The organism is Phytobacter sp. V91 (genome assembly GCF_965644225.1).
GTDB lineage: Bacteria > Pseudomonadota > Gammaproteobacteria > Enterobacterales > Enterobacteriaceae > CBFFRJ01.
In genome coordinates this window covers 1-45,167 of the sequence record NZ_CBFFRJ010000029.1, presented here as the reverse complement: position 1 = coordinate 45,167, position 45,167 = coordinate 1, and the positions used below count along the sequence as shown (strand labels likewise).

Sequence of the window (45,167 nt, the reverse complement as noted above, 5' to 3'; positions counted from 1 at the left end):
AACTGGGAGTGATGTTCCACTACGGGAAGCTGAATATGGCGTTCTGAGTCTTCCCACCATAATCGGGGAAGACCCATATAAATACAGTTTTTGTTCGTGAAAAGGGAATGGAAAGGGTAGCATTTTCGCGGGTGCCTGAGGCTTTCTGAGCCAGGCATTTTGCAGGGTTCAGAAAGGTGAAAGCCCCAGGAGATAGTGTTATCAACCTGAGGCTTATCATCCAACCCTAGACAAGTTGGATGTTAGTCTCTTTTTTGCACGGAGGCAATGACATGCTAACGAAGTACGCCCTGGTGGCGATCGTGGTGCTGTGTATGACAGCACTGGGTTTCACGCTGTTGGTTCGCGACTCGCTTTGCGAGATGAGTTTCAAACAACGTGATACTGAGTTTAAAGCTGTTCTCGCTTACGAAGTGACGAAGTAGCTAGCTGACTTTTGCGGGGAGCAATCCCCGCAAATCATCTTGTCAGGCTGGAACTTCACGCACCCATTCTTTTAACCTGCCTGCGCATTCTGCGAGCGGGAAAGCTGCACCGCATTTTGCCAGTCGCGCCAGCGTTTTTGCAGCCTGTCGTGGCGCTGCGCATCCGGGGTGAAGGTGACATGCTCGGGCAGATACTGGCGCAACTGTTCGGTGTCCACCTGCAACAGCGCTTTGCGCGCCAGCAGGGCGGCGCCCATCGCCGAAAGCTCTGGCACATCGCTGCGCATGACCGGGCAACCGAGCAGGTCGGCCTGGTACTGCATCAGCCAGTCGTTTTTGGTGGGGCCGCCGTCGACCATCAGCGCTTTCAGGGAAAAATCACCGTGCTGGCGCATCGCCACCACTACGTCTGCAATCTGATAGGTGATGGATTCCAGCGCCGCACGCACCAGATGGGCACGCTTAACGCCACGGCTGAGCCCATGGATAAGTCCCCTGGCATCTTCATCCCACCAGGGCGCGCCAAGCCCGGTTAACGCCGGGACAAAATAGACCCCGAGAGTAGAGTCGACCGACGCCGGTAGCCTGTTCAGTGCCTCGGCCAGTTCAGCCTCCGGCAGTTCACTTAAGCCCGTGCTTTCGGCCATCCAGGCAACCGCGTCGCCGGTGTGCGGAATATTGCCTTCCAGCCCGTATACCAGCCGTTCGCCGTCATGCCAGGCAACGGTAGTGGCAAGGGATTTCACATCGCACCGGGCTGATGCGACCGGGCCTTTACCGACGACCCCGTGCCATAGGTTGCTTTTACGCAGCCCGCAGCCCCCAGGCCGTGGGCGAAAAGCGCAGCATGGGAGTCGCCGATCATCGCCATCACCGGAATGCCGTCCGGGATACCGGCAAGCTGTCTGGTGTGGCCAAAGAGTCCGCTGGAGGGACGAATTTCCGCTAATGCCTGGCGCGGGATGCCGAACAGCGTCAACATCTCATCATCCCAGTCGGCGGTGTTCAGGTTCAGTAACTGGGTGCGCGAGGCATTGGAATAGTCGCAGCAAAAAGAGTCGCCTGCCGTCAGGTGCCAGAGCAGCCAGCTGTCGACCGTTCCCAGGCAAATCTCACCCTGTTGCGCCAGTTGTGCGCCATTGGGAACCGAGGCCAGAAGCCAGCGCATTTTGGAGGCCGAAAACAGCGGAGCGACCGGTAAACCGGTCACCGCTTTGATTTGTGCTTCCTGGCCTTGCGCCCGCAGTGCATGGCAAAAATCAGCGGTGCGGGAGCATTGCCAGGTAATAGCCGGGCCTAATGGCTGGCCGCTTGCCCGGTACCAGCCAACGGCGGTTTCCCGCTGATTGCTGACCGCCAGCGCCGCCACCCGTTCAGCGCCCACCTGCGCGACCACCTGACGGATAACGTCCAGCGAGGCCTCCAGAAGGGTCTGCGCGGATTGTTCCACCCAGCCTTCGCGTGGCGTCTGAATGGTTAAGGGGCGCGACGCTTTCGCTACCACATTTCCCTGCTCATCCAGCGCAACGGCTTTCGCGTTGGTGGTCCCTTCATCAAGGGCGATAACAATATCTTTCGACATCTCCATTCTCCATCAGGCCCGGATGCGTTGCATTACTGGTGCAGGTAAGTGTCTACGTTGAGATAACGCGTAAAGGCCTCGTGCAGTACTTCCCCGCTGGCCGCATGGTTCATGGCCACATGATGTTCAAAGCCGTTGCGGCAAATATAAGACAGCAACTCTTCCAGGCGTGGAACCTGGATAACCGCGCGACAACCGACGGTATCCAGCGGATCGTCAACGGATTTTCCCTCACCGACATAGGCTTTAATTTCACCGGTGAGATCGTCGGTGCTCAGGCGGAAATAGGTAAGAGAGCCTGCTTTCAGGCGGCCATGCACTGCGCCGCAGGTATTCTCTTTACCCACGGTGGTGCCAATAATGTCTGCGGTACCCATATGCGGGGTTTCGAGACTGGCAGAGGCGAAGTTACCGCAGTGGAAGAGAACGCATTTGTCACGATCGTCGCCGAAGTTGTTATTCCAGTCGGCAATGGATGCCGGGCTCAGATTGGCGCTGGCGAGGGCATACATGGAGAGCGCCCCCATCACATCCACTTCGCAGGCGGAAGGCATTAACTGGCCGGACATGACACTCATAATGGAGCAAACGTTAATGCCGAGGTTTTCCTGTAATGAGGTCCAGCACTGAATGGCGGTGGTGTCGATATCGTTGGCGATAACCCACTCGCTGATGACCACAAACAGCTTCGCCATGGTGACCAGTTTTTCTGCCGGAATATGGCTGGCATCGGCGTTGTCCATCAGCAGACGGCGTTTTTCGTCAACGCGGATATCGTCATCACGCAGGGTTTTGATACGGGTGAAGATTTCCGAGAGATCCAGGGTTTCAACCGCGATCCCTAAACGTTCGAGCAATTTTTCGCTGTAGCGCACGGTATTAAAGCCCGCCGGACGCGCACCGATGGCGCCCACGCGCACCCCGCGCATGCTGCTCACCACGCGGCAAATTTGCTCAAAGCGTTTCAGATCCTGTTCGAAAACCTCGCCGCTGAGAGCGCAGACATGCTGGGTGGTCAGGGTAAACGGGATCCCGTACTGGCGCAGGTTATTGCACAGGGATATTTTGCCGCAGAAGCTGTCGCGGCGCGTCGCCAGCCCCATTTTGTCCAGATTGTCCTCCTCCGCCTGCATCAGCACCGGCACATTCAGCCCGGACAGGCGCAGGGTTTCTGCCACCGCTTTTTCATCGCCGAAGTTTGGCAGCAGCACCACCACGCCGTGGATGTCATCGCGGTGGGCGCGGAACAGTTCGGCGCAGATTTTTGCATCCTGACGCGTTTCCACCCCGCCCAGCTCAGTTTGTGTCTCATCGAGCATAATGGTGTTAATACCAAGGCGGTCAAACAGGGCGACAGCTTGCTCACGGGCCTCTGCCACCAGATAGCTTGGGAAGAAGCCACGGTTGCCAATGATCACTGCCATGGTCAGTTTTTGAGGGATTCGGGACATTGCAATTATCTCCAGTAAGTTGTTCTTTATTATTTTTATTGCCGGGTCAGTAAGAGTTGCCGGGCATTTTTTATGACAGCTGCTGCATCAATTTCATGACGTGCGCGGGTGGATGCGCGGTCGGCGGCGATGGCGTATTGTCCATCCTGAATACCGAGACGACGCAGCGGGATCCCGCAACCGGCTTCTGCCAGCACTTCGGCCACCAGGCTACCGACGCCGCCGTTCACGTTGTGCTCTTCAACGCTCACTATGGCTTTGCAGGTTTTCAGCGCCGCCAGCAGTTGTGATGTATTGCAGGGACGAATAGACGGTACACTGATAACACTGGCGTCAATACCCTGGGCTGCCAGTTGTGTGGCGGCTTCGACAATTTCATGAACGGTTGAGCCCATCGCCACCAGGGCGACATCTTTTCCTTCCCGCAGGACATCAATATTGCCAGGCGCGAAGCGATAATTTTCGTCGTGCAGCTCCGGCAGGGCTTTACCATCCAGGCGAATATAGACCGGGCCAACGTGCTCCAGCGCATAATCAATAATCTGACGGCACTCAATCGGGCAGGCCGGAGCATAGATTTCGATATTGCCAAAGCCGCGCAGGACTGAAATATCGTCAATGCTGTGGTGGGTACTGGCGAGGGGGCCATAGCTGGCGCCGGAGTTGAGGCCAAACAGCTTCACGTTGGTATTGTTGTAGCAAATATCGACTTTGATCTGCTCATTGGCGCGGGAGATCAAAAAGGGCGCCGCGTTACAGGTGACCGCCACTTTGCCGCCGATCGCCAGTCCCGCAGCCGCGCCCACCAGAGTTTGTTCGGCGATACCCACGTTGACCAGACGACCCGGAAACTGCTTCATAAAGGGGGCGATTTTGGCCGTCGAAGTCGAATCTGCCACCACGGGCACCAGGTCTATGCCACGCTCAACGGCGTCAATAAAGGCATTCACCATGACGGTGGCCAGATGTTCGCTATTACTCATCTTTCAGTTCCTCCAGCGCCAGTTCAACTTCTTCACCTTTCGGCACCCGGTGGTGCCATTCCGGACGTCCCTGAATAAAGGAAACGCCGGCGCCTTTGGTGGTATGAGCAATCACCACGTGCGGTTTTCCGCCAGCCTGTAACCCTTCCAGCGTCGCCACCACATCCGCCATATCGTTACCTTTACATTCAGTAACCTGCATACCGAAGGAGCGCCATTTTTCATCCAGCGGGTCGGTGTTCATGATCTCTTTGGTTGAACCCGCCAGCTGTAAATTGTTTTTGTCATTAATGATGACCAGGTTGTCGAGCTGATAATGGGCGGCGACCAGCGCGGCTTCCCAGTTACTGCCCTCTGCCAGTTCACCATCACCGGTGATGGCAAAGACGCGACGCTTGCTGTTGCTGCGTTTTGCCGCCAGCGCAATACCCACCGCAACCGGCAAACCGTGGCCCAGTGCGCCGGTGTTCAGCTCAATACCCGGGGTTTTATGTTTGACCGGATGGCCTGGCAGATGGGAGTCGGCATGCTGATAGGTAGAGAGCCAGTCGACGGGGATGAATCCGGCTTCTGCCAGCACGCAGTAATAGCCCCCGACAGCATGACCTTTTGACTGGATGTAGATATCACGCTCGTCGCTGTCTTTGGTGTCCGGCGAGCAGTTCAGAATACGGAAATACAGTGCGGTCAGAAGCTCCACCTGGGACAGGTCAGCCCCGGTGTGTCCACCCGCCGGGCTTTCGGCATTCAGCACGATGATGCGACGGCGGACAGCGCGTGCTTTTTTTTCAAGCTCCTCAACGGAGAGCGAAAACGGATTCATAGTACACCTCTTGAATGTATAATCTCATATGAATAAATATTCAGTCAGGGTGAAAAAGCACACCTGGGAACCCCCTTACGTGTCTTTATCGCAAGGTTTTACGGCAGGTTGTGTTATGCTTTGAATAAATATTCACTACTGATTTATTATTCATGGTTAAAGATATGCCCTGAAATGCACTTTGTCTACGCTTTGCAGCGGCATATTTCGAAGAAAGGAGAAAAGGATCACATTTGGATCCAGTAGCTGATGAAGAGGGTGGCTTGTTATCTATTCAGGGATGAATAAAAATGACAGAAGCTGAATTAAGGGGAACGTTATGTCGAAGCAGGATGAACAACGTCTGCTGGTGAAAATCGCCACGCTTTACTACAACGAGAACAAAAAACAGTCTGAGATAGCCTCTCTGATGAATTTGTCTCAATCATTTGTCTCACGCGCTCTGACCCGCTGTCAAAAAGAGGGGCTGGTGAAAATCACCGTCGTGCAGCCGACCAATATCTTTGTCGCGCTGGAAAAAGCCATTGAACAGCAGTACGGCATTCGCCAGGCCATTGTGGTGGATGTGGGCGAAAATGCGACCAACGCGCAGATGAAGCACGCGATTGGCAGCGCGGCAGCGCACTATGTGGAAACCCGCGTGCGCCCGGAAGACCTGGTGGGCATTTCTGCCTGGAGCAGCACCATCCGCTGTATGGTCGATGAGATGCATCCGCAGAATATTCGCGCCGCTGGGGTTATCCAGTTGCTCGGTGGGGTCGGGCCGAATGGTAACGTGCAGGCCACGATCCTCACTCAACAGCTGTCGGCGCATCTGGGTTGCCCGGCCTGGCTTTTGCCCTCTCAGAGCATCGAACACTCGGTGGAAGAGCGCGCGCGGCTGGTGAACAGCCCGGATGTTGCGGCGGTAGTGGCTAAATTCGCCCAGGTGGATGTGGCGATTGTCGGCATTGGCGAACTGGAGCCGTCACAGCTGCTAAAAAACTCCGGCAACTACTACAACGAAGATATGCTGCACCTGCTTTCCGAACGCGGCGCGGTTGGGGATATCTGTCTGCATTATTTCGATGCCGCAGGCAAACCGGTACTCAGCCAGCAAGAAGATCCGGTTATTGGTATGGAGCTGGAGCAAATTCGCGCCTGCAAGCAGGTGATTGCCTTAGCTGGCGGCCCGGAGAAGCAGAATGCGATTCGCGGTGCGCTTCAGGGGAACTATATTGATGTTCTGATTACCGATTACGCCACCGCGCGTTGCCTGGTGAGCGTATAAGCCGCATTCCCGGCTGGCTCTCTGCTGAACCGGAGAGCCAGTTATCTTACTTCAACAGCAAAAACAGTGATTAATATCAACTTTTCCAATAAAGGTTATTGCCTTACTCCTTTTTGTTATTAATTAACCCCCCGCTCATGCCGATGGTGTTTTAGGCGTTCACGCGTGTGAACGGTCTTTTTTCTTTTTTCAATTCACAGCATTTACCGGGGTTTTTATGCAATTTATCAGTAACCTAAAAATTAAAGCGGTGATGATTACCATACTGATCATTTTCACTTTACTCTGGGGTGGTGTTTCTTTCTTTTCCTTGCATGCATTAAGCGGTTTAACCGACGAAGTTGCGTTAACCAACGTTCAGCAGGTCAATGGCGATATCATTAACAACGCCAGCGATCGCTACTATCAGGTGAAATTACTGATGGACCGCGCGATGGCTTTCCAGGCCAGCGGTGATAGCCAAAACTACCAGCAAGCCGTTGTGCAGATAGGCAAAGATATCGATTTTCTGCAAGGCGGGCTGAATCAGTTTAAAGTTACCGATCACGCCAATATCAGCAGTAGTGCGATAGATAATATCTACAACAGCTCCCTGACTTTATTTAACGAAGGGATCAAACCGATGGCTGAGGCGGTAAAAGCCAATGACGTTAACGCACTGGCGCATCTGACCACGGAAAAATACAACCCACTGCGCACGGGCTTTACGCAGGCGATTGCCGCCTATAACCAGGACATCCGCGAACTCAAATCCGCAGCCAATGCACGTATCGCTGACTGGGTCTCCCTGACCCGTACCATCATCATTATTGCGATGGTGATAGGTGTCATTATGCTGGTACTTTCCGAGCGCTTCCTCGCGGTGTTCCTTGCGCGCCCGCTGGAATGGGTGAAACAGCATTTGCAGGTCCTCTCTGTCGGCAATCTGGATAAACCGACGCAGGCGATGGGCAATAGCGAGGTGGATCAACTGATCCCTTACCTGGAAACCATGCAGTCTAACTGGGTGAAAACGGTCAGCCAGATCCGTAACAGCGCAGGTGAGATTTATCAGGGCACCAGCGAAATCGCGTCCGGCAATACAGACCTGTCTTCGCGTACTGAAGAGCAGGCGGCGGCGCTGACCGAAACGGCCGCCAGCATGGAGCAACTGAGTGCGGTGGTGAAACAAAATGCCGACAATGCCAACCAGGCCAGTTTACTGGCGAACGCAGCCTCCGAAGCGGTGAACAAAGGTGAAGAACGCGTGCAGGCGGTGATGGCCAGCATGAAAAATATCACTGACAGTTCGCAGAAAATTACCGACATTATCAACGTCATTGACAGCATTGCCTTCCAGACCAATATCCTGGCGCTTAACGCGGCGGTGGAAGCGGCGCGTGCGGGCGAGCAGGGACGTGGTTTTGCGGTGGTTGCCAGCGAGGTGCGTAACCTGGCGCAGCGCAGCGCCGGGGCAGCGAAAGAGATCAAAGTGCTGATCGATGAGTCGGTAGCCAATGTGAACAACGGTTATGACTAGGTTAAACTGACCAATGAATCGATGGACAACATCCTCAAATCGGTCACCAGCGTGACAGACATTATGGGTGAAATCGCGTCTGCGTCAGATGAGCAGAGCAAAGGCATTAGCCAGGTGGGTACGGCGATCTCGCAGATGGACAGCGTGACTCAGCAAAACGCCGCGCTGGTGGAAGAGTCTTCAGCTACTTCTGGTTCGCTTGAACAGCAGGCATACAGCTTAACGGAAATTGTGTCGGTGTTTAAACTGCCGGGCGATGGGAAGGAGCATGCCAAAAGCGCGAAACCTGTCACTCCGGTAACGAAGGACAAAGGCAAACCCTCTGTACTGCGCCCGGCGCTTGCGGCTACCGGGAACAGCTCCGTGTCAAATACCGAGTGGGAATCGTTCTGATCCTGAGATGAAACAGCGGGTATCGCCAGCGATACCCGTTATTTTTACTTGTTTTCTATCACGGCTTTTTGCGCCACCACCGCCGCTTTCTGCTGCATCCGGTTTTGCATCTGATCGATGATGACCGCCACGATAATCACGATGCCTTTAATCACCATTTGCCAGAACTCGCTGACGCCCATCATCACCAGCCCATCGGCGAGGAAACCAATGACAAACGCGCCAATCAGCGTACCGAGCACGGTACCGCGCCCGCCCGCCAGCGACGTGCCACCAAGCACTACTGCGGCAATCGCATTCATTTCAAACGCGGTACCGTTGGCCGGATGGCTTGCCAGAAGCTGGGCTGAGACCACAATCCCGGCAAGCGCCGCACAGAATCCGGAAATGGTGTAGACCCAAATCTTGACCTGTTTGACCTTGACGCCGGAAAGCTCCGCCGCCCGTTCGTTATCGCCGATGGCGTAAACGTGGCGACCAAAGGGCAGGCGACGGGCGACATAGGCAATGACCAGCGCCAGCACAATCATCAGCCAGATAGCCCACGGAATGCCGAACAATGTACCAGCGCCAATCTCGTCAAAGCCGGTATTGCCGAGCTGCGGATTGCCTGACAGGCCGGGGAAGGTCTGCCCGTCAGAGGTCAGCATGGCCGCACCGCGCAGCACGTACATGGTGCCGAGGGTGCAAATAAAAGGCGCGACGTTATAGCGGGTGATTATCCAGCCGTTCACCGCCCCGATGGCCCCGCCAATCAACAGCACCAGCGGCACAATCACCCACACGCTTGGGAAAATGGCGATGCCAAACATCGGCAACACAATGCCTTTGGTGATCATCCATCCTGCCATCATGCCGCACAGACCCAGCGTTGCCCCGATGGACAAATCAATCCCGGCGGTGATGATGACAAAGGTAATGCCCAGTGCCAGAAACGCATTGATGGCGATATGTTTGATCATGATGACCAGACTACCGGTGGACAAAAAACCTGGAACGGTGGCGGTAAAGAAGCCAACAATCAGGAACAGTGCGATAAAGGTACGCAGCTTAAGCAGTAACAGCAGAATATTTTCGCGGGACAACGACGCGCCTGCACGCGGAGTCACGGCCACAGATTGTGTTGTTTTCATATCAGAACCCCTGAGCACTTGCCGTTACCAGTGCCGACTCCTCGGCATGACAGCGATCGATATCTGCGGTCAGCTTGCCACCGGACATCACCAGAATGCGGTCAGATACCGCCATAATTTCTTTCAGATCTGAGGTGGAAAAGACCACCGCAATCCCCTGTTCCGAGAGCTGGACCATCATGCGGAACACATCGGCTTTGGCACCAACGTCAATACCACGTGTCGGTTCATCCAGAAACAGCACTTTCGGGTTGGTCAAAAGCGAACGACCAATCACCACTTTTTGCTGATTACCCCCGCTCAGCGCCTGGATCTCAACCTCCGGAGTGGAAACTTTGATCGACAGGTTGCCAATGGTACTGGCGACCACCGCCTGTTCCTCTTTTTCTGCGATGGTGAAACCGCGCTGCAAACGCCGCCATAAACTGGCGATGGTCAGATTGGTCGCCACCGATGAAATCGGGAAGATGCCGGTACGCTTGCGGTCTTCCGGCACCAGACTCATCCCCATGCGGATACGGTCGGCGGTTGCCAGACGCTGCGGCACCGGTTTGCTGTCGAGCCACAGTTTGCCAAGATAGTTACGTTCCGTGCCGAGCATGCATTCGAACAGTTCGGTACGTCCCGCGCCCATCAGGCCATAAATCCCGACAATTTCGCCGCTATGCACTTTAAAGGTCACATCGTCGACGACGGCATTGCCTGCGCTGTTAACACAGGTGATATGTTCCGCTTCCAGCACCGGCGCGCCAAAGGTGCGGCCAGGGGTGAGGAAGTTGCTCACCGGATCGCTGCCCAGCATTTCCCGGACAATCCACGGCACATCGATATCGCGCACTTTCGCTTCGGCCTGGAATTTGCCGTCGCGCAAAATGGTTATCACATCGCCAATCGCCATCAGCTCTTCCAGACGGTGCGAAATATAGATAATCGACACGCCCTGGCGGGTCAGTTCGCGGATCACCCTAAAGAGGATTTCCACTTCCGTTTTACTCAGGGCCGAGGTGGGTTCGTCGAGGATCAGAATGTCCGCGTCTTCTGCCAGCGCCTTGGCAATTTCCACCAGTTGCTGCTGACCCACCTTCAGGCTGCCCACCAGCTCTTTCGGCGAGATGGGCTGGTCGAGACGGGTTAACAGTTCCGCTGTACGCTTTTCCTGCTCAGCCTCGTTGATAGGCGTAATGCCTTTTTGCAGTTCACGGCCAAGGAAAATATTCTCGGCGACATTGAGGTTTTCAAACAGATTCAACTCCTGGTGAACCATGCCGATACCCAGCGCCGCCGCCGCGCGGGTACTGGAAATATGTACCGGTTTGCCATTCAGCTCGATTTCACCCAGGCTCGGCTGCTGCACCCCGGCAAGGATTTTCATCAGGGTGGATTTCCCTGCGCCATTCTCGCCGATAATGACGTTCACTTTGCCGCGCCAGACGTTGTAATCCACATTATCCAGGGCCACGGTGCCCGGAAAAAGCATCGAGATGCCACGGGTGCGCAGAATAATGTCATCCACAGGTACATCGCTCATTACTGCTCCTCCTGTTTCAACTCCAGGGCTACGGCATCTTCGGTTTGACCCGCGTTAATGGTAACGGCCATCAATACCGTTGCGGGTTTTCCTGCCCAACTGGCATCCGTTTTCGCCAGCGTCTTCACCGCTTCGCGGTTGTAGGCTCTTGAGAGCTGAGCGAACTGAACCTGGTTGGTAAAGTCTTCAAATTTAAAGCCTGTTGCATCACGGATCGCGTTTCCGCGAACCACCGGGCCTAACTGGATCTCCAGCGGTTTACCGTTAAATGTCATCACCAGTTTTTGTTCACGTTCATTACTGGCATCAATACGTTCGACCAGGCTTGTCAGACGGACAAACACACTGTGCGGTTTGTCATGGGTTGCTTTCAGTTGTGTGGTCAGCGCGGTGGCGTCCAGCGCATGTTTATGGGCGGCGTCGATGACGCGTTCTTGCCAGGTTTGTTGCGCGATCTGCTGTGGGGTCAGGTTGTCGAAGCTGGCTTTCGCATTCGGATCGGCAGGCAGTATCGGCTTGCCGTTTTCATCCAGATCCACCACGGTGCAGGCCGTCAGCAACAGGGTGGTGCACCCTATAAATGCAGCACCCCATTGTTTTAACGACATAACGTCTCCGCGATTATTTGCCGAGGTTGAACAGTTTCAGTTTGCTGGCGTTGCTTTCATCAATCAGCATGCAATCCATCAACTGTTTTTCATCCTTCTGTGCTTTACCGTTTTTCAGGTAGTAGTCCGCCTGCTCAACGGCCATTTGCGCCTGTTGCCAGCCAGGCTGCAGCACCGTGGCTTTGATATTGCCTTTATTAATAATGGAGTCGCGAACGTAATCACTGCCGTCAAAACCGACCACGATAACACTGGTTTTGCCCGCAGCTTTCAGCGCGGCTTCGGCACCCAGCGCCATGGTGTCATTACCGGAGATCACACCGACAATATCGGGGTTGGTTTGCAAAATAGCTTCCATACGCGTGAAGGCTTCGGTCTGGCTCCAGTTGGCGGTTTGCTGCGCCACCATCTTCATGTCCGGGTAGTCATCAAGAATGTCGTGATAGCCCTGAGAGCGGACGCTGGCGTTGGTGTCCGACTGGCGGCCCAGCAGCTCAACGTATTTACCCTTGCCGTTGAGCAGTTTGGCGAATTTTTCTGCCCCGAGCTGTGCGCCCTGGTAGTTGTTGGAGACGATTTGCGCCACGGCAACGCCGGTTTTGTTAATTTCACGGTCGATCAGGAAGGCCGGAACGCCAGCCGCTTTGGCTTTTTCCAGTGGACCAACGGTCGCGTCAGCTCCGGCGTTATCGAGAATAATGGCTTTCGCTTTACGGGCAATGGCCGTTTCGATCAGCTGATTTTGTTTGTTTACGTCATCATCGTGGGACGCCACCAGCGTGGTATAGCCCAGCTCTTTGGCTTTAGCCGCCGCGCCGTCAGCTTCAGCTTTAAAGAATGGATTGTCGTGTGAGGGGGTGATAATGGCGATCAGTCCGTTATCGGCGGCAAACAGCGAACCGGAAGCGGCGATCAGGGAAGCCAGTACAGCAGATTTCAGTAGGGTCGTTTTCATCTTTTTCTCCACATTGAATATATATTCAATAATGATTTATTATTCAAATTAACGATAAATCGACAACAGCAAACTGTCTACGGTTTACGCAGCTAATTTCTTAAAAGGAGAAAAGGATCACGATCCTGAGCGAGGGACCGTTAACAAAGTAATGATCAGGTCGTTCTGCATTATCCACGCGAGATCAACGCAAATTCCCGCCAGTTTGTCGCTAAATTCGTTTGTCAGGCGCAGGGTAATGCCGGTCGAATTGAGGGCTGTCACCTGGGCGCTGTGAAAGCCCGGGAAGGGAAAAGCGGCATAAGAGTACGCTTTGTAGACACTCTCTTTGGCAGAAAATGCCAGCGTCAGCGCCAGAGAAAAAGGCAAGCCGGAGTGGGTCAGGAGACTCCGCTCGGCGGGAGTGATAATGCTATCGACCACTTCATTGCAAGTTTCCGGGCTAAACAGTGCTTCAATGTCCACGCCCACCGGCGTGGGAGCTATCACTGCCAGCGCCCGGTTCGAGCAGTGGCTGATGCTGCCATAAAGCCCTGCAGGCCACAGTGGCTCGGCTCTGTCACCGATCCCCGGTACGGTGTTGATATTGTGCTCATGCAGCGCATGGACGGCGGCAATGCGCCCGGCCAGATGCTCTGCTTTGCGCTTACGCCCGGCATGTTGCAACCGCAGATGATGCGGCAGCCACAGCAAATCGCTGTCAGCAAAAGTGGTTGCGTCAAAGGTAATGAGATGCAGAAGATGGGTGTTGAGCCTGAGTGTCGTGTGGTGGGTTTGCATAATTCGCCTCAGGATACCCCTCTCCCCGTAAGGAGAGGGGGCAGAACGTAACAACGCTTTTAGAAACGAGTATTTACACCCATATACCAGGTACGACCTGATTCGTTATAGGTGTTGGCGCCCGCGCCGTACATCCAGCTTGTGCCGCCGCCGGTGCTTTGCGCATTACCCATACGCCAGTGACGTTTATCAAACACGTTGCTGACGCCGCCGGTCAGGCTGAGGTTTTTGTTCACGTCCCAGGTGCCGCTAAGCCCGACGATGCTATAAGGGCTCACTTCATCGGTCGCAGAACCGGTTACGCGGTTGCCTTTGTAGTCAAATTTCTTCGGTTCCTGTTTACCGTACCAGGTAAAGGTGGATTGCAGAGAGACATCCTGAACAACCTGCCAGCTCAGGGTCGAGTTCCAGGTATATTCCGGAATAATCGACAGACGTTCGCCGGTGGTTTTGTTCTTACTTTGCAGCATGTAAGTGATGTTATTGGTCCAGGTGACGGTTTCACTTACCGGCACATTGAACGTACCTTCCAGACCTTCAACAACCGCTTTTGGCACATTATCCCATTGGTAAATATAGGTGTTTGTCGTGGTGCTGCCGCTGGTGATTGAGGTTTGTCCTACCGGAGAGTAGCCAGACTCAATCTTGTTGCGGTAGTCGTTACGGAACCAGGTCACGCCAGCCAGCCAGCCGTCACGCTTGAACTCCAGACCAATCTCTTTGTTGATACTGGTTTCCGCTTTCAGGTCGTCATTACCCTGCATATAACAGCCGATACTATTGCCGTTGGCATCAACACTAATGGCGTAGCAGCCCTGGCCTTTACTGTAGAGGATATAGTTCGGGTTGGTCTGGTACAGACTCGGTGCTTTATAGGCACGGGCAATACCCATTTTCAGGGTAAAGTCATCGCCAAGACCCTGGGACAGATTCAGCGACGGGCTCCAGTTATTGCCAACGATGGTGTGATGATCGAAACGCAACGCCGGGGTCAGCATGGTGCTGTCGGTCAACTCAATGTTGTCTTCCGCGAATACCGAGAGGATATCGGCATCGGAGTAAGGGCTACGGCCGGTGCTGCTGTAACCAGGAATATTGCCACCCGCAAAGTTCTGGGTATTGGAGGTGGAATCCTTCATGCTCTGATGATCCCACTCAGCACCGATAGTCAGGTTCTGCTTAAACACCAGGTCCAATGGGATACTGGCTTCACTGTGCATCAGCAGGTCGCTGTAATCGATATCGGCAAACTTGTCTGCGTTAAACAGACCTTCCAGACCGCCTGCCAGACCTTCCGGAATACGGGAGTTACGCGTGTGTTCATAGCGCACCCAGTTGCTGGTGGTCACGCCATTATCCCAGCCGCCGGTCCAGGTCGCGGAGTAGTTCTGACGATAAAGACGGTTGGTCTCTTTACCGTAGTTTTTGTTAACGTAGTTGTTGCTGGAGCTGTCGTTGTTGGTGTTCTGGGTATCACCGGCATACAGGTTACCCTGACGGCTGTACCCGGCCTGGAATTCCAGTGCCTGCATTGGCGCAAAGTCCCAACGCACCACGCCAGTAACATCTTTGTTGATTGAACCTTCACGTCCCGCCGCAACAGTATTGGCATAGGTGCCGGTACGTTCGGACTGGTGACCGACGTTAATATCCTGAGCATCGGCCTGGGTTTTGGACAGGTTGCCGTACAGACGGAAGGTGAAATCGCCGCCCAGCGGGCCGCTCAGGCTAAAGTTGGTGCGTTTGGTTGCTCCTTCTTCTTTGTGCTCAGGCGCATTGAAGTAGGTATTCCATGAACCATGCCACTCGCCGCTGGTGTCTTTTTTGGTGATAATATTCACCACGCCGCCCGCAGCGCCGTTACCGTAACGGGCCGCCGCCGGGCCACGGATAACGTCAATACGTTCAATTAATTCTGGCGGAACCCAGTTGGTATCGCCGCGGCTATCGCGCTCGCCGCGCCAGCCCAGACGCACTGAGTTACGGCTGGTTACCGGTTTGCCATCGACCAGAATCAGGGTGTTTTCCGGGCCCATACCGCGAATATCAATCTGACGGTTGTTGCCGCGCTGGCCGCTGGTGGCATTACCGGTCAGGTTAACGCCCGGCATAGTGCGGATAATTTCAGAAACGTCACGCGCGGGGGGATTCTTACGGATTTCATCTGCGGTGATAGTTGAAACCCCCGGAGCCTGGAGATTCTGCTGTGCTGCGGTAACAACAATCGTCTCTTCAGGATTGGTGGTTTCTGCTGCGTGTAGCGGTAATGCAATGCCATAAATTCCCATATTGACCAGTACGGCCAGGGAACGAATTTTATATTTCATTGTAATTCCTGCATTTATTCCGTGTTACTCGGACGATCCTTTCCCAATGGGCGAGGGTCACGGCATGATGTCGCCAGCCTGCTGCGAAGGGCACTCATTCCTGAGAAAAATCGCGGCAAGTGACATTTTTATAATGAAAGACGCGCCGATGCAGGCGCGGGCAATACGCTATTGCAAATGCAAATAGTTATCAATAATATTATCAATATTTTTGTTAATGCAAGCAAAAATTTCCACATGTAATTCGGGGTTAATGCGGTGGTGCAAGAGACGGGAAGTGATGCTTGGTGGGCATCAAAACAGGGGCCGGAGTGGGAGCAAGACGCAACGGGCCAGTACCGTGTCACCTTCTGGTGGCGCGATCCCGCTGGCAGCGAGACCACTTCAGCCATCCGGCATGTCTGGCTTTATATAACGGGCGTCACCGATCACCATCAGCAGTCAGCTCCCCAGTCCCTGACGCGCATTGCAGGCACCGATGCCTGGTTCTGGCAGACCGTGCTTGAAGCGGGATGGCGGGGCAGCTACTGCCTTATCCCCTCAACGCAGCCGGACGATTTTTCCCCGCAGGTTTTTACCCAGCTTCCACCGGATCGCACCGCGCTGCGCGAAGGGTGGCGCAAACTCTTTCCTCAGGCGATTGCCGATCCGCTGAACCCGCATGGCTGGCGTGGCGGGCGTGGTCATCCGGTTTCACCGCTTTCCTTGCCTGGGGCGCCTGAGCAGCCGGGCTGGGATGCGCCTGATACGCCATACACACCTCCCATGTGTATTGACTGGCAGAGCGAGCACTTAGGCAATCGCCGCCGTGTATGGGTGTTTACCACCGGCGATGATAGTCATGCCGATCGCCCGCTGGCGGTGCTGCTTGACGGGCAATTTTGGGCCGAAAGCATGCCCGTCTGGCCTGCGCTGGCAAATCTCACCCACGAAGGCAAACTTCCTCCCGCGGTGTATCTGCTTATCGATGTGATTGACAGCGCCCACCGTAGCCAGGAGTTGCCCTGCAATGCCGATTTCTGGCAGGCAGTTCAGCAGGAGCTGCTGCCGCTGGTACGCGCCACCACGCCGTTTAGCGATCGCGCGGATCGCACCGTCGTTGCCGGACAAAGCTTTGGCGGTCTGGCCTCGTTGTATGCCGGATTACACTGGCCGGAGCGTTTTGGCTGCGTGCTCAGCCAGTCCGGCTCTTACTGGTGGCCACATCGTGGCGCTCACCAGGACGGCGTACTTATCGAGACGCTTAAGCGCGACGAACTTTCGGCGCAAGGGTTACGTATCGTGCTGGAAGCGGGCGTGCGTGAACCCCTTATCTTCCGGGCCAATCAGGCGATGCTTGCCCAGTTGCAGCGCAGCCAGACGTCGGTTATCTGGCGTCAGGTTGACGGCGGACATGATGCGCTTTGCTGGCGCGGCGGCCTGACCTCGGGGCTTATGACCCTCTGGCAGCCGCTGACGCCTGCGCAATGAGCCGCACTTTTCACGACAGGAGTCTGGTATGGAATTCAGCAACCCCTTCGATAACACCGAGGGGCAGTTTTATATTCTGCAAAATGGTCAGCAGCAGTTCAGCATGTGGCCTGAGCAATGCGCATTGCCTGAAGGCTGGCAGGTCGTTTGCGCGCCTGCTAGCTTGCAACAGTGCACCGACTGGCTTACGCAACACTGGCAGACATTAACTCCGGCACACCACGCTCAATAAGGAGAGCCGAATGACCACACGATTACCCCTGGTAGCCGCACAGTCGGGGATCTGGATGGCGGAAAAGCTCTCCACCCTGCCGAATGCCTGGAGCGTAGCGCATTATGTGGAACTGGACGGCGAGCTTGACGCTCCGCTGCTGGCGCAGGCGATTGTTGAGGGCATGAAGCAGGCCGATACGCTGCGGATGCGCTTTGCTGAGGATAACGGCGATGTCTGGCAGTGGGTGGACGATAGCCTGACGTTCCCGCTGCCGCCGATTATCGATCTGCGTGGCGAACCAGAACCACAGCGTGCGGCACTGGCCGTGATGAACGCCGACCTGGCGCAGAACCTGCGCGTGGATGGCGGTCAACCGCTGACCCTCCACGCCATCATTCAGGTCAGTGATACCTGCTGGTACTGGTATCAGCGTTATCACCATCTGCTGGTCGATGGCTTCAGTTTCCCGGCAATTACCCGCCAGATTACCGCCATTTATCGCGCGCTGCACCGCAATGAATCTCTCCCATCGTCGCCTTTTACCCCTTTCGCCGGGGTGGTGGAGGAGTACCAGCGTTATCGCGAAAGTGACGCCTGGCTGCGGGATAAAACCTTCTGGGCTGAGCAAAAACGCGCTCTGCCTGCGGCGGGATCCTTATCTGACGCCCCCTTGCCCGGACGCGCTGCGACCAGCGATATCCTGCGGCTGAAAATGGCCTTTGATACGTCGGCGTTTCGTCGTCTGAGCCAGGCCGCCCCCGCGAGCCAGCCTGCGGATCTGGCGCTGGCGCTGGTGGCCCTGTGGCTTGGCCGACTCAGCAGTCGGCTGGATTATGCCGCCGGGTTTATCTTTATGCGCCGTATGGGGTCCGCCGCGTTAACGGCAACCGGGCCGGTGCTCAACGTCCTGCCGCTGGGGGTGCATATTGATGCCCGCCAGACCCTGGCAGAACTGGCCGCAGCTCTTGCCGGGCAACTGAAAAAAATGCGCCGTCACCAGCGTTACGATGCCGAGCAAATCGTACGGGATGCCGGACGCGCAGCCGGGGATGAACCGCTTTTTGGCCCGGTGTTCAACGTCAAAATGTTCGACTATCTGCTGGATATGGACGGTATTGCCGGGCAGACCCATACGCTGGCGACCGGGCCGGTTAACGACCTGGAAATCGCTCTTTTCCCGGATGAGGATGGCGGGCTGGCGCTGGAAGTGCTGGCGAATCGTCGTCGCTATGACGAAGCCACGCTGAATACCCATATGGCGCGTCTGCACGACCTGTTAAGCCAGTTTGCCGCGAACCCGCAGCTTTGTTGCGGCGATGCACGGCTTGTGTCGGCGCAGGACGCTCAGCGCATCGAAAAAATCAACGACACCGGTGTGATGCTGCCCGCCGCCACCCTGAGTCAACTGGTGGCGCAACAGGCCGCAAAAACCCCGGATGCTCCGGCGCTGGCAGATTCAAGGCAGCAATTCAGTTACCGGGAGATGCGCGAACAGGTGGTGGCGCTGGCCAACCTGCTGCGCGAGAAGGGCGTGAAGCCGGGAGACAGCGTGGCGGTAGCTCTGCCGCGATCCGTCTTTCTTACTCTGGCGCTGCACGGCATCGTCGAGGCGGGTGCTGCCTGGTTGCCGCTCGACACCGGCTATCCGGATGAGCGCCTGCGCATGATGCTGGAAGACGCAAAGCCGCGTCTGCTTATTACCGCTGCCGACCAGCTTTCGCGCTTTAGCGATCTTCCGGGACTCACACATCTTTGTTACAGCGCGCCGCTGCCGGTGACGGACAGCGAACCTCTGGCGCTCTCCCGGCCGGATCATACCGCCTATATCATCTTTACCTCCGGCTCCACCGGGCGACCGAAAGGGGTCATGGTCGGGCAGACGGCGATCGTTAACCGTCTGCTGTGGATGCAAAACCACTACCCGCTTTGCGGGCAGGATGTGGTGGCGCAAAAGACGCCGTGCAGTTTTGACGTCTCGGTGTGGGAGTTCTGGTGGCCGTTTATTGCCGGGGCGCAACTGGTAATGGCGGAGCCTGAGGCACACCGCGACCCGTTAGCGCTGCAACAGTTTTTTGCCCGTTTTGGCGTTACCACCACCCACTTTGTGCCGTCGATGCTGGCCGCGTTTGTGGCGTCGCTTTCAGCGCAAAGCGCAGGTGAAACCTGCCATAGCCTGAACAAGGTTTTCTGTAGCGGCGAAGCCCTGCCGGCCGAATTATGCCGCGAGTGGGAACAACTGACCGGCGCACCCTTGCATAATCTTTACGGGCCAACGGAAGCGGCGGTGGACGTCAGCTGGTACCCGGCCCATGGCGAAACTCTGGCGGCAGTGAGCGGCAACAGCGTCCCCATTGGCTACCCGGTGTGGAATACCGGCTTGCGGATCCTTGATGGCATGATGCAGCCGGTGCCGCCGGGTGTGGCCGGGGATCTGTATCTTACCGGGATCCAACTGGCTCAGGGTTATCTGGGCAGGCCGGATCTTACCGCCAGTCGCTTTATCGCCGATCCTTTTGCGCCAGGCGAGCGCATGTACCGCACCGGCGATGTGGCGCGCTGGCTGGATAACGGGGCGGTGGAATACCTCGGGCGCAGCGACGATCAGCTTAAAATTCGTGGTCAGCGTATTGAGCTGGGAGAGATCGACCGGGCGCTGCTGTCGCTGCCGGACGTGGCCCAGGCCGTGACCCATGCCTGCGTATTTAATCAGGCGGTGGCCGGGCAGGGTGATGCCCGCCAGCTGGTGGGCTATGTGGTTTCCGCATCGGGCTTGCCGCTTGATGTCGCGGTGCTGCGTGAAACCTTAAGTCAGCGGCTTCCGCCGCATATGGTGCCAGTGGTGGTGCTGCAACTGAGTGAATTGCCGCTAAGCGCCAACGGCAAGCTGGATCGTAAAGCGCTGCCGCTGCCCACGCCGGTTCGTGAGAAAGATGCCCGTCCGCTGGCACCAGGTGTTGAGACTCAGGTGGCAGAGGCGTTTTCCGCGTTGCTGGGCTGCGAGGTTCTCGATGCCCAGGCCGACTTCTTTGCCCTCGGCGGACACTCGCTGCTGGCAATGCGGCTGGCAGCACTGCTGAGTAAAACTTTTGAACGCCATGTGACACCGGGGCAAATCATGGTGGCTTCCACCGTGGAGAAGCTGGCGCTACTGGTGGCGCAGGACAGCATTGACAGCCGCCTCGGGCTTGAAACCTTGCTGCCGCTGCGTGAAGGAAACGGCCCGACCCTGTTCTGTTTCCATCCGGCTTCAGGCTTTGCCTGGCAGTTCAGCGTGCTGGCGCGCTATCTCTCACCGCGCTGGTCGATAACCGGCATCCAGTCGCCGCGACCTGATGGGCCAATGCAGCAAGCCGCAACGCTGGATGAAGTGTGCGAGCACCATCTGGCGACGCTGCTGGCGCAACAACCGCACGGCCCTTATCACCTGTTTGGTTACTCCCTTGGCGGCACTCTGGCGCAGGGGATTGCGGCGCGGCTCAGCGCGCGTGGTGAAAGGGTGGCGTTTTTAGGGCTGCTGGATACCTGGCCGCCGGAAACGCAAAACTGGGCGGAGAAGGAGGCCAATGGCCTGGATCCACAAGTGCTGGCCGAGATTGAACGTGAACGTCAGGCATTTCTTGCCGCGCAGCAGGGGCAGGGCTCAAGCGAGATGTTTGCAACAATTGAAGGCAACTATGGCGATGCGGTTCGCCTGCTGACCACGGCGCACAGTACGCCGTTTTCCGGCAAAGCGACGCTGTTTGTTGCTGAACGCACGCTACCGGAAGGGACGGATCCGCACAAAGCCTGGTCGCCGTGGGTTGATGAGCTGGAGGTCTATCGCCAGGATTGCGCCCACGTGGACATTATCTCCCCGCAGGCGTTTGAAGCCATCGGCCCGGTACTGCGGGAGTTGCTGGGATAGCGGGAAACGCCCTCTTCCCGGGAAGAGGGCTTAAATCGCGTATTTACCCAGCGGCACCACCAGCGGCGTGTGCGCCACCGGATCGTCAATGATCATACAGCGCAAACCGTATACCGCTTCGATAAAGGCCGGGGTCACAATCTCTTTTGGCGCGCCCTGGGCCACAATCTTACCATCACGCAGTGCAATCAGATGGGTGGCATAACGACAGGCCTGGTTTAAATCGTGCAGCACCGCAGCCAGGGTATAGCCCTGCTCACGGTTCAAATCACTCAGCAGCTCCAGCACGTCAATCTGATAGCTGATATCCAGCCAGGTGGTGGGCTCGTCAAGCAGCATGATGGCCGTCTCCTGGGCCAGTACCATGGCTATCCAGGCGCGCTGACGTTGACCTCCCGAGAGGGTATCCACACTTTGTGTCGCCAGACTGTCGACGCCGGTGGCCCGCATCGCCCGCATAACCGCGGCTTCATCTTCCTTGCGCCAGCGGGTAAACAGTGGCTGGTGCGGATAACGCCCACGGGCGACCAGTTCCTGGACGGTGATATCGCCCGGCGTGGTGGCATTCTGCGCCAGCAGGCCAACGCGGCGTGCCACCTCTTTGCTGGCAAAGCGCTGGATCTGCTCGCCATCAAGATAGACATGGCCCTGTTCCGGGGTCATCAGGCGGCTGAGCGTGCGTAGCAGAGTCGATTTGCCACAGCCATTTGGCCCGATAATGGCAGTGAAGTGGCCGTTGGGGATGGCAACGCTCAGCTCGCTGGCAACCATCTTCTTACCGTAACTCAGGGTTAAGTTTTCACCACGCAAACGGGCTGCGGTATCGGTCATTTTTTGCGGGACTCCTGAATCAACAAGGCAATAAGGTAAATGCCGCCAAGGCTGACGGTGACGACGCCCACGGGTAACTGATAAGGGATAAATAGCTGCTGGGCGCAGAGGTCGGCAAGCAACAGCAACACGGCTCCGCAGAGTGCGGACTGGGTGAGTCCCCAGCGCGCGGTGCCGCTGACGCGACGGGCAATGTGCGGCGCCACCAGGGCGATAAACGAAATCGGCCCGGCAAGGGCGGTTGCCGAGGCGGTCAGTACCACGGCAACCAGCATCAGCAACAGGCGGGAGCGCTCGACGCTGACCCCCAACGCACAGGCGCTGTCATCGCCCATCTCCAGCAGTCGCAGGCGACGGGAGAGCAGGGTGGCAAAGACAAACATGGCGAAAATCATCGGCACCGAGGGCAACGTCTTCGCCCAGGTCAGGCCGTTTAACGATCCCGCGTTCCATAATCCAGCGGAGAGGGCGGTTTCCAGTGAGGCATGCATCAAAAGCCAGGTGTTAAAGGCCACCAGCATGGCGCGAACGGCGATGCCGACGATTATCAGGCGGAAGGTTTCAATCCCGTTTCGCCAGGCGAGTAGCCAGACGATAACGGAGGTCAGAATACCTCCTCCCATCGCGGCCAGCGCGATCGCGGTTAAGTGCTGACCATAGAGAACCATGGCCACCAGTACTCCACTCCAGGCGCCGGTATTAAAACCCATCACGTCCGGGCTACCCAGCGGGTTGCGCATCAGTGACTGGAAAATAGCGCCGCTGATACCCAGTGCGGCCCCTATCAGCAGAGCGAGAAATACCCTGGGCAGGCGCCATTCGGTGACCACCAGTTGCAGGGTGCGCGGCGCTTTACCGCTGAGGGCATCAAGGACTTGCTCAACGCTGAGCACCACCGCGCCGCTGCGCAGCCCCCACAGGGCCAGCGCAATACTGGCGAGAATCATCAGCAGGCAACTGAAGATAAGACGACGTGAAGGGGCGATCATCGGCCACCTCCACGCAGACGCCGGACCAGCACAATCAGCACCGGCGCGCCGATAAACGCGCTCACCACGGAGACGCGTAACTCGCCCGGAACGAGGAAACGGCCAATGATATCGGCGAACAGCAGCAGCGTTGGGGTGGCAATCAGCGTGACCGGTAAAGACCAGCGGTGGTCCGCGCCCACCATCCAACGCGCGAGATGTGGCATCATTAAACCGATAAAGGCAATCGGCCCAACCACCGCCGTCGCGCTGCCGCACAGTACCGTGATGGCGATAAGCCCCAGCAGTTGGGTTTGCGCCACTTTGCTGCCCAGTGCGGTGGCGGTGTCGCTGCCAAGACTCAGGCTGTTCAGCGCCCGGGCGGAAAGCAATGCCGCAGCCGTCGCCAGCAGTACGGGGAGCAGTACGATTTTCAGGGTTTGCAGGGTGCGAATATCCAGCGAGCCTGCCTGCCAGAAACGAAGCTGGTCATACACGTCCGCATTAAGCAGTGAAATACCGCTGGAGAGGCCTTCCAGCACCGCTGCAAGCGCTACGCCCGCAAGGGTCAGTCTTACCGGGCTTAACTGCCCGCCGCCTGCGCTGCCGGTAAAGGCCACCAGTAAAGAGGCGCTCAACGCACCGCAAAAAGCCAGCCCCAGTTGCTCTACCGGAGAGGCTGCGCCAAAGAGCGCGGCGCCGACCACAATAGCGAAACTGGCGCCGGAGTTGACGCCGAGCAAGCCCGGGTCGGCAAGGGGGTTGCGGGTGAGCGTTTGCATCAGGGCGCCTGCGATCCCCAGTGCGCCGCCTGCCAGTAAACCGGCCAGCGTGCGTGGCAGACGGGCATCGCGAATGATGGTGCAGTCAGCGCTCTGGCAGACGCCAGTAAAAGCATCCAGCACCACGCCGGGGGACATTGCTTTTGCGCCGAGGAAGAGGCTGAGCGCCATGGCTGTAACGAGCAATATCAACAACCCGACGACGGTGATAATCCGTGTCGGGTGAGTGGAAAACGACATAGAATTTCCCTGAGTTGATAATGATACTAATTATCGTTATCGATCTTGTTTGAATATGTTACCATGCACGCCCTGGAATGAATAAAAAAAGATTGTGTTAAGGCGTTGTAATGAACCGACAATCCCGGCTGCTCAATCTCAGCCTGTTACGAACGCATCCGGCCTTTCGCGCCGTATTTCTTGCCCGTTTTATCTCTATTTTGTCGTTGGGTTTACTGGGTGTTGCTGTACCGGTACAGATTCAGGCGATGACGCAGTCAAGCTGGCAGGTGGGCCTTGCGGTAACCCTGACCGGCAGCGCCATGTTTGTGGGGCTGATGGCCGGTGGCGTGCTGGCTGACCGTTATGAACGTAAAAAACTGATCCTGATTGCCCGCAGCACCTGCGGCGTGGGTTTTATTGGCCTGTGGCTGAACGCCTTGCTGCCGGAGCCTTCACTGCTGGCTATCTATTTACTCGGCGTGTGGGACGGCTTCTTTGCTTCGCTGGGGGTCACCGCATTGCTGGCGGCGACGCCTGCGCTGGTCGGGCGTGAAAACTTAATGCAGGCCGGGGCGATCACCATGCTGACGGTACGGCTTGGCTCGGTTATCTCCCCCATGTGCGGCGGCTTATTGCTGGCGACCGGCGGCGTGGCCTGGAACTACGGACTGGCGGCGGCGGGGTCGTTTATCACTCTGCTTCCGTTGCTCAGCCTGCCGATGCTGCCTCCTCCGCCGCAGCCGCGTGAGCATCCGCTGACCTCGCTGGTGGCAGGTTTTCGTTTTCTGCTCAATAGCCCGCTGATTGGCGGCATTGCGCTGTTGGGCGGCTTATTGACGATGGCAAGCGCGGTGCGGGTGCTTTACCCGGCGCTGGCAATGAGCTGGCAGATGTCGGCAGCGCAAATTGGTCTGCTGTATGCCGCGATACCGCTCGGCGCGGCGGCAGGCGCGTTAACCAGCGGAAGGCTGGCGCAGCACGCGCGCCCGGGTCTGTTGATGCTGGGGACGACCGTGGGTGCCTTTGTGGCGATTGGTCTTTTCAGCCTGATGCCCTGGTGGGCGGCAGGCGCATTGTTCCTGGTGCTGTTTGGCTGGTTGAGCGCCATCAGCTCCTTGCTGCAGTACACGCTGCTTCAGACACAGACGCCGGAGTCAATGCTTGGGCGCATTAATGGTTTATGGACCGCGCAAAACGTCACCGGCGATGCCATCGGCGCTGCTCTGTTAGGCGGGCTGAGTGTGGTGATGACTCCAATGGCCTCAGCCAGCAGCAGTGGTTTTGTGCTGGCGATGGCTGGGGTGATGTTAACCCTGGTACTGGTTGAGCTGCGTCGTTTCCGCCAGCAGCCCCCGGCGCCTGTTGAAGCGCCCCAGACCGGAAAAGCGTAAGCGCTATCCGGCAGGGGCAGCAGCCGTTGTTATCAGTCAAACAGGGCTGACAGGCGTTGTAACACCAGAGTGGCGCTGTAGTAATCGAGACGGAAGGTTTCTGCGCCCAGCGCGTAAACCCGTTTGTTTTGCACTGACGGCAAATGGGTCAGCAGCGGGTTGGAACTGAGTTCATCGGCATCTTTCTGATCGCTGGCGAACAGGAATAACGCTTCACCATTGAGGCCGCTTGCCAGGTTTTCACCGCCCAGTTGTACGATGTCATGGCGTTTACCCTGGCTCTTACTGGTGTTCAGCCCTTCCGGCAGCGTGGCGAGCTTGAAGCCCAGTTGCGCCAGCAATTTGCCCTGTGCGGAGTCCTGAGTCCACAGGTTGGCGTTATGCGCGCCAGGGTTATAGACCAGGGCCGTTACCGGTTGGGGGGGCAGCGTCATTTTTGTTTTTACGTCAGCCAGTTGCTGGTCGAATTCGGCAACACGTGCCGCGGCTTGTGTCTCCTGGCCGGTGATGGTGCCCAGTTGGGTCAGCAGATCCTGCCAGCTTTTATCGTCGTAGTTAATCACCAGGGTGGGGGCGATGGCGGAGAGCTGGTCATACAGTGCAAGGGCTGAGTCACCGCCGGTTGCGCTGATGAGGATCAGGTCCGGCATTTGTGCGGCCACCGCTTCGGCATTGGGTTCACCAATATAGATCCGTGCCAGCTGGCGTTTTTTGGCGACGTCGCTCCATTGGCGCAGGAACCCCTGGTCGTCAGCAAAACGGTTATTCGGCGTGGTTGCGCCGCTGGCGACAACCGGTGAATCAATAGCGAGTAGTGAGCCAGTCAGCGTTACGCTGGTTGACACAATACGCAGAGGTTTTTGTTCAAGGGTGTGGCTGCCCTTACTGTCGGTCACCTGGCGTGGCCAGTCAGCAGCCAGTGCTGAGGTTAGTCCTAAAACAATAATACCCAGCATTACGAGGGCTTTACGGCATATCGAAGGGAGAGTCACGAAATCGCATCCTGTTTTTGTTGAGGTTAATGCTTCTCATTTTCATCGTTGGTGGTGATGTATGCAAGCGTTAGCGCCAACAGCAGAATGCGCTGCGGTTGACACCCTGACGCATTAGTTTTAGCTTACCGTCCCGAAATTCAAATGATAATCATTCGTAATTTATCGAACGTTTCTGGAGAATGATATGGATACGTCACTGGCTGAAGAGGTTCAGCAGGCCGCAAATACGCTGGCGCCTGACCAGTTTTTCTTTATGTCGCCATTTCGCAGTTTCACCACGTCCGGGTGCTTTACCCGTATCAGTGAGCCAGCGGTGGCAGGGGATAATCCGGGCAGCACATTCCAGCAGAAACTTGCGCAGGCCTTTGCCGGGGCAAAAGCGCAGGGAATTGCCAGGCCGATCGTGGTAGGGGCGATTCCCTTTGATACCACTCAGCCTTCTGAGCTTTTTATTCCGGCATCCTGGCAGACCTTTTCTCGCCCCTCTAAGCAGCGCTCATCACGCTACTTCTCCAGCCATGAGACGCCGGAGGTGACTGCGCGAACGGCGATACCGGAGCAGGACATCTTTATGGATATGGTCGCCCGCGGCGCAGCCCTGACGGCGACCCCGGAAGTGGACAAAATTGTCCTGTCGCGGCTGATTGATATTGCCACCGATGGCCGTATTGACAGTGGGATCCTGCTTGAGCGCCTGATTGCCCAGAATCCCGCCAGCTTTAACTTCCATGTCCCACTGACCAGCGGTGCGGTGTTGCTCGGCGCCAGCCCTGAATTGCTGCTGCGTAAAGACGGAGCGCACTTTAGCTCACTGCCGCTGGCGGGATCCGCGCGCCGTCAGCCGGACGACATGCTGGATCGCGAAGCCGGTAACAGACTGCTGGCCTCGGAAAAAGATCGCCATGAACATGCGCTGGTGACTCAGGCGATGAAGACGGTGCTGCAAACGCGCAGCCACAATCTGACCTTACCCGACTCGCCGCAGCTGGTGACCACCCCGACTCTGTGGCACCTTGCCACCCCGATTGAAGGAACAGCGATGGCGGGAGAAAACGCGCTGACCCTGGCGTGCCTGCTCCATCCGACGCCAGCCCTGAGCGGTTTCCCGCATCTGGTTGCTAAAAAATTGATTGCGGAGCTTGAGCCGTTCGAACGTGAACTCTTTGGCGGTATTGTCGGCTGGTGTGATGCCGACGGTAATGGCGAGTGGGTGGTCACTATTCGCTGTGCGCGTATTCATGAGAATCAGGTTCGACTGTTTGCCGGCGCAGGCATTGTGCCTGCCTCTTCTCCGGCGGCGGAGTGGCGCGAAACCGGCGTCAAACTGTCCACCATGCTTAACGTCTTTGGCCTGCATTAAGGAGCGATGATGACCGTTCAATTTACCCGTTGGCCTGAAGAGTTCGCCACCCGTTACCGTGAAAAAGGCTACTGGCTGGATCTGCCGATGACCGACATGTTAACCCGCCATGCCCACAGCGATGCGGTGGCGGTGATTGATGGCGAGCGGGAGTTTACTTATCAGCAGTTAGACCAGGCTGCCAGTAATCTGGCCAGTGCGCTGAAAGCAAAAGGGATCCAGCGCGGAGAAACGGCGTTGGTGCAGCTTGGCAATGTGGCTGAGTTTTACATTACCTTCTTTGCACTGCTGAAAATGGGGGCTGTTCCCGTTAACGCCCTGTTCAGCCATCAGCGTACGGAACTGAACGCCTATGCGGCGCAAATTAAGCCCGTCCTGCTGATTGCCGACCGTGCGCATAGCCTCTTCGCAACCGACGCATTCCTGACTGATTTTGCCGCAGAGCACCCCTCCTTACGGGTAAGTCTGCTGCTCAATGACAGCAGTGACAAGGCATTGTCGCCACTGATTGCCGCGACTGCGCTGGATTACACCCAGACGCCAACCGCTGCCGATGAAGTGGCCTTTTTCCAGCTTTCCGGCGGCAGTACCGGTACGCCCAAGTTGATTCCCCGTACCCATAACGACTATTACTACAGCATTCGCCGCAGTAACGAGATTTGCGGCATCACCGCGAATACCCGTTACCTGAATGCGCTGCCCGCCGCGCACAACTATGCGATGAGCTCCCCGGGATCGCTGGGGGTGTTTCTGGCTGGCGGTGTGGTCGTGCTGGCTCACGATCCCAGCGCGACGCTCTGTTTCCCGTTGATTGAACAGCATCGTATCAACGTCATCTCGCTGGTGCCGCCTGCGGTCAGCCTGTGGCTGCAGGCGATTGCTGAAGGGGCCGGAAACGGGCAACTGGCAACCCTGGAACTGTTGCAGGTCGGTGGCGCGCGCCTTTCCGCGACTCTGGCCGCAAGGATAACGAGTGAAATCGGCTGCCAGTTGCAGCAGGTCTTCGGCATGGCTGAAGGGCTGGTGAACTACACGGCGCTGGACGATACCCCGGAGCGTATTTTTAACACCCAGGGCCGCCCGATGTGCCCGGATGATGAAGTCTGGGTGGCCGATGAGAACGGCAATCCGCTGCCGCGTGGTGAGGTGGGTCGCCTGATGACGCGCGGGCCTTACACCTTCCGGGGCTATTTCAACAGCCCGGAACACAATGCCAGCGCCTTCGATGCCAACGGTTTTTACTGCTCAGGGGATCTGATTGCCATTGATGAAGACGGCTATATCACCGTGCAGGGACGCGAGAAAGATCAGATCAACCGCGGCGGCGAGAAGATTGCCGCAGAAGAGATTGAGAATTTGCTGCTGCGCCACGATGCGGTGATCCATGCGGCTCTGGTCAGCATGGAAGACAGCCTGCTGGGTGAGAAAAGCTGTGCGTATCTGGTGGTGAAACAACCGGTGCGTGCCGTCGAGATCCGCCGCTTCCTTAGGGAGCAGGGCGTGGCCGATTTTAAACTGCCAGATCGCGTTGAGTGTCTGGACGCGCTGCCGCTGACCCCGGTGGGCAAAGTCGATAAGAAACAATTACGTCAGGCGCTGGCGCAACGCGCGCAGGCGTAACGAGGAGAAAAAAATGGCTATTCCAAAACTGACCGGCTACGCACTGCCGACCGCGAACGATCTTCCGGAAAATAAAGTGCAATGGGCCTTTGAGCCTGAGCGCGCCGCTTTACTGATCCATGATATGCAGGAGTATTTCCTCAACTTCTGGGGCGATAACTGCCCGATGATGGAAAAAGTGGTCGCCAATATTGCCGCCCTGCGCCAGTTCTGTAAGCAACACAATATTCCGGTGTATTACACCGCACAGCCGAAGGAGCAAAGCGATGATGATCGTGCGCTGCTCAATGATATGTGGGGGCCGGGTTTAACCCGCTCACCTGAACAGCAACAAATCGTTGCCGCTCTTGCGCCGGATGAAGCTGATACGGTGCTGGTGAAATGGCGTTACAGCGCTTTCCACCGCTCGCCGCTGGAGCAGATGCTCAAAGAAACCGGGCGTAACCAGCTCATCATTACCGGCGTTTATGCGCATATTGGCTGTATGACCACCGCCACGGATGCGTTTATGCGTGATATCAAGCCGTTTATGGTGGCAGACGCGCTGGCAGACTTCAGCCGTGAAGAGCACCTGATGTCGCTTAAATATGTGGCGGGGCGTTCCGGGCGGGTCGTGATGACCGAAGCGCTGTTGCCGGTACCCACCAGTAAAGCCGCGCTGCGGGCGCTAATTTTGCCATTGCTCGATGAGTCAGATGAACCTTTCGACGATGAAAATCTGATTGATTATGGTCTGGATTCGGTGCGCATGATGGCGCTGGCCGCCCGCTGGCGGAAAGTGCATGGCGATATCGATTTTGTCATGCTGGCGAAGAATCCAACCATTGATGCCTGGTGGGCGCTGCTCTCCCGCGAGGTCAAATAATGGATTTTGCAGGGAAGACGGTATGGGTGACCGGGGCCGGTAAAGGTATTGGTTATGCTACGGCGCTGGCGTTCGCAAAAGCGGGCGCACAGGTCACTGGTTTTGACCTGGCCTTTGAGCAACAGGATTATCCCTTCGCCACCGAAGTACTGGACGTTGCCGACGCCGCGCAGGTCGCCCAGGTTTGCCCGCGTGTGCTGGCACAAAGCGCTCGGCTGGATGTGCTGGTCAACGCGGCAGGGATTTTGCGCATGGGGGCGACGGATACGCTGAGCCAGGATGACTGGCAGCAGACGTTTGCGGTGAACGTCGGCGGGGCATTTAATCTGTTCCAGGCGACCATGGCGCAGTTTCGTCAGCAGCAGGGCGGGGCGATCGTTACCGTCGCGTCTGACGCCGCGCATACGCCGCGGATTGGTATGAGCGCTTACGGCGCCTCCAAAGCGGCGCTGAAAAGCCTGGCGCTGACGGTCGGTCTTGAGCTGGCGGCAAGCGGCGTGCGGGCCAATATTGTTTCACCTGGCTCAACCGATACCGATATGCAGCGCACGCTGTGGACCAGCAGCGATGCTGAACAGCAACGTATTGCCGGCTTTGGCGCGCAGTTTAAGCTCGGCATTCCGCTGGGCAAAATTGCCCGCCCGCAGGAGATTGCCAGCACTATTTTGTTCCTCGCATCCGACTATGCCAGCCATATCACGCTACAGGATATTGTGGTGGATGGCGGCTCGACCCTGGGGGCGTAAATGATCTGGAAACGTCATTTAACCCTTGATGAGCTCAATGCTACCAGTGCCAGTACGCTGGTGGCGCACCTGGGGATTGTCTATACCCGGCTGGGTGATGATTTTCTCGAAGCGGAGATGCCGGTTGATGCCCGTACCCATCAGCCGTTCGGGCTGCTACACGGCGGCGCATCTGCCGCGCTGGCCGAAACCCTGGGGTCGATGGCCGGATATATGATGACCAGCGACGGGCAGTGCGTGGTAGGAACCGAGCTTAACGCCACCCATCACCGGGCTGTATCCCAGGGCAAAGTGCGCGCGCGTTGCCAGCCGCTGCATCTGGGCCGTCAGAACCAGAGCTGGGAGATTGTGGTCTTCGATGAAAAGGATCGACGCTGCTGCACCTGCCGGTTGAGTACCGCGGTGATCGGCTAGCTGGGTTACCCCTCATCTTCGCCCTTTAAGGTGAAGATGAGGGCAAAGGCCGCACCTTCCTGCAAATTTTATCCCCTCAGTCCTCTCATTCTTACCCTCTGTTCTCATTCATATTCGTCCCATAAGTGATCCGCGTAGCACTGTTATGTAAATGCCCGGTTTTATAACGAAATTTCGATGTTTCAATGTTGTTAAATTTAGCGATTTGTTCTAGAAACAAAATGTAACATCTCCTTTTACGCACACGGATAATCGCTATGAATAACTCAGGGAAATACCTAATTTGGGCATTACTCTCCGTTGTTGGGGCGTTTGCTCTGGGCTACATCGCGCTTAATCGCGGTGAACAGATCAACGCCCTGTGGATTGTTGTTGCCGCAGTCTGTATCTATCTGATTGCTTATCGTTTTTATGGCTTATATATCGCCAAAAACGTGCTGGCAGTCGACCCAACTCGCATGACGCCAGCCGTTCGTCATAATGACGGGCTGGATTATGTACCTACTGATAAAAAAGTGCTGTTCGGTCACCATTTTGCGGCGATTGCAGGCGCAGGTCCGCTAGTGGGGCCGGTACTGGCGGCTCAGATGGGCTATCTGCCGGGCATGATCTGGATCCTTGCTGGCGTCGTGCTGGCGGGGGCAGTGCAGGACTTTATGGTGCTGTTTGTCTCCACCCGCCGCGATGGCCGCTCTCTGGGTGAGCTGGTTAAAGAGGAGATGGGGCCGACCGCCGGAGTCATTGCCCTGGTAGCGACCTTTATGATCATGGTGATTATCCTGGCGGTGCTGGCGATGATCGTGGTTAAAGCCTTGACCCACAGCCCGTGGGGAACTTACACCGTCGCCTTTACCATTCCGCTGGCGATCTTTATGGGCATTTATATTCGCTACCTGCGCCCTGGGCGCATCGGCGAAGTCTCGGTGATTGGCCTGTTCTTCCTGATTTTTGCGATTATCTCAGGTGGCTGGGTGGCAGAAAGCCCGACCTGGGCGCCGTATTTTGACTTTACCGGCGTGCAACTGACCTGGATGCTGGTGGGCTACGGTTTTGTGGCGGCGGTACTGCCGGTGTGGCTGCTGCTGGCCCCGCGTGACTACCTCTCAACCTTCCTGAAAATCGGCACCATTATTGGTCTGGCAATCGGTATTCTGATCATGCGCCCTACGCTGACCATGCCCGCGCTGACCAAATTCGTCGATGGCACCGGGCCGGTGTGGACAGGCAACCTGTTCCCGTTCCTGTTTATTACTATCGCCTGTGGCGCGGTTTCTGGCTTCCATGCGCTGATCTCGTCCGGTACCACGCCGAAAATGCTGGCCAATGAAGGTCAGGCCTGCTTTATCGGCTACGGCGGTATGCTGATGGAGTCCTTCGTGGCGATCATGGCGCTGGTGTCGGCCTGTATCATCGATCCAGGCGTTTACTTTGCGATGAACAGCCCGATGGCGGTAATGGCACCGGCAGGGACTACCGATGTTGTTGCTTCGGCGGCGCAGGTGGTCAGCAGCTGGGGCTTTAGCATCACCCCGGAAGCGTTGAAAAATATCGCTGACGAGGTGGGTGAACAGTCGATTATCTCACGCGCAGGCGGGGCGCCAACGCTGGCGGTGGGGATGGCGTATATCCTCCACGGCGCGCTTGGTGGCATGATGGATGTGTCGTTCTGGTACCACTTCGCCATCCTGTTCGAGGCCCTGTTTATCCTCACGGCGGTGGATGCCGGTACCCGTGCCGCTCGCTTTATGCTCCAGGATCTGCTGGGGGTGATCTCGCCGGGGCTGAAACGCACCGACTCGTTACCCGCAAACCTGATGGCAACGGCATTGTGTGTGCTGGCCTGGGGTTACTTCCTGCACCAGGGGGTTGTTGATCCTCTGGGTGGTATCAATACGCTGTGGCCGCTGTTCGGGATTGCTAACCAGATGCTGGCCGGTATGGCGCTGATGCTGTGTGCAGTGGTACTGTTCAAAATGAAACGCCAGCGGTATGCATGGGTTGCTCTGCTGCCAACGGCCTGGCTGCTGATTTGTACTCTGACCGCGGGCTGGCAGAAAGCCTTTAGTCCGGACAACAAAGTCGGCTTCCTGGCGATAGCCAATAAGTTCCAGGCGATGATCGACAGTGGTAATATTCCGGCACAGTACACCCAGTCGCAGCTCTCGCAACTGGTGTTTAACAACCGTCTTGATGCCGGGCTGACCATCTTCTTTATGGTGGTTGTGGTCGTGCTAGCGTTCTATTCGGTGAAAACTGCGCTGGCCTCGTTGAAAACCGACAAGCCAACGTCAATGGAAAGGCCCTATGAGCCGATGCCGGAAAATCTCGATGAGATTGTGACTCAGGCGAAAAGCGCACATTAATTAACTCTTACCCTCCCTTTCGGGGGAGGGTAAAGCGTGAGGAAGTATGTTCGACACCTTATCAAAAGCAGGCAAATACTTAGGTCAGGCGGCCAAAATGATGATTGGCGTACCGGATTATGACAACTACGTTGAGCATATTCGCATCACCCATCCGGAGCAGACGCCGATGACTTACGAAGAGTTCTTCCGCGAGCGACAGGACGCGCGCTACGGCGGCAAAGGCGGCGCGAAGTGCTGTTAATCCTCTTTGGGTAAATACAGACTGATTTGTTCCTGAGTGCAGCCGTAAAGGGCTGCCAGTTTTTCACGGGTGCGTTTTTGCGGACGTGAGTCCACGGATTCAAGCTGCGAGACTGCCGACTGGCTGATACCCAGCTTGTCCGCCACTTCTTGTTGCGATAACCCGCGGTGGATACGCCAGGCTGCCTGCAGGCTGACATTATCACGGGTCATAATTCGGCAGACGACATCCGGCAGTGGGACATCATCGTATTCATCGTGCTCGTCATCGATTTCTTCCAGATCCTCATCCGTTTCATCATCGAGTTCGGCCATTTTCAAACACATACGAAAGTATTCGTTATAGGGAATGACCACATACTGTGTTTTCCCTTCATCATCCTTAATAAATTGAACTGCCATAGGGCATTCTCTCCTCGTGCAGATAAGTCGTTGAGGTTCTGCGCTTTACCGCCACGATATAGCAGGTATCACCGATTCCCTCTTGCTGGGTGAAGATGATTCGATATTCACCTACTCTCAATCGATAGTGTCCCTCGGGTACGGACAGTTTTTTGATATCAGGCGGAGGTGCAGACTTGTCGTCCAGCCGGGATAACTTCTCTTCAATCCGTTGTTGATAGCGAATATCTATCCTGGAAAACGCTCTTACGGCATTCCGTGACCATAAAATAACCATCTCGACCTCCACTGTACGCTTCAATAGGATATAAGTAAATAATAAGATTATTAGATAACCTCATTATTTCTTATATTGTCGATTTTACAGAAGAGAATCTGCTGATAAAGAAGGGTGCTTTGTTTCTTCTAGGCCGCTCGAAAGTGCCTCTGCCGGACGACAGAGGCACCTGCCAGTATCAGGCGTTCGCGCCCCCGTCCACATCAATCCCGGTTCCGGTGATATGTTTTGCCGCCGGGCTTGCCAGGAAGGTAACTGCCTCGGCGATATCTTCCGCCTTACCGTAGTGCCCAAGGGCAATCAGCTGGCGCTGGGTTTCCGCGCCTTCACCATCTGCCGGGTTCATATCGCTGTCCGTCGGGCCGGGGTGAACCAGGTTTACGGTGATCCCGCGTGGGCCAAGATCGCGCGCCAGACCTCGGGTCAGAGAATTTAAGGCGGATTTGGTCATTGAGTAGACCGCAATTCCGGGCAACGGCACGTGGTTAGCAAGGCAACTGCCGATATTGATGATACGACCACCTTCCTGAAGATGAGGAAGGGCCGCCTGGGTGGCAATCACCACGCCGCGAATATTCACATTGATTAACGCATCGATATCTTCATCAGACATCTCTTCCAGCGGCCCGCCACGGGCGATTCCGGCGTTGTTGACCAGAATATCCAGCCCACCTAACCTTTCGACCGTTGCGGCAACCGCTTGACGAATGGCCTGCGGGCTGGCGCTGTTGGCCTGAATGGCGGTGCCGTTGCGCCCGAGGGCGCGAATTTCATCGGCGACAATCTCAGCTTTTTCGGCTGATTTTTCAAAGGTAATAGCCACATCGGCACCAGCCCGCGCTAGTGACAATGCGATAGCTTTACCCAGACCACGACTTGCGCCCGTAACCAGCGCGCGTTTACCTGCAAGTGAAAATGACATGGTGACTCCTTAATTATGTGTCGATTGATACATAATTAAGTTAGACGGACTTTCATGATGCCGTCAATAGTATTAATATACCGATCAGCACAAAATGTTGGAGGCCACCGTGAGCCGGGGAAGACCACGCGAATTTGAACGCACTGAAGCCCTGAACCAGGCGATGAAAATCTTCTGGCAGAAGGGCTATACTGCGACATCAATGAACGATCTGTACGAGACGATGGGCATTAAATCTCCCAGTCTCTATGCGGCGTTCGGCAGCAAAGAAGATTTATACGAAGAGGTTTTGCTGCACTACGAACAGTCCGTTGCGCCGCGTATCTGGGGGCATATGACCACCGAGCCTTCGCCGCGTCAGGCGGTGTGGCTGTGGCTTGAACGCTCTGCTGAGATGCTGACGCAAAACGACATGCCGCACGGCTGTATGGTTACGCTGTCGGCGGTAGGCAGTGAAGGTCACGACAGGCTGGGGACGCTGGTTCGTCGACTACGGGAAAGTGGTATCGATCTGTTAAAAGCGCGGCTGGCGCAGGCGCAGAAACAGGGCGATTTACCTGATTCGGTGGACGTAGAAGCCCTGACGCGTCTCTATATCAGCGTTCAGCAAGGGATGTCGATTCAGGCCCGCGACGGTGCGGGCCGTGAAACGCTGCTGAGTATTGCACGTATGGCCATGGTGTTATGGCCTGCCTGAGTTAGCGGGAGAAATATTCCACTTTTTCAAAGGCCGCGCGCAGCGTTGCCGGGCTTATTTCTCCCGGCAGATAGTGAATAGTCTCTACCGGGCGCAGGGTGTGAGCAATGACCCGGTTCAGTTCTTCATGATTGTTGATGTCCACATCCAGCGCCGCCAGCGTGGTCGGCAGGTTAAAGCGCTGCCAGGCGTTCACTAACTGTGTGAGCACGTCATCCTGACCGAGCAGGGCGCTTTGTACCAGGATCCCGTAGGCCACTTTGGTGCCGTGGAGGTATTTTTCCGTCTGCGGCAACACGGTTAAGCCGTTATGCACCGCATGGGCGGCGGCAACGCGGGTGTAACGCTCGCCCAGACCGCCGACCATACCGCCACCGGCAATGATCGCATCCACCACGTCGCGAAACGCCTGCGTCACTTCCCCACGTGCCTGATCCGCTAACGCTTCTTCACTGCGCTCAAGCAACACATCACGGATCGCCAGCGCATTATTAATGCCAAGCCGCACGGTGAGCGACAGGTTCTCCGGTTGTGGCGCCAGCACTACAGCTTCGTACCACTTCGCCAGGGTATCGCCGATCCCCGCCAGCAGATATTCCGCCGGGGCATTGAGAATGATTTCCGGCTCCACCAGCACCAGGAAATTGGCATCGTCAAAGATTTCAAAGTGCAGGGCCTGACCGGCATCGTTGTACCAGACAGAAAGCGGCGTCCAGGCCGCACAGGTAGCGGCAATTGTCGGGATAGCCACCACCGGTAAGCCCAGACGGCGCGCCACGGCTTTAGCGGTATCCAGCAATGCGCCGCCGCCCACGCCAATCACCACTGCCCGATCGTCACCGGATAACTGAGCCAGTTCCGCCACATCGTGTTCGCTGCAATGGCCTTTAAACAACAGATGCTTTGCTCCCTCAGCGTTAAAACTTTCCGGCAGGAACGGACGCGCGCCTTCAATGGCTCGCTCACCGTAAATCCACACCGCGCGGGAGAGTTGTTCAGGCGTGTAGAAGTCATGGAGATGGGCAAGACTGCCCGCATGAGAGAAATAATTGGCCGGGCCGGTGACGACGCGAATATTAGTGTTGCTCATTTGTTGTGTCCTTGTGTACTATCGCTAGCCTGATGTTATGTCTGGACATCCGGATGGCTAATATTATTTAGCTTTATCTTATGCCTTTTCTGTCGTTGCCAGTCAAGGCGGGCTATGAAAAATTCATCAAATAAACTTATTAATCAGGAACTCGCGTCAGATGAGCACTCACCACCTCGAAATGCGCACAATTAGCCTGGCGTTTGGCGGATTTAACGCATTGTCGCAAGTCGATTTTTCCCTGCGAGGCGGTTCAGTTCATGCACTCACGGGGGCTAACGGCGCGGGTAAATCGACCCTGATGGCAGTGTTATGCGGCACGCATGATCACTACGAAGGCGAAATCGTTATCAATAACCAGCCGGTCTCCATTCGAACTCCGCGTGACGCCAAACAACTGGGTATTCATCTGGTGCAGCAGGAAGTGGATGTGGCGCTGATCCCTGGTCTCTCGATTGCCGAAAACATCATGCTGGACAGACTGGCTGAGCCGGGGCATACCTGGCGCTGGGGCGAGATGCGTAAGCTTGCGCAGGAGGCGCTGGCGCAGCTGGATGTCGCCATGGACGTGCGCCGGGTTATCGACACCTGCACGCTGGCAGAGAAGCAGCAAATTTTGCTGGCCCGTGCGCTCTCCCACCATTGTCGGTTTCTGATCCTCGACGAACCTACGGCGCCTCTCGATCAACATGAAAGTGAGCGCTTGTTCACCGTGGTCCGCCGCCTGCAAAAACAGGGGATCGGGGTGGTCTTTATCTCCCACCGTATTCATGAACTGAAAGCGATTTGCGACACCCTGACCGTACTGCGCGACGGCAAACTGATTGAATCCGGCCCGATGGCTGAGCTGTCCGGGGAGCAAATCGTCGAGAAGATGCTCGGCCATGAACTGAGTGATATCTACCCGCCGCGTCGCCCGCCTCATAGCGATGAGGTGCTGCTGAGTATTGATGGTCTGCATGACGCGCAGCTGCTGAAAGATATCTCTCTGCGTCTGCGCAAAGGGGAAATTCTCGGTATTGCCGGCCTTGCCGGGGCGGGAAAAACTGAATTATGCAAAGCGCTGTTCGGCGCGAATAAAAGCAGCGTGGTGCGCGGCGAGCTTAACAGCCAGCCCTGGCGGCCGCGCGATCCGGCGGATTCGGTTATCCGTGGGCTGGCGCTGGTGCCGGAAGAGCGGCGTAAAGAGGGCATCTTTATCGAAGAGCCTGTTGTTATGAACCTTGCCGTCAGCGCGGACAACACCTTCTCGCGCTGGAGTCTGTTTGGTCATCGCCAGGCCTGGCGCTGGGCGCAGGAAGTGATTGCCCGCGTTGGTGTGCGTACTACCGGCCCAGGTCAGCAGCTACGCCGCCTTTCCGGCGGTAATCAGCAGAAAGTAGCCATCGGTAAATGGCTGCGCGGCAACGCCAACGTGGTGATTTTTGACGAACCGACCAAAGGGGTCGACGTCAAAGCCAAAACCGACCTGTTCCAGCTGATTGACGGGCTGGCCCGGGAAGGCAAGGGCGTGATTTATGCCTCCGGGGAGTTTTCCGAACTGGTGGGCCTGTGCGACCGTATTTGTGTGCTCTGGGATGGGCGCATTGTTGCAGAAGTGAAGGGCGAGGAGGCCCGCGAAGAGACATTACTTTATTTTTCCACCGGAGGAACGGCAGCGTGAGCAAAGCCCTTTCAGTTAAGGCTGCGGTGTCATCCCGTCAGCAATTTTTTGATTTTCTCTATAAATGGGGCATGTTGCTGACCGTTGTCGCTCTGGTTGCCATTTTTGGCCTGGCGTCGGATAACTTTCTCGATCCCTTTAATATCATCAATATCTTACGTTCAATCGCTATCGTTACGGTGATCGCGGTTGGGGTATCGATTTCACTGACCATCGGCGGTTTTGACCTCTCGGTTGGCTCCACCGCATCACTCGCTAACTCGCTGGTGATTTCGCTGTTTGTCTGGCATGGCTTTGGCACCACCGAAGCCATTCTGGTGACCCTGGCGCTGTGTACGCTGGTTGGCCTGTTCAACGCATTTCTGATTGTGGTGCTGCGTATTCCCGACATGCTTGCCACCCTCGGCAGCCTGTTTGTTATTCAGGGTGTGGCGATGACTTACAGCTACGGCGGGTCCATCACCCAGAACATGGTGCTGCCGAGCGGCGAGATGGCTGAAGGGTTGATTCCGGAGGCCTTTGGCCTGCTGGGGCAGGTGCCGACCATTGTTATCATTATGCTGGTGGTGACGGTTGTGGCGCAGCTTGGCCTGTCGCTCACCACTCACGGTCGCCGGATGTACGCCATTGGCGGCAACCCGGAAGCGGCGCGCTTATCCGGCATTCGTACCACCCGCTACAAAGTGGCGGCCTATGTGATTGCCTCGTTGCTGGCCGGGCTTGGCGGCATTCTGCTGGCCTCGCGTATCGGTTCCTCCCAGGTGAACGCCGGTGGCGGCTATCTGATGGATGCCGTGGCGGCAGCATGGATTGGTTTCTCTCTCGCCGGTTCCGGTAAACCCAATGCGCTCGGTACGCTGGTCGGAGCGGTCATTCTCGGCGTGCTGTCAAACGGACTGGTGATGCTCTCGGTGCCGTATTACGCCATGGACATTATTAAGGGGCTGGTGCTGGCCGGTGCCCTTGCGTTGACTTACTTCCAGCGTCGTTAATTATTCAGGGGATAACAGATGAAAAAGGTAGCACTCTCTTTACTGACGCTGGGATTACTGAGCGCTCTGCCAGGTTATGCGGCAACACCAGCACCTATTCCGGACGCGATTGCCAGCCACAACGGCCCGATTCGCATTGCATTGATTCGTAACCTTGGTTCTGATGACAACACCACGCAGTTTGTCTCCGGCGCGTTGCAGGAAGGCAAAAAGCTGGGCTTCAAAGTGAGTACTTTCCTGAGCAACGGCGATGACGCTAAGTTCCAGGATTTTATTAACCAGGCCATTACCCAGAAATATGACGGGATTATCCTGTCTCAGGGGCGCGATCCGTACTCCACCGCGCTGATTAAAAAAGCGGTTGATGCCGGTATTAAAGTATCGGTCTTTGATACCGCCGTTAACGGTGAAATTCCGGGCGTGACTGTCACTCAGCAGGATGACGCCTCCCTGACCAAACTCTCCTTTGGCGCACTGGCGAAAGACTTTAATGGCAAAGCCAATATCATCAAACTGTGGGTTGCTGGTTTCCCGCCGATGGAGCGTCGCCAGGCGGCTTATGCTGAACTGCTGAAAGAGTATCCGGGCATTAAAGAGCTGGAATCCATTGGCGCAGTCTCTTCCGACGTCCAGGGCGACACTGCCAACAAAGTAGGCGCGGTACTGGCGAAATACCCGAAAGGGCAGATCGATGCAATCTGGGGAACCTGGGATGCCTTTAGCCAGGGGGCGTACAAAGCGCTGAAAGAGAACGGTCGCACCGAGATCAAACTCTACAGCATTGACGTTTCCAACCAGGATCTGCAGCTGATGCGTGAGTCCAACAGCCCGTGGAAAGTGAGCGTGGCGGTGGATCCGAAACTGATTGGTGCCACCAACGTGCGCCTGATCGCCAACAAGATTGCCGGTGAGTCGACCCCTGCAACCTATGATTTTAAAGCCGCGGCTATTCCTCAGGCGCTGCTGGCAGCACAGCCTGGTGCGGTGAACGTGGCATCGCTGGCGAAAATCATCCCAGGCTGGGGCCAGACCGAAGACTTTATCGCCCCGTGGTTCGCCACGCTGGAAGCGAAAGCGAAGTAACGGACGCTTTTCTCCCTCTCTCACCTGAGGGGGATTGCTTTTCTCCCTCTCCCCGTGGGAGAGGGCCGGAGTGAGGGCCACAAACCGCACCCCGGCTTAAAAAGGAATCACAATGGCAACAGAACTTCCACGCCCGGAATTTAGCCGCAACATGCGGCTGATCGGTCATAGCGACCAGGGTGGCCGCCCCGACGGCGTACAGCTGATGGTGCACCGTGGCTTTGCGTATATCGGCCATATGGTCTCGCAAGGCTTCTCTATCGTCGATGTACGCGATCCTAAAAACCCGAAACCCGCAGGCTATGTACCGGCGCCGCCCGGCACCTGGAATGTGCACCTGCAGGCGCATGACGACCTTCTGCTGGTGATCAACGCCCGCGATCTCTTTGCCGACGCCCGCTTTGCTGATGAAAAGGTCTACTACACCCGTTCGGTGGGCGATACCGTCAGCGATGTACAGGACAAAGGCTGGAGCGCCGGGCTGCGTATTTTTGATATCTCCACGCCGGACAAGCCGCGTGAGATTAGTTTCCTGTCGCTCAATGGCATCGGCATTCACCGCATCTGGTATGTGGGCGGGCGCTGGGCCTATGTTTCCGCGCTGATTGACGGCTTTAGTGACTACATTTTCCTGACTATCGACCTGGCCGATCCGCGTAAACCTGAAGTGGCAGGGCGCTGGTGGCTGCCGGGGATGAACCAGGCGGCAGGTGAAACGCCGGACTGGGAAGCAGGCAAACGCTATGCGCTGCACCACGCCATTATCGCGGGCGATACCGCCTACGGTAGCTGGCGTGACGGCGGCCTGACGCTGCTGGATGTGAAAGACCGTACTGCGCCGAAGCTTATCAGCCACCGTAACTGGAGCCCACCGTTTGGCGGCGGTACTCATACCGCATTGCCGTTACCGGACCGTGACCTGCTGGTGGTGCTGGATGAAGCGGTACTCGATAATCAGGAAGATGGCGAGAAGCTTATCTGGCTGTTCGATATCCGTGAACCGGCGAACCCGGTGAGTATTTCCACCTTCCCACAGCCGGACGAGATTGACTATGTGGCGAAAGGGGCGCACTTCGGGCCGCATAATCTGCACGAAAACCGTCCTGGCAGCTTTATCAGCTCAACGTTGATTTTCGCCACTTACCAGAACGCTGGCGTGCGGGCGTATGATATTTCTAACCCGTATCGTCCGGTTGAGACCGGCGCACTGGTGCCAGCCGCGCCGGCGAAGATGATGGATACGCGTCCAGGGCGACCACAGGTGATTCAGTCATGCGATGTGTTTGTGGATGCGCAGGGGATTATCTACAGCACGGATTACAACGGCGGCTTGTCGGTGATTGAGTATCTGGGGTGAGTGCGGCCTGATGCCCTCACCCCGGCCCTCTCCCACGGGGAGAGGGAGAAAAACAGTGCCCGGACAGGCCTCGTTGCCATCCGGGTGACCGCACTTAACTGTACTGGCGCACTCTGGCAATCAGCTCTTCCACGTTTTCAATGCGTGGGGCAATCAGGATCAGCACTTTGCCCAGTGAAATGGCGTGGCGCAGGCACTCATGGCGCATCTCTTCATCGGCAATGGTGTCAATATCGGCCACGTGAGACAGCCCTACGGTGCGGCGAATCAATTCCGTACCGCAGAAACCCACCGCATCGACCCACACTTTTTTCAGGAATTCTGATGCATAACCCGGCACGCTAAGGGCGGCATCGCGGCTCTTCTCGCGAGCCAGCGCCTGGAAGCGTTCTGCAAAGGTGGTCCACAATTGCTGAATGTCCAAAAGACGCTGTTCGCGAGCTGCTGCGGCGTCGCGGATGCCAAGCAGGCCTGGCAGGCCGCAATAGTTCAGCAGCAGGTTGCCAATGGCGGTTCCCAGATCAAAGCCAATCGGCCCGAAGTAGCCGAACTCCGCGTCGATGGCTTTCAGGCTGCCGTCGGCGACAAAAATCGAGCCGCTATGAATATCGCCGTGCAGCAGGGCTTCGCTGTGGGAGAAGAAACGGTGCTTAAGGGCGGCGACCGCCAGTTTCAGTTCAGCATCCTGACGCAGGGCGTCGACATTCGCTTCCAGCGCGGCTGGATAGTTATTACGCTCATGGATCTGGTAGGGATCGTTGAAGAACAGATCTTCGGTGATTTCGCACATTTCCGGGTTAATAAACTGCGCAACCTGGGCTTTTTTTACATGTGGATGCAGGTAAAAATCGCTGGTGTGGAACAGGGTTTGCGCCAGATACTCCCCTAACTGGCGTGTTGCCTGCGGGTAGTAATTGTTTTTAATCAGTTCGCCGCGCCAGATTCGGTGATCGGAGAGATCTTCCATTACCATCACCGCCAGTTCCGGGTCGTAATGGAGGATGTGCACCGTGTGCTGCGGTGCATGTTTGTAATGCTCTACCAGGGTTTGCGCTTCGAGACGGGCGCGATCCAGGGTCAACGGCCAGGATTCGCCGACGCAGCGCACATAGGGCAGGGCTTGTTTAACGATGATGCGACTGACACCCTGGTTATCAAAAATCTTGAACACCAGGTTCAGGTTTCCGTCGCCGACCTCCTGCGCCTCAACCAGCTCAGACGGGTTGTCCAGGCCACCAAATTGTTGTGCATACGCCACGGCGTCATGGGCGTTGAAGGTACGGTATTGCGACATTGCCTGTTCCTCATGTTCTTATGCTAATAAAGCCATTCAGACGTCTATACATCCGGACTTCATCCTGACACAATACGATACAACAACGCAACAGGGATTTAACGCTATGCAGACATTACAGACCACCAGCCTGCGGATTGCAGACAACCGGTTATTTATTCTCGACCAGCAGGCACTGCCGCAGGAGAAGCGCTGGCTGGCTGCGGATTCGGTCGCCCTGCTGGTGGAGCATATCCATGCCTTACGTGTACGCGGCGCGCCGCTGATTGGCCTCTCCGCCAGCCTGCTACTGGCGTTGCTGGCAGAGAAGGGAGAGAGTCGCGACGAACTCGCGCAGTCGCTGGAGACGCTGCGAGCCTCACGCCCGACAGCCGTCAATCTGATGAACAACCTCGATCGGATGAAACTGGCACTGGCACAGGAAGATTTTGCTCCGGCGCTGGCGGCAGAAGCGTTGCGTCTGATTGAAGAAGATAAAGCCCTGTGCGCCAGCATCGCGCAGGCGGGCAGCGCTCTGGTGACGCCTGGCAGTCGTCTGCTTACCCACTGTAATACCGGCGGGCTGGCGACGGCGGGCGTCGGCACAGCGCTGGGCGTGATTGCCCTGGCCTTTGAACAAGGCAAAGTAGCTAACGTTTGGGTCGATGAGACACGCCCGTTGTTGCAGGGCGGTCGCTTAACGGCCTGGGAGCTGGGCGAGCTGGGCGTACCTTATCAGCTGATCACCGATTCAATGGCCGCCAGCCTGATGGCAAAAGGGCAGGTGGATGCGATATGGGTCGGCGCAGACCGGATTGCCGCCAACGGCGATGTGGCGAATAAAATCGGCACCTATTCCCTGGCGGTACTGGCAAAATTCCACGGTATTCCGTTCTACGTTGCCGCCCCGCAAACCACGCTGGATCCGAACTGCCCGAACGGAGAGGCGATTCCTATTGAGCAGCGTACTGCTGCTGAAGTGACGGGCGTTGCCGGAAGCTTTGGCGCGGTGCAGTGGGCGCCGGAAAATGCGCAGGTCTATAACCCGGCGTTTGACGTCACCCCAGCCGCTTTGATCAGCGGCTGGGTGCTCGATAGCGGCGTGGTTACCCCGGAGCAGGTCGTCGCCGGGTTCTTTGCCCGCTGAGTGGTGATCCCCCTCACCCCAACCCTTGTATGTTTAAAGTCACTTCAGTTACCCGCCACCAGGCGGGTACACTGCTACCGTGTTTGACCTGATGCCACA

At 56.6% G+C, this 45,167-nt stretch carries 37 protein-coding genes and 2 pseudogenes; 20 read left to right on the top strand and 19 right to left on the bottom strand.

Annotation, left to right across the window (positions count from 1 at the left end):
- Positions 1-272: 272 nt before the first annotated feature.
- Complete coding sequence (locus ACSZO4_RS08265) at positions 273-425, top strand: Hok/Gef family protein (RefSeq protein WP_437888405.1); 153 nt, start codon at positions 273-275, stop codon at positions 423-425.
- A 71-nt stretch (positions 426-496) separates the two neighbouring features.
- Here the strand turns inward: ACSZO4_RS08265 and ACSZO4_RS08260 are convergent.
- From ACSZO4_RS08260 to ACSZO4_RS08245, 4 genes and pseudogenes are all read right to left on the bottom strand, one after another.
- Positions 497-2,013: pseudogene (locus ACSZO4_RS08260) on the bottom strand (FGGY family carbohydrate kinase).
- 26 nt (positions 2,014-2,039) lie between these two features.
- Positions 2,040-3,458, bottom strand: a complete 1,419-nt coding sequence (locus ACSZO4_RS08255) for an L-fucose/L-arabinose isomerase family protein (RefSeq protein ID WP_437888404.1) — start codon at positions 3,456-3,458, stop codon at positions 2,040-2,042.
- A gap of 35 nt (positions 3,459-3,493) precedes the next feature.
- A complete protein-coding gene (locus ACSZO4_RS08250) occupies positions 3,494-4,441 on the bottom strand; it encodes a transketolase family protein (protein ID WP_437888403.1) in 948 nt (315 codons plus the stop codon).
- Entirely contained in the window at positions 4,434-5,264 is an 831-nt protein-coding gene (locus ACSZO4_RS08245; RefSeq protein WP_437888402.1) for a transketolase, read from the bottom strand. Before ACSZO4_RS08245 ends, ACSZO4_RS08250 begins: the two co-directional genes overlap by 8 nt.
- 319 nt (positions 5,265-5,583) lie before the next feature.
- Here ACSZO4_RS08245 and ACSZO4_RS08240 point away from each other — a divergent pair, with 319 nt between their 5' ends.
- Positions 5,584-6,534 (top strand): sugar-binding transcriptional regulator, encoded by a 951-nt coding sequence (locus ACSZO4_RS08240; RefSeq protein WP_437888401.1) that lies wholly within the window; start codon positions 5,584-5,586, stop codon positions 6,532-6,534.
- Positions 6,535-6,751: 217 nt separating this feature from the next.
- Positions 6,752-8,446 (top strand): annotated as a pseudogene (locus ACSZO4_RS08235) (methyl-accepting chemotaxis protein).
- Between the two features lie 44 nt (positions 8,447-8,490).
- Here ACSZO4_RS08235 and ACSZO4_RS08230 read toward each other — a convergent pair.
- From ACSZO4_RS08230 to ACSZO4_RS08205, 6 genes are all read right to left on the bottom strand, one after another.
- The gene (locus ACSZO4_RS08230) at positions 8,491-9,579 is read right to left on the bottom strand and encodes an ABC transporter permease (RefSeq protein ID WP_437888400.1); all 1,089 of its coding nucleotides are present in this window, start codon (positions 9,577-9,579) and stop codon (positions 8,491-8,493) included.
- Position 9,580: 1 nt separating this feature from the next.
- On the bottom strand, positions 9,581-11,107 hold the full coding sequence (locus ACSZO4_RS08225) for a sugar ABC transporter ATP-binding protein (protein WP_437888399.1): 1,527 nt from the start codon (positions 11,105-11,107) through the stop codon (positions 9,581-9,583).
- Positions 11,107-11,715, bottom strand: coding sequence for a DUF2291 family protein (locus tag ACSZO4_RS08220; protein WP_437888398.1), 609 nt, complete (start codon positions 11,713-11,715; stop codon positions 11,107-11,109). The genes ACSZO4_RS08225 and ACSZO4_RS08220 overlap by 1 nt, the downstream gene beginning before the upstream one ends.
- 13 nt (positions 11,716-11,728) lie before the next feature.
- Entirely contained in the window at positions 11,729-12,670 is a 942-nt protein-coding gene (locus ACSZO4_RS08215) for a D-ribose ABC transporter substrate-binding protein (RefSeq protein WP_437888397.1), read from the bottom strand.
- A 117-nt stretch (positions 12,671-12,787) separates the two neighbouring features.
- Positions 12,788-13,450, bottom strand: coding sequence for an enterobactin synthase subunit EntD (gene entD, locus ACSZO4_RS08210; RefSeq protein WP_437888396.1), 663 nt, complete (start codon positions 13,448-13,450; stop codon positions 12,788-12,790).
- 59 nt (positions 13,451-13,509) lie between these two features.
- Complete coding sequence (locus ACSZO4_RS08205) at positions 13,510-15,777, bottom strand: TonB-dependent siderophore receptor (RefSeq protein ID WP_437888395.1); 2,268 nt, start codon at positions 15,775-15,777, stop codon at positions 13,510-13,512.
- Between the two features lie 258 nt (positions 15,778-16,035).
- Between ACSZO4_RS08205 and fes the strand changes: the two genes are divergently transcribed.
- The 3 genes from fes to entF are packed head-to-tail and all read left to right on the top strand — an operon-like array spanning position 16,036 to position 21,365.
- Positions 16,036-17,247 carry an enterochelin esterase gene (gene fes, locus ACSZO4_RS08200; protein WP_437888394.1) on the top strand — a complete coding sequence of 404 codons (1,212 nt, stop codon included), beginning with the start codon at positions 16,036-16,038 and terminating at the stop codon, positions 17,245-17,247.
- 28 nt (positions 17,248-17,275) lie between these two features.
- Positions 17,276-17,479 carry an MbtH family protein gene (locus ACSZO4_RS08195; protein WP_437888393.1) on the top strand — a complete coding sequence of 68 codons (204 nt, stop codon included), beginning with the start codon at positions 17,276-17,278 and terminating at the stop codon, positions 17,477-17,479.
- A 10-nt stretch (positions 17,480-17,489) separates the two neighbouring features.
- On the top strand, positions 17,490-21,365 hold the full coding sequence (entF, locus tag ACSZO4_RS08190; protein WP_437888392.1) for an enterobactin non-ribosomal peptide synthetase EntF: 3,876 nt from the start codon (positions 17,490-17,492) through the stop codon (positions 21,363-21,365).
- 30 nt (positions 21,366-21,395) lie between these two features.
- Here the strand turns inward: entF and fepC are convergent, their stop codons facing one another.
- From fepC to fepD, 3 genes are read right to left on the bottom strand one after another with little or no spacing between them, the layout of a single operon-like run.
- Positions 21,396-22,196 carry an iron-enterobactin ABC transporter ATP-binding protein gene (gene fepC / locus ACSZO4_RS08185; RefSeq protein WP_437888391.1) on the bottom strand — a complete coding sequence of 267 codons (801 nt, stop codon included), beginning with the start codon at positions 22,194-22,196 and terminating at the stop codon, positions 21,396-21,398.
- Complete coding sequence (gene fepG / locus ACSZO4_RS08180; protein WP_437888390.1) at positions 22,193-23,185, bottom strand: iron-enterobactin ABC transporter permease; 993 nt, start codon at positions 23,183-23,185, stop codon at positions 22,193-22,195. Before fepG ends, fepC begins: the two co-directional genes overlap by 4 nt.
- On the bottom strand, positions 23,182-24,186 hold the full coding sequence (gene fepD / locus ACSZO4_RS08175) for a Fe(3+)-siderophore ABC transporter permease (RefSeq protein WP_437888389.1): 1,005 nt from the start codon (positions 24,184-24,186) through the stop codon (positions 23,182-23,184). The genes fepG and fepD overlap by 4 nt, the downstream gene beginning before the upstream one ends.
- A 110-nt stretch (positions 24,187-24,296) precedes the next feature.
- Between fepD and entS the strand changes: the two genes are divergently transcribed.
- The gene (gene entS / locus ACSZO4_RS08170; RefSeq protein ID WP_437888388.1) at positions 24,297-25,559 is read left to right on the top strand and encodes an enterobactin transporter EntS; all 1,263 of its coding nucleotides are present in this window, start codon (positions 24,297-24,299) and stop codon (positions 25,557-25,559) included.
- 32 nt (positions 25,560-25,591) lie between these two features.
- Here the strand turns inward: entS and fepB are convergent, their stop codons facing one another.
- A complete protein-coding gene (fepB, locus tag ACSZO4_RS08165; RefSeq protein WP_437888387.1) occupies positions 25,592-26,551 on the bottom strand; it encodes a Fe2+-enterobactin ABC transporter substrate-binding protein in 960 nt (319 codons plus the stop codon).
- A 187-nt stretch (positions 26,552-26,738) separates the two neighbouring features.
- On the opposite strand from fepB, the gene entC reads away from it, so the two are divergent.
- The 7 genes from entC to ACSZO4_RS08130 all read left to right on the top strand — a co-directional run bounded on the left by entC (position 26,739) and on the right by ACSZO4_RS08130 (position 34,166).
- Positions 26,739-27,914, top strand: coding sequence for an isochorismate synthase EntC (gene entC / locus ACSZO4_RS08160; protein ID WP_437888386.1), 1,176 nt, complete (start codon positions 26,739-26,741; stop codon positions 27,912-27,914).
- A gap of 9 nt (positions 27,915-27,923) precedes the next feature.
- A complete protein-coding gene (locus tag ACSZO4_RS08155) occupies positions 27,924-29,534 on the top strand; it encodes a (2,3-dihydroxybenzoyl)adenylate synthase (protein WP_437888406.1) in 1,611 nt (536 codons plus the stop codon).
- 13 nt (positions 29,535-29,547) lie between these two features.
- Positions 29,548-30,399, top strand: a complete 852-nt coding sequence (locus tag ACSZO4_RS08150; RefSeq protein ID WP_437888385.1) for an isochorismatase family protein — start codon at positions 29,548-29,550, stop codon at positions 30,397-30,399.
- Positions 30,399-31,145 (top strand): 2,3-dihydro-2,3-dihydroxybenzoate dehydrogenase EntA, encoded by a 747-nt coding sequence (gene entA, locus ACSZO4_RS08145; protein ID WP_437888384.1) that lies wholly within the window; start codon positions 30,399-30,401, stop codon positions 31,143-31,145. Before ACSZO4_RS08150 ends, entA begins: the two co-directional genes overlap by 1 nt.
- Entirely contained in the window at positions 31,146-31,559 is a 414-nt protein-coding gene (entH, locus tag ACSZO4_RS08140; protein WP_437888383.1) for a proofreading thioesterase EntH, read from the top strand.
- Positions 31,560-31,816: 257 nt separating this feature from the next.
- Positions 31,817-33,922: a pyruvate/proton symporter CstA gene (gene cstA / locus ACSZO4_RS08135; protein WP_437888382.1), complete on the top strand. Its 2,106-nt coding sequence runs from the start codon at positions 31,817-31,819 to the stop codon at positions 33,920-33,922.
- Between the two features lie 46 nt (positions 33,923-33,968).
- Positions 33,969-34,166, top strand: coding sequence for a YbdD/YjiX family protein (locus ACSZO4_RS08130; RefSeq protein WP_437888381.1), 198 nt, complete (start codon positions 33,969-33,971; stop codon positions 34,164-34,166).
- Here the strand turns inward: ACSZO4_RS08130 and ACSZO4_RS08125 are convergent.
- The 3 genes from ACSZO4_RS08125 to ACSZO4_RS08115 all read right to left on the bottom strand — a co-directional run bounded on the left by ACSZO4_RS08125 (position 34,163) and on the right by ACSZO4_RS08115 (position 35,766).
- On the bottom strand, positions 34,163-34,567 hold the full coding sequence (locus ACSZO4_RS08125) for a helix-turn-helix domain-containing protein (RefSeq protein WP_437888380.1): 405 nt from the start codon (positions 34,565-34,567) through the stop codon (positions 34,163-34,165). The genes ACSZO4_RS08130 and ACSZO4_RS08125 overlap by 4 nt on opposite strands.
- Complete coding sequence (locus tag ACSZO4_RS08120; protein WP_437888379.1) at positions 34,548-34,844, bottom strand: type II toxin-antitoxin system RelE family toxin; 297 nt, start codon at positions 34,842-34,844, stop codon at positions 34,548-34,550. The genes ACSZO4_RS08125 and ACSZO4_RS08120 overlap by 20 nt, the downstream gene beginning before the upstream one ends.
- A gap of 178 nt (positions 34,845-35,022) precedes the next feature.
- Entirely contained in the window at positions 35,023-35,766 is a 744-nt protein-coding gene (locus tag ACSZO4_RS08115) for an SDR family NAD(P)-dependent oxidoreductase (RefSeq protein ID WP_437888378.1), read from the bottom strand.
- Between the two features lie 94 nt (positions 35,767-35,860).
- On the opposite strand from ACSZO4_RS08115, the gene ACSZO4_RS08110 reads away from it, so the two are divergent.
- On the top strand, positions 35,861-36,463 hold the full coding sequence (locus tag ACSZO4_RS08110; RefSeq protein WP_437888377.1) for a TetR/AcrR family transcriptional regulator: 603 nt from the start codon (positions 35,861-35,863) through the stop codon (positions 36,461-36,463).
- 1 nt (position 36,464) lies between these two features.
- Here ACSZO4_RS08110 and ACSZO4_RS08105 read toward each other — a convergent pair whose 3' ends face one another.
- Positions 36,465-37,553, bottom strand: a complete 1,089-nt coding sequence (locus ACSZO4_RS08105; protein ID WP_437888376.1) for an oxidoreductase — start codon at positions 37,551-37,553, stop codon at positions 36,465-36,467.
- Positions 37,554-37,713: 160 nt separating this feature from the next.
- Between ACSZO4_RS08105 and ACSZO4_RS08100 the strand changes: the two genes are divergently transcribed.
- From ACSZO4_RS08100 to ACSZO4_RS08085, 4 genes are all read left to right on the top strand, one after another.
- On the top strand, positions 37,714-39,216 hold the full coding sequence (locus ACSZO4_RS08100; protein WP_437888375.1) for a sugar ABC transporter ATP-binding protein: 1,503 nt from the start codon (positions 37,714-37,716) through the stop codon (positions 39,214-39,216).
- Positions 39,213-40,208, top strand: a complete 996-nt coding sequence (locus ACSZO4_RS08095) for an ABC transporter permease (RefSeq protein ID WP_437888374.1) — start codon at positions 39,213-39,215, stop codon at positions 40,206-40,208. Before ACSZO4_RS08100 ends, ACSZO4_RS08095 begins: the two co-directional genes overlap by 4 nt.
- 18 nt (positions 40,209-40,226) lie before the next feature.
- On the top strand, positions 40,227-41,291 hold the full coding sequence (locus ACSZO4_RS08090) for a sugar ABC transporter substrate-binding protein (RefSeq protein ID WP_437888373.1): 1,065 nt from the start codon (positions 40,227-40,229) through the stop codon (positions 41,289-41,291).
- Positions 41,292-41,403: 112 nt separating this feature from the next.
- Positions 41,404-42,648, top strand: a complete 1,245-nt coding sequence (locus tag ACSZO4_RS08085; RefSeq protein ID WP_437888372.1) for an LVIVD repeat-containing protein — start codon at positions 41,404-41,406, stop codon at positions 42,646-42,648.
- A 94-nt stretch (positions 42,649-42,742) separates the two neighbouring features.
- Here ACSZO4_RS08085 and mtnK read toward each other — a convergent pair whose 3' ends face one another.
- On the bottom strand, positions 42,743-43,942 hold the full coding sequence (mtnK, locus tag ACSZO4_RS08080; protein ID WP_437888371.1) for an S-methyl-5-thioribose kinase: 1,200 nt from the start codon (positions 43,940-43,942) through the stop codon (positions 42,743-42,745).
- A gap of 106 nt (positions 43,943-44,048) precedes the next feature.
- On the opposite strand from mtnK, the gene mtnA reads away from it, so the two are divergent.
- A complete protein-coding gene (mtnA, locus tag ACSZO4_RS08075; protein ID WP_437888370.1) occupies positions 44,049-45,068 on the top strand; it encodes an S-methyl-5-thioribose-1-phosphate isomerase in 1,020 nt (339 codons plus the stop codon).
- Positions 45,069-45,167: the final 99 nt, after the last annotated feature.

What these genes read in the sequence shown, in the direction of transcription:
- ACSZO4_RS08265 (WP_437888405.1), top strand. Translation starts at nt 273, where the DNA reads ATGCTAACGAAGTACGCCCTGGTGGCGATCGTGGTGCTGTGTATGACA.
- ACSZO4_RS08255 (WP_437888404.1), bottom strand. Translation starts at nt 3,458, where the DNA reads ATGTCCCGAATCCCTCAAAAACTGACCATGGCAGTGATCATTGGCAAC.
- ACSZO4_RS08250 (WP_437888403.1), bottom strand. Translation starts at nt 4,441, where the DNA reads ATGAGTAATAGCGAACATCTGGCCACCGTCATGGTGAATGCCTTTATT.
- ACSZO4_RS08245 (WP_437888402.1), bottom strand. Translation starts at nt 5,264, where the DNA reads ATGAATCCGTTTTCGCTCTCCGTTGAGGAGCTTGAAAAAAAAGCACGC.
- ACSZO4_RS08240 (WP_437888401.1), top strand. Translation starts at nt 5,584, where the DNA reads ATGTCGAAGCAGGATGAACAACGTCTGCTGGTGAAAATCGCCACGCTT.
- ACSZO4_RS08230 (WP_437888400.1), bottom strand. Translation starts at nt 9,579, where the DNA reads ATGAAAACAACACAATCTGTGGCCGTGACTCCGCGTGCAGGCGCGTCG.
- ACSZO4_RS08225 (WP_437888399.1), bottom strand. Translation starts at nt 11,107, where the DNA reads ATGAGCGATGTACCTGTGGATGACATTATTCTGCGCACCCGTGGCATC.
- ACSZO4_RS08220 (WP_437888398.1), bottom strand. Translation starts at nt 11,715, where the DNA reads ATGTCGTTAAAACAATGGGGTGCTGCATTTATAGGGTGCACCACCCTG.
- ACSZO4_RS08215 (WP_437888397.1), bottom strand. Translation starts at nt 12,670, where the DNA reads ATGAAAACGACCCTACTGAAATCTGCTGTACTGGCTTCCCTGATCGCC.
- entD (WP_437888396.1), bottom strand. Translation starts at nt 13,450, where the DNA reads ATGCAAACCCACCACACGACACTCAGGCTCAACACCCATCTTCTGCAT.
- ACSZO4_RS08205 (WP_437888395.1), bottom strand. Translation starts at nt 15,777, where the DNA reads ATGAAATATAAAATTCGTTCCCTGGCCGTACTGGTCAATATGGGAATT.
- ACSZO4_RS08195 (WP_437888393.1), top strand. Translation starts at nt 17,276, where the DNA reads ATGGAATTCAGCAACCCCTTCGATAACACCGAGGGGCAGTTTTATATT.
- entF (WP_437888392.1), top strand. Translation starts at nt 17,490, where the DNA reads ATGACCACACGATTACCCCTGGTAGCCGCACAGTCGGGGATCTGGATG.
- fepC (WP_437888391.1), bottom strand. Translation starts at nt 22,196, where the DNA reads ATGACCGATACCGCAGCCCGTTTGCGTGGTGAAAACTTAACCCTGAGT.
- fepG (WP_437888390.1), bottom strand. Translation starts at nt 23,185, where the DNA reads ATGATCGCCCCTTCACGTCGTCTTATCTTCAGTTGCCTGCTGATGATT.
- fepD (WP_437888389.1), bottom strand. Translation starts at nt 24,186, where the DNA reads ATGTCGTTTTCCACTCACCCGACACGGATTATCACCGTCGTCGGGTTG.
- entS (WP_437888388.1), top strand. Translation starts at nt 24,297, where the DNA reads ATGAACCGACAATCCCGGCTGCTCAATCTCAGCCTGTTACGAACGCAT.
- entC (WP_437888386.1), top strand. Translation starts at nt 26,739, where the DNA reads ATGGATACGTCACTGGCTGAAGAGGTTCAGCAGGCCGCAAATACGCTG.
- ACSZO4_RS08155 (WP_437888406.1), top strand. Translation starts at nt 27,924, where the DNA reads ATGACCGTTCAATTTACCCGTTGGCCTGAAGAGTTCGCCACCCGTTAC.
- ACSZO4_RS08150 (WP_437888385.1), top strand. Translation starts at nt 29,548, where the DNA reads ATGGCTATTCCAAAACTGACCGGCTACGCACTGCCGACCGCGAACGAT.
- entA (WP_437888384.1), top strand. Translation starts at nt 30,399, where the DNA reads ATGGATTTTGCAGGGAAGACGGTATGGGTGACCGGGGCCGGTAAAGGT.
- entH (WP_437888383.1), top strand. Translation starts at nt 31,146, where the DNA reads ATGATCTGGAAACGTCATTTAACCCTTGATGAGCTCAATGCTACCAGT.
- cstA (WP_437888382.1), top strand. Translation starts at nt 31,817, where the DNA reads ATGAATAACTCAGGGAAATACCTAATTTGGGCATTACTCTCCGTTGTT.
- ACSZO4_RS08130 (WP_437888381.1), top strand. Translation starts at nt 33,969, where the DNA reads ATGTTCGACACCTTATCAAAAGCAGGCAAATACTTAGGTCAGGCGGCC.
- ACSZO4_RS08125 (WP_437888380.1), bottom strand. Translation starts at nt 34,567, where the DNA reads ATGGCAGTTCAATTTATTAAGGATGATGAAGGGAAAACACAGTATGTG.
- ACSZO4_RS08120 (WP_437888379.1), bottom strand. Translation starts at nt 34,844, where the DNA reads ATGGTTATTTTATGGTCACGGAATGCCGTAAGAGCGTTTTCCAGGATA.
- ACSZO4_RS08115 (WP_437888378.1), bottom strand. Translation starts at nt 35,766, where the DNA reads ATGTCATTTTCACTTGCAGGTAAACGCGCGCTGGTTACGGGCGCAAGT.
- ACSZO4_RS08110 (WP_437888377.1), top strand. Translation starts at nt 35,861, where the DNA reads ATGTTGGAGGCCACCGTGAGCCGGGGAAGACCACGCGAATTTGAACGC.
- ACSZO4_RS08105 (WP_437888376.1), bottom strand. Translation starts at nt 37,553, where the DNA reads ATGAGCAACACTAATATTCGCGTCGTCACCGGCCCGGCCAATTATTTC.
- ACSZO4_RS08100 (WP_437888375.1), top strand. Translation starts at nt 37,714, where the DNA reads ATGAGCACTCACCACCTCGAAATGCGCACAATTAGCCTGGCGTTTGGC.
- ACSZO4_RS08090 (WP_437888373.1), top strand. Translation starts at nt 40,227, where the DNA reads ATGAAAAAGGTAGCACTCTCTTTACTGACGCTGGGATTACTGAGCGCT.
- ACSZO4_RS08085 (WP_437888372.1), top strand. Translation starts at nt 41,404, where the DNA reads ATGGCAACAGAACTTCCACGCCCGGAATTTAGCCGCAACATGCGGCTG.
- mtnK (WP_437888371.1), bottom strand. Translation starts at nt 43,942, where the DNA reads ATGTCGCAATACCGTACCTTCAACGCCCATGACGCCGTGGCGTATGCA.
- mtnA (WP_437888370.1), top strand. Translation starts at nt 44,049, where the DNA reads ATGCAGACATTACAGACCACCAGCCTGCGGATTGCAGACAACCGGTTA.